This window comes from Enterococcus sp. DIV1767 (assembly GCF_050542585.1).
In the GTDB taxonomy this organism is placed as follows: Bacteria; Bacillota; Bacilli; order Lactobacillales; family Enterococcaceae; genus Enterococcus_D; species Enterococcus_D innesii.
Genome location: NZ_CP172936.1, coordinates 889,258 through 946,928 on the forward strand (window position 1 = coordinate 889,258; position 57,671 = coordinate 946,928).

57 protein-coding genes (2 of these 57 only partly in view) are annotated in these 57,671 nt (G+C 41.2%); 44 read left to right on the plus strand and 13 right to left on the minus strand.

Going from position 1 to position 57,671, the window contains the following annotated elements; genetic code table 11:
* The 4 genes from IGI78_RS04260 to IGI78_RS04275 all read left to right on the plus strand — a co-directional run.
* Positions 1–555: the 3' portion of a lysozyme gene (locus IGI78_RS04260; protein WP_430618521.1), read on the plus strand. It extends 141 nt beyond the left edge of the window; 555 of the gene's 696 nt are visible here — the last part of the coding sequence; its start codon lies beyond the left edge, outside the window; its stop codon occupies positions 553–555.
* A gap of 1,864 nt (positions 556–2,419) precedes the next feature.
* Positions 2,420–2,815 (plus strand): DUF6941 family protein, encoded by a 396-nt coding sequence (locus IGI78_RS04265; RefSeq protein WP_430618522.1) that lies wholly within the window; start codon positions 2,420–2,422, stop codon positions 2,813–2,815.
* A gap of 3 nt (positions 2,816–2,818) precedes the next feature.
* Positions 2,819–3,295, plus strand: a complete 477-nt coding sequence (locus IGI78_RS04270; RefSeq protein ID WP_430618523.1) for a hypothetical protein — start codon at positions 2,819–2,821, stop codon at positions 3,293–3,295.
* A complete protein-coding gene (locus IGI78_RS04275) occupies positions 3,276–3,560 on the plus strand; it encodes a hypothetical protein (RefSeq protein ID WP_430618524.1) in 285 nt (94 codons plus the stop codon). Before IGI78_RS04270 ends, IGI78_RS04275 begins: the two co-directional genes overlap by 20 nt.
* Positions 3,561–3,589: 29 nt before the next feature.
* Here the strand turns inward: IGI78_RS04275 and IGI78_RS04280 are convergent, their stop codons facing one another.
* From IGI78_RS04280 to IGI78_RS04295, 4 genes are all read right to left on the minus strand, one after another.
* Positions 3,590–3,859, minus strand: coding sequence for a hypothetical protein (locus tag IGI78_RS04280; protein WP_430618525.1), 270 nt, complete (start codon positions 3,857–3,859; stop codon positions 3,590–3,592).
* A 188-nt stretch (positions 3,860–4,047) separates the two neighbouring features.
* Entirely contained in the window at positions 4,048–4,338 is a 291-nt protein-coding gene (locus tag IGI78_RS04285) for a DUF5960 family protein (protein WP_430618526.1), read from the minus strand.
* Positions 4,339–4,349: 11 nt separating this feature from the next.
* Positions 4,350–4,679 (minus strand): hypothetical protein, encoded by a 330-nt coding sequence (locus IGI78_RS04290; RefSeq protein ID WP_430618527.1) that lies wholly within the window; start codon positions 4,677–4,679, stop codon positions 4,350–4,352.
* A gap of 425 nt (positions 4,680–5,104) precedes the next feature.
* Positions 5,105–5,302 carry a hypothetical protein gene (locus tag IGI78_RS04295; protein ID WP_016610551.1) on the minus strand — a complete coding sequence of 66 codons (198 nt, stop codon included), beginning with the start codon at positions 5,300–5,302 and terminating at the stop codon, positions 5,105–5,107.
* A 399-nt stretch (positions 5,303–5,701) separates the two neighbouring features.
* Between IGI78_RS04295 and IGI78_RS04300 the strand changes: the two genes are divergently transcribed.
* From IGI78_RS04300 to IGI78_RS04310, 3 genes are all read left to right on the plus strand, one after another.
* Complete coding sequence (locus tag IGI78_RS04300) at positions 5,702–6,448, plus strand: YcjF family protein (RefSeq protein ID WP_430618528.1); 747 nt, start codon at positions 5,702–5,704, stop codon at positions 6,446–6,448.
* 95 nt (positions 6,449–6,543) lie between these two features.
* Positions 6,544–7,050, plus strand: coding sequence for a hypothetical protein (locus tag IGI78_RS04305; RefSeq protein WP_195266018.1), 507 nt, complete (start codon positions 6,544–6,546; stop codon positions 7,048–7,050).
* Positions 7,050–8,369, plus strand: coding sequence for a glycosyltransferase family 2 protein (locus tag IGI78_RS04310; protein WP_195266016.1), 1,320 nt, complete (start codon positions 7,050–7,052; stop codon positions 8,367–8,369). The genes IGI78_RS04305 and IGI78_RS04310 overlap by 1 nt, the downstream gene beginning before the upstream one ends.
* Before the next feature lie 64 nt (positions 8,370–8,433).
* Here the strand turns inward: IGI78_RS04310 and IGI78_RS04315 are convergent, their stop codons facing one another.
* Positions 8,434–9,132 (minus strand): GntR family transcriptional regulator, encoded by a 699-nt coding sequence (locus IGI78_RS04315; RefSeq protein ID WP_034868333.1) that lies wholly within the window; start codon positions 9,130–9,132, stop codon positions 8,434–8,436.
* Positions 9,133–9,331: 199 nt separating this feature from the next.
* Between IGI78_RS04315 and IGI78_RS04320 the strand changes: the two genes are divergently transcribed.
* From IGI78_RS04320 to IGI78_RS04335, 4 genes are all read left to right on the plus strand, one after another.
* On the plus strand, positions 9,332–10,711 hold the full coding sequence (locus tag IGI78_RS04320) for a glycoside hydrolase family 1 protein (RefSeq protein WP_430618529.1): 1,380 nt from the start codon (positions 9,332–9,334) through the stop codon (positions 10,709–10,711).
* A gap of 12 nt (positions 10,712–10,723) precedes the next feature.
* The gene (locus IGI78_RS04325) at positions 10,724–12,037 is read left to right on the plus strand and encodes a PTS sugar transporter subunit IIC (protein ID WP_010747619.1); all 1,314 of its coding nucleotides are present in this window, start codon (positions 10,724–10,726) and stop codon (positions 12,035–12,037) included.
* A 152-nt stretch (positions 12,038–12,189) separates the two neighbouring features.
* Positions 12,190–12,489: a MazG-like family protein gene (locus tag IGI78_RS04330; RefSeq protein WP_195266012.1), complete on the plus strand. Its 300-nt coding sequence runs from the start codon at positions 12,190–12,192 to the stop codon at positions 12,487–12,489.
* 72 nt (positions 12,490–12,561) lie between these two features.
* Entirely contained in the window at positions 12,562–13,020 is a 459-nt protein-coding gene (locus tag IGI78_RS04335; protein ID WP_081118375.1) for a GNAT family N-acetyltransferase, read from the plus strand.
* A 345-nt stretch (positions 13,021–13,365) separates the two neighbouring features.
* On the opposite strand, the gene IGI78_RS04340 is transcribed toward IGI78_RS04335, so the two are convergent.
* Complete coding sequence (locus tag IGI78_RS04340; protein ID WP_170920126.1) at positions 13,366–13,506, minus strand: hypothetical protein; 141 nt, start codon at positions 13,504–13,506, stop codon at positions 13,366–13,368.
* A 612-nt stretch (positions 13,507–14,118) separates the two neighbouring features.
* Between IGI78_RS04340 and IGI78_RS04345 the strand changes: the two genes are divergently transcribed.
* Entirely contained in the window at positions 14,119–15,762 is a 1,644-nt protein-coding gene (locus tag IGI78_RS04345; protein ID WP_077453567.1) for an SH3 domain-containing protein, read from the plus strand.
* Between the two features lie 245 nt (positions 15,763–16,007).
* Complete coding sequence (locus IGI78_RS04350; RefSeq protein WP_008377255.1) at positions 16,008–17,780, plus strand: oleate hydratase; 1,773 nt, start codon at positions 16,008–16,010, stop codon at positions 17,778–17,780.
* A gap of 86 nt (positions 17,781–17,866) precedes the next feature.
* On the opposite strand, the gene IGI78_RS04355 is transcribed toward IGI78_RS04350, so the two are convergent.
* Positions 17,867–18,655 carry a MerR family transcriptional regulator gene (locus IGI78_RS04355; protein WP_195266010.1) on the minus strand — a complete coding sequence of 263 codons (789 nt, stop codon included), beginning with the start codon at positions 18,653–18,655 and terminating at the stop codon, positions 17,867–17,869.
* A gap of 73 nt (positions 18,656–18,728) precedes the next feature.
* On the opposite strand from IGI78_RS04355, the gene IGI78_RS04360 reads away from it, so the two are divergent.
* The 4 genes from IGI78_RS04360 (at position 18,729) to IGI78_RS04375 (ending at position 23,297) form a co-directional block, all read left to right on the plus strand.
* Positions 18,729–19,352, plus strand: coding sequence for a GNAT family N-acetyltransferase (locus IGI78_RS04360; protein WP_086293145.1), 624 nt, complete (start codon positions 18,729–18,731; stop codon positions 19,350–19,352).
* Positions 19,353–19,508: 156 nt separating this feature from the next.
* Positions 19,509–20,348, plus strand: a complete 840-nt coding sequence (locus IGI78_RS04365) for an HAD family hydrolase (protein ID WP_195266125.1) — start codon at positions 19,509–19,511, stop codon at positions 20,346–20,348.
* Positions 20,349–20,456: 108 nt separating this feature from the next.
* The gene (locus IGI78_RS04370) at positions 20,457–21,404 is read left to right on the plus strand and encodes a hypothetical protein (RefSeq protein WP_195266008.1); all 948 of its coding nucleotides are present in this window, start codon (positions 20,457–20,459) and stop codon (positions 21,402–21,404) included.
* Positions 21,405–21,632: 228 nt separating this feature from the next.
* Positions 21,633–23,297: a peptide ABC transporter substrate-binding protein gene (locus IGI78_RS04375; RefSeq protein WP_195266006.1), complete on the plus strand. Its 1,665-nt coding sequence runs from the start codon at positions 21,633–21,635 to the stop codon at positions 23,295–23,297.
* 193 nt (positions 23,298–23,490) lie between these two features.
* Here IGI78_RS04375 and IGI78_RS04380 read toward each other — a convergent pair whose 3' ends face one another.
* Positions 23,491–24,075 (minus strand): polymer-forming cytoskeletal protein, encoded by a 585-nt coding sequence (locus IGI78_RS04380; protein WP_010747631.1) that lies wholly within the window; start codon positions 24,073–24,075, stop codon positions 23,491–23,493.
* Between the two features lie 245 nt (positions 24,076–24,320).
* Positions 24,321–25,130, minus strand: a complete 810-nt coding sequence (locus IGI78_RS04385) for a MurR/RpiR family transcriptional regulator (RefSeq protein ID WP_086293137.1) — start codon at positions 25,128–25,130, stop codon at positions 24,321–24,323.
* 107 nt (positions 25,131–25,237) lie between these two features.
* On the opposite strand from IGI78_RS04385, the gene IGI78_RS04390 reads away from it, so the two are divergent.
* The 5 genes from IGI78_RS04390 to IGI78_RS04410 all read left to right on the plus strand — a co-directional run bounded on the left by IGI78_RS04390 (position 25,238) and on the right by IGI78_RS04410 (position 31,398).
* Complete coding sequence (locus IGI78_RS04390) at positions 25,238–27,109, plus strand: beta-glucoside-specific PTS transporter subunit IIABC (protein WP_195266004.1); 1,872 nt, start codon at positions 25,238–25,240, stop codon at positions 27,107–27,109.
* Positions 27,106–28,548, plus strand: a complete 1,443-nt coding sequence (locus IGI78_RS04395; protein ID WP_195266002.1) for a family 1 glycosylhydrolase — start codon at positions 27,106–27,108, stop codon at positions 28,546–28,548. The genes IGI78_RS04390 and IGI78_RS04395 overlap by 4 nt, the downstream gene beginning before the upstream one ends.
* Position 28,549: 1 nt before the next feature.
* Positions 28,550–30,010 (plus strand): glycoside hydrolase family 1 protein, encoded by a 1,461-nt coding sequence (locus IGI78_RS04400; RefSeq protein WP_140965693.1) that lies wholly within the window; start codon positions 28,550–28,552, stop codon positions 30,008–30,010.
* A 247-nt stretch (positions 30,011–30,257) separates the two neighbouring features.
* Entirely contained in the window at positions 30,258–30,458 is a 201-nt protein-coding gene (locus IGI78_RS04405; protein ID WP_005225331.1) for a cold-shock protein, read from the plus strand.
* Positions 30,459–31,044: 586 nt separating this feature from the next.
* Positions 31,045–31,398, plus strand: coding sequence for a nuclear transport factor 2 family protein (locus IGI78_RS04410; RefSeq protein ID WP_081118384.1), 354 nt, complete (start codon positions 31,045–31,047; stop codon positions 31,396–31,398).
* A 449-nt stretch (positions 31,399–31,847) separates the two neighbouring features.
* Here the strand turns inward: IGI78_RS04410 and IGI78_RS04415 are convergent, their stop codons facing one another.
* Positions 31,848–33,248 carry a metallophosphoesterase gene (locus tag IGI78_RS04415; RefSeq protein WP_195266001.1) on the minus strand — a complete coding sequence of 467 codons (1,401 nt, stop codon included), beginning with the start codon at positions 33,246–33,248 and terminating at the stop codon, positions 31,848–31,850.
* Between the two features lie 391 nt (positions 33,249–33,639).
* Here IGI78_RS04415 and IGI78_RS04420 point away from each other — a divergent pair, with 391 nt between their 5' ends.
* Positions 33,640–35,016, plus strand: coding sequence for a CHAP domain-containing protein (locus IGI78_RS04420; protein ID WP_223080545.1), 1,377 nt, complete (start codon positions 33,640–33,642; stop codon positions 35,014–35,016).
* Between the two features lie 142 nt (positions 35,017–35,158).
* Here the strand turns inward: IGI78_RS04420 and IGI78_RS04425 are convergent, their stop codons facing one another.
* Positions 35,159–37,297, minus strand: coding sequence for a HelD family protein (locus IGI78_RS04425; protein WP_195266000.1), 2,139 nt, complete (start codon positions 37,295–37,297; stop codon positions 35,159–35,161).
* A gap of 263 nt (positions 37,298–37,560) precedes the next feature.
* On the opposite strand from IGI78_RS04425, the gene IGI78_RS04430 reads away from it, so the two are divergent.
* From IGI78_RS04430 to IGI78_RS04505, 16 genes are all read left to right on the plus strand, one after another.
* Positions 37,561–38,598 (plus strand): NADH:flavin oxidoreductase/NADH oxidase, encoded by a 1,038-nt coding sequence (locus IGI78_RS04430; protein ID WP_081118387.1) that lies wholly within the window; start codon positions 37,561–37,563, stop codon positions 38,596–38,598.
* A gap of 318 nt (positions 38,599–38,916) precedes the next feature.
* Positions 38,917–39,399, plus strand: coding sequence for a PTS sugar transporter subunit IIA (locus IGI78_RS04435; RefSeq protein ID WP_288362756.1), 483 nt, complete (start codon positions 38,917–38,919; stop codon positions 39,397–39,399).
* Positions 39,396–40,799 (plus strand): PTS fructose transporter subunit IIC, encoded by a 1,404-nt coding sequence (locus tag IGI78_RS04440; protein WP_430618532.1) that lies wholly within the window; start codon positions 39,396–39,398, stop codon positions 40,797–40,799. The genes IGI78_RS04435 and IGI78_RS04440 overlap by 4 nt, the downstream gene beginning before the upstream one ends.
* 53 nt (positions 40,800–40,852) lie before the next feature.
* Complete coding sequence (locus IGI78_RS04445) at positions 40,853–41,719, plus strand: ketose-bisphosphate aldolase (protein ID WP_195265997.1); 867 nt, start codon at positions 40,853–40,855, stop codon at positions 41,717–41,719.
* 67 nt (positions 41,720–41,786) lie between these two features.
* A complete protein-coding gene (locus IGI78_RS04450) occupies positions 41,787–42,491 on the plus strand; it encodes a DeoR/GlpR family DNA-binding transcription regulator (RefSeq protein ID WP_016610590.1) in 705 nt (234 codons plus the stop codon).
* Positions 42,492–42,647: 156 nt separating this feature from the next.
* Positions 42,648–42,965, plus strand: coding sequence for a PadR family transcriptional regulator (locus IGI78_RS04455; RefSeq protein ID WP_008377296.1), 318 nt, complete (start codon positions 42,648–42,650; stop codon positions 42,963–42,965).
* 6 nt (positions 42,966–42,971) lie between these two features.
* The gene (locus tag IGI78_RS04460; RefSeq protein ID WP_081118392.1) at positions 42,972–43,805 is read left to right on the plus strand and encodes a hypothetical protein; all 834 of its coding nucleotides are present in this window, start codon (positions 42,972–42,974) and stop codon (positions 43,803–43,805) included.
* 117 nt (positions 43,806–43,922) lie between these two features.
* On the plus strand, positions 43,923–44,867 hold the full coding sequence (locus IGI78_RS04465; RefSeq protein ID WP_195265996.1) for a tocopherol cyclase family protein: 945 nt from the start codon (positions 43,923–43,925) through the stop codon (positions 44,865–44,867).
* Positions 44,868–44,945: 78 nt separating this feature from the next.
* Positions 44,946–46,925 carry a S9 family peptidase gene (locus IGI78_RS04470; RefSeq protein ID WP_200125944.1) on the plus strand — a complete coding sequence of 660 codons (1,980 nt, stop codon included), beginning with the start codon at positions 44,946–44,948 and terminating at the stop codon, positions 46,923–46,925.
* Positions 46,926–47,223: 298 nt separating this feature from the next.
* On the plus strand, positions 47,224–47,376 hold the full coding sequence (gene rpmG / locus IGI78_RS04475; RefSeq protein ID WP_005225339.1) for a 50S ribosomal protein L33: 153 nt from the start codon (positions 47,224–47,226) through the stop codon (positions 47,374–47,376).
* Positions 47,377–47,392: 16 nt separating this feature from the next.
* A complete protein-coding gene (rpsN, locus tag IGI78_RS04480; protein ID WP_077453549.1) occupies positions 47,393–47,662 on the plus strand; it encodes a 30S ribosomal protein S14 in 270 nt (89 codons plus the stop codon).
* A gap of 15 nt (positions 47,663–47,677) precedes the next feature.
* The gene (locus IGI78_RS04485) at positions 47,678–47,812 is read left to right on the plus strand and encodes a putative metal homeostasis protein (RefSeq protein WP_005237325.1); all 135 of its coding nucleotides are present in this window, start codon (positions 47,678–47,680) and stop codon (positions 47,810–47,812) included.
* Positions 47,813–47,841: 29 nt separating this feature from the next.
* A complete protein-coding gene (rpmF, locus tag IGI78_RS04490) occupies positions 47,842–48,012 on the plus strand; it encodes a 50S ribosomal protein L32 (RefSeq protein WP_077453548.1) in 171 nt (56 codons plus the stop codon).
* A gap of 38 nt (positions 48,013–48,050) precedes the next feature.
* Positions 48,051–48,446, plus strand: a complete 396-nt coding sequence (locus tag IGI78_RS04495; RefSeq protein ID WP_077453547.1) for a hypothetical protein — start codon at positions 48,051–48,053, stop codon at positions 48,444–48,446.
* Between the two features lie 14 nt (positions 48,447–48,460).
* Complete coding sequence (locus IGI78_RS04500) at positions 48,461–48,868, plus strand: NusG domain II-containing protein (RefSeq protein WP_005237322.1); 408 nt, start codon at positions 48,461–48,463, stop codon at positions 48,866–48,868.
* 302 nt (positions 48,869–49,170) lie between these two features.
* Positions 49,171–49,338 (plus strand): hypothetical protein, encoded by a 168-nt coding sequence (locus IGI78_RS04505; protein WP_005237320.1) that lies wholly within the window; start codon positions 49,171–49,173, stop codon positions 49,336–49,338.
* Positions 49,339–49,381: 43 nt separating this feature from the next.
* Here the strand turns inward: IGI78_RS04505 and IGI78_RS04510 are convergent, their stop codons facing one another.
* Positions 49,382–49,987 (minus strand): TetR/AcrR family transcriptional regulator, encoded by a 606-nt coding sequence (locus IGI78_RS04510; protein ID WP_005237309.1) that lies wholly within the window; start codon positions 49,985–49,987, stop codon positions 49,382–49,384.
* Between the two features lie 174 nt (positions 49,988–50,161).
* Here IGI78_RS04510 and IGI78_RS04515 point away from each other — a divergent pair, with 174 nt between their 5' ends.
* Both IGI78_RS04515 and IGI78_RS04520 read left to right on the plus strand, forming a co-directional pair.
* Positions 50,162–54,388 (plus strand): 2-hydroxyacyl-CoA dehydratase, encoded by a 4,227-nt coding sequence (locus tag IGI78_RS04515; protein WP_195265993.1) that lies wholly within the window; start codon positions 50,162–50,164, stop codon positions 54,386–54,388.
* A 198-nt stretch (positions 54,389–54,586) separates the two neighbouring features.
* The gene (locus IGI78_RS04520) at positions 54,587–55,294 is read left to right on the plus strand and encodes a GntR family transcriptional regulator (protein WP_005228765.1); all 708 of its coding nucleotides are present in this window, start codon (positions 54,587–54,589) and stop codon (positions 55,292–55,294) included.
* A gap of 200 nt (positions 55,295–55,494) precedes the next feature.
* Here IGI78_RS04520 and IGI78_RS04525 read toward each other — a convergent pair whose 3' ends face one another.
* Positions 55,495–56,136, minus strand: coding sequence for a YigZ family protein (locus IGI78_RS04525; RefSeq protein WP_195265991.1), 642 nt, complete (start codon positions 56,134–56,136; stop codon positions 55,495–55,497).
* 110 nt (positions 56,137–56,246) lie between these two features.
* Between IGI78_RS04525 and IGI78_RS04530 the strand changes: the two genes are divergently transcribed.
* From IGI78_RS04530 to IGI78_RS04540, 3 genes are all read left to right on the plus strand, one after another.
* Positions 56,247–56,540, plus strand: a complete 294-nt coding sequence (locus tag IGI78_RS04530; RefSeq protein ID WP_005237305.1) for a DUF7662 domain-containing protein — start codon at positions 56,247–56,249, stop codon at positions 56,538–56,540.
* A gap of 72 nt (positions 56,541–56,612) precedes the next feature.
* A complete protein-coding gene (locus tag IGI78_RS04535; RefSeq protein WP_005228768.1) occupies positions 56,613–56,933 on the plus strand; it encodes a PTS sugar transporter subunit IIB in 321 nt (106 codons plus the stop codon).
* Between the two features lie 106 nt (positions 56,934–57,039).
* A protein-coding gene (locus tag IGI78_RS04540) for a DEAD/DEAH box helicase (protein ID WP_096742352.1) crosses the window boundary here: on the plus strand, positions 57,040–57,671 show its 5' portion. 679 nt of this gene lie beyond the right edge of the window; only the first 632 of its 1,311 coding nucleotides appear in the window; its start codon is at positions 57,040–57,042; the stop codon falls past the right edge of the window.

Consider the following 57,671-nt stretch of genomic DNA (forward strand, 5'->3'; position numbering starts at 1 on the left):
ATGACTATTTCTTTAGAACAAGCAAACAATTTTCTGAAGCAGGATATAGACAACCATTTACCCGGTATTTATAAATACGTTACGGTAGAGTTGAACCAAAACCAGTTCGATGCACTAGCAAGTTTTCACTTTAATTTGGGTGTAAATATTTTACAGGGCTCTACACTGCTAACTTATATTAATTCAAAAAATTGGCAAGCAGCAGCTAACGAAATGAAAAAATATGTAAATGGAAATGGCTCTGTTATACCGGGGCTTGTGACACGAAGACAACTTGAAACTGATTTATTTTTAACACCAATAAATGACAATACAGTAAATGAAAGTGAGGAAATATTGATGTGGGTATTTTATCAAGCAAATAAAAATGCGCCTGTGCGTTGGTTTAATGGTCAGCATGCATATGCAATTGGACACGAAGATGAAATGAGAGCAATTCGACAAGTGTATCATGCGAATACAGGAAAAGAAGTCCCATTCTTAACAAACTGGACAGACGCTGCGCCTTATTATAACCGTCTTGCGAATGTTTTGAATCGTAAACCTGATTTTTAACAGCTGATTCGTTCTAGATAAAAAGCTCCTTACTCAAATTAGAGTAGGGAGCCTTTGTTTATTTCCTTCAAAAGTTAATATACTTGCGGTAACTAAGTTTATCCTATAGATTAGTAGGTGCGTGCAATAGTCTACGAGGAGTATTAGGCGGTAATGCTTGGGGAAGTGTGCCTAGTACTCTTCGATTTTTTTATTTTAGCATTATTTCAATGTAATAGATATTATTGATTAGAAAATCGTCATAAATTGGTTCAGTTTAATTAATAAAAGATGTATCGTAGATTCATACCAACCAATCCAATTTTTCATTTGTTTACTTTTCTTTTAGTCCACTCTAGGCAGAATAGTTAATGTTTTTTGTTGAAACAAAAAATATTAACTTGTAGAATGGAGTCATAGCCTTGACCGGGGCTACTTCATTTTATATCTTTTTTCAGGCCCACTCTCCTTGAGGGTGGGTTATTTTTGAGCAAAAGATTATTACAATGGTGCAGTCGATGGACTTTGTGGAAAGAATACAATCAAAGCAATGCACAAAGCTTTGGGTACCATACAAGATGGCACCATCAGTCCAACTTCTAATATGGTAAAAGCAGTACAACGGACGCTTAATAACGATAAGTTACCATGGTAAATAAATACCCTCTTCTCTTAATTGAGTAGGAGGGCTTGTACATAAACTCAGATAAATTATAGAGGGGAATCAACTTCTGCCTGAATTACGTTAAAAGTTTTTCTTTTTTTCATTATAAAATAGAAAAATTCCAAAAAGTACAATGAACGATTTTGGACTTAATATATCGTTGAATAGAAAGTGCGAGAAAGTAAAATTACCAGAAATTAAAGAAACAATCAAAATAATTAAGACATAATACAAGAGCATTTTTGAGATAAATATTATAGTTTGCTTTTTAGTCATATTAAATTCCTCTCTCAAACAAATTCACTTGAAAAAAAGTTTACTTTAAAAATATTATTATATAGTGCAATATGCACAAAAAGAGCGTTAGGCGGAAACTTGGGGAAGTTTTCTGGACTGCGACCAGTACTCTTCGTATTTATTTTATCATTGTTCTTACTTAATAGATATTATTGTTCAGAAAGTCGTCTAATTTATCTACTTATCTTCAGAAATTATCCTATAATTTGGTCATAACTATTATTATACTTATGGAATTAATCTTTTATCAAAACTAAAAATTTGATAAAAGATTAATTTTACGTTAGATTTGTATTAGAGGTGATTCTATGAAAGTTGATAAATTACATTATAGAAAAGTAATTAATAGTGCAAAACACCTGGAGTACAATTCGATACGCTACTTTCAATCTTCGTCTGATCAAAGCAACCTCGAGACAATTAATGAAGAATTAGACTATTTAATAAAAAATGATGTTTATCATAAGATAGCGCGAACATCTCGAAAATCATTTTTGGGAGATAAAATATTGATCAGAAAAAACTTCGAGCCGGATTTTAAACTTTTAGAGAAGTATGCAGCTTTTTTTAACCAACTTGAAATTTGAAAAACAATATTCATAAAAAAATTTTCATTCAATTATGTTACTCCTCTATGGAGATGGTTGGTTTTTTGCTTGTACTTTTAGCTCAGTTGGTTAGAGCAGATGACTCATAACTGTTCGGTCGTAGATTTGAAATTTATTATGAAAATATTATTTTTTAGAATCATTCATGATCATATCTCTTTCTCTTATGAACAGAGTATTTTATTGTGTCCGTAGTAACTAAAAGTTATCATGCTGTAAAATGAATAATAATTAATGATACAATAACTTGTTGATAAAGTAGGTATTGTAAATACTGATCTGATGTGGGTATAATACATAAAAAGGAGGTTTTTTCATGTTAGGTAATTTGTGTTTGGCTGAAAATATTTTCCCTCAGGAACAAAATAATTATGTCATATCGAATCCAGGGACAGTATATACAGCTTTGTCATATCCAGCTTTTATCGCCTTTGATGCTCTTTTAACTATATCTGGAATAGAGGAGCAACAAAGTTTTACTATGCAAGTAGTAGTTGAAGATTCTAAAGGAAATGAGGTTGCCAATATTCTTGAGGGGGAAAACAGTAGACCTCCCCAAGATTCGTACAATGATAGGTTGACAATGAATGGAGTCTTGAATTTAAGGAAGATACCAATTAAAGAACAAGGAATATATAGTATAGTTGTAAAAGCAGATGGAAGAGAATTAACTAGAGCTAAATTCGAAGCTTTTTTAGCTATCCAGGAGTAGTATATGGGTAACGAAGAGAATCAGATATCTCTATTAAAGGTAAACATTGAATCGAATAAAATAGAAATTATTGAAACAAAAAAAGAAGAAAATAAAGTTATTTTCCAAGTCACAGATCCTTTGGAAAATAAAATTCTACTTTGGAATAATACATTTCAATATCATATTTTGGGAAAAGATGGATCACATGAAGATAGATCTTATTTAAGTTTACCTGAAAATTTCAACAGATTAAAGAATGTATTAAAGAATCCATCTTATATATTGCAAGATAAGGAACATGATGATAGACTTTTATATATAAAATTAATGAATTTAGACTTTGGAAAAGTATCTAAAATAAAACCATTAGCCTTTGTTACGGAACCTTCGAAAAAGATTGAAAATACATTTGAAGTGTGTACAATAATGGTAAGAGGTAAAGTTAGCGAGGAAATTAATGAAGGGAGAAGATTAATTTATGATGTTGATCAAACATAATTATAAAGAATCTTACTCAAACGATTTCTTCATTAGCTATGATCCTGATTTCGATATATTAAGAGTATTTAACAATCCAGATACAGAGTACTACTTCGAAACTTTGAAGGATAATATTGAAATTGCTCTTGATGAGTATACTAATGAAGTTGTCGGAATTCAAGTCACAGATTTTAAAAAAAATATTGGTACAGACATGCAACTGAAAACGTACAATCTTTTTAATTTTGATAAAGCTTTAAGTTTAGTAAAGGAAAATATCTAAATTTTTTATTCCTATCAAAAGCTCCATACTCAAATAGAGTGCGGAGCTTTTTTCATTGCTTCAAATTCAATCATAATCTTCGTTTTACCAATCACCGAATACTTTTTCACAACAAACTGTCTCCTATCATTATACCCACCAGCAATCACAATTTGCATTCCCTCATCCACATCGGCTAGGAAGTTCAAACTGTGTGCAGCAATCAAGCAGTTAACTTCGTTAAGCGAAAACCGCACCAAAGGGGTCTTGCTCATCTTCAACACACGTATCTTCGATACATAGCCTTTCATCGTTCTCATAACAATTGCCTCCATAATCTTGTACATGATAGCGACAATCCGTTTTCCCTAGTGCGACAGCGACATAAAACTCGACACATTTTGTGCCGAATAAGCATTCCTGGGACTCAGAAATACTGTCTGGAAATTCATTTATGAACTCAGAAAGAGGTAGGTAGCCTTGCTCGTATTGAGTAATAAGATTCATTTCAGTTCCCGCCCGGTTTGTATTTTATGTTAGGATCGTATTTTCGAAGAATCTTGTCTTGCGTTCTAACGTGATCGAACAGATAATTATCTCCGTCTTTCTTAAATACATAAGCTAATTCTTTAGGATATCCACTGTAGCTGCAGGGTACCGTAAAGTAGGGTTTCCCGAAATTATCCATAGCTTTAGCGAATTGATCGTATAATAGATGAGCTGGCCCCATTCTTTCGATAAACTCGTAGTAGTAACGTTCAAAAGCATAGGTTCTTTGATGCGCTAACGGTATTTGCATATCAATCACTCCTACTCCATTTCGACATCAGCAAGAGAATCTGATAGTACTTCAAACAGATTTCTACTTTCCATAAATTTAAGCCAATCATTGTAAGGGTCTAATGATCGACTGTTTGGAATCTTATCCATATTTTTTACAGTCTGGTAGATATTTTGTGCAGCTTGATCCCACATACCGTTAATTGCTTTGTTAACTTTTTTATCGTTCCACTTAGCCTTTCCAGAACGCAATTTATTCTTAGCAATTTGGAATTCCTCGGCTTTTTGCATAAATACTTCGTAACCAGATAGACGGTTTTCCAAAAGATTTTTAAAATCATTATATTTCAATTTGGCCACTCCTCCTGTTTATTTCATCTTCAGTATACGAACGTTTGTTCGTTTTGTAAAGGGTTTAAATAAAGAATAGGGGGCAAAAAAGGGGCAAAATAACTTTATTAGTTCGAACTAGTTGATTTATTTTTATAATTGAAATTGTTAAAAAGGCTGTTATATAGGCATTTTTATACTAGTGTAAATGAGTGTGTCAGACAACCTTAGATGGGCGGCATGATGTAAGCAAGCCTTGAGAACTCCTCTTTTGAGGGGTTCTTTTTTTGTGCGATCAAAAAATACTTCAACACAGAAAAAGACAAAAAACCTTTCTTCTTAGTATTCTAAGCACCAAAGAATTGGTTCATTGCTTGAATAAAAGGAGAAAGGATTGGTAGATATAAGCTATCTATTTGTCTTGTAAAGGCAGCGAGTTTTGTAAGGAACGTCAATCACAACCGTTCCCAAAATCCCTGCGCAAAACCAGTAATAAATTCGTAGAGAGCCGGCAGTATCACCGAAATACATAAAACGACAAAGACCATTTTCTGAACAGCAGTTAATTGTTTGAGGAAATGGTTTTTTGTGAACAATAAATACGCGATACAGATAACGGCAAGCAGCTGCAATAGATCAAATAAAATGGACAAGAAAATCACCTTTTCTGATTAGATTGAATGGACGATAGAATGATGGATTCTCTTAACATAGAGCAAAGAGTTGAATGATATGGTTCTGAGAAAACGTGAAGATCAACGTTTATAAAGAAACGGTATTTCGACGCCAAAGAATGCGAAGATCCCGCTTAAAAGAAAGTAAGTCAATAAGCCTAGATAAAAAAGGACTTTCCAATTCAATTTCTTTTTCATTCGATCCACTCCTTTTGTGTATCATAGCATAAAAAAACGATAATATAAATAAATAATCTGAAGATGCAAATTTGCATTTTTTAGCAAGTGTAAGCTCTCTCAAGCTACATTTTCGCTATCTTGAAAAACCTGAGCTAAAATAGAAAGAGGAACAAAATCATGGCTCACTTTGATTTTTAAATGAACAACGAGTCGAAAGAAGGAGACATTTCTTTGAAAAAAACATGGATAAAACGCAAAAAGAAGCAAAACGAAAATGAATTATTAACGGAACAGTCCGTTCAAGTCGAGCAAAGTCAAACGAGAGAAGAGCTGCAAGAAGAAGCGGAGTTTACTTCTTTTTTTGCGGATGTCATGAAGCGAATGCCGAAAAAATCGGCTGCCCTGGTGATGAAAGGCTATGACGGATCAAAAGCTCAGGCGGAAAAAGTGTTAGCGAAAAGCAAGGATCAATTTGATCAGGTGTTTGAGGAGTTTTTAGTTGGCGTAGATGATGAAACACGAAAAAAAGCCCACCGCACGATCCATGCGGCTTCTTTGACGGCGGCGATCATCGGCTGTTCACCGATTCCCTTTTCAGATGCAGTGTTACTTGTGCCAGTTCAAATGACGATGATGGCACGTTTGTATCGTATTTTTGGGCGAACATGGCGTGAAGGGTTAGCGAAAAGTATTTCGAAAGAGCTAGTCGTTGTGAGTTTTGGTCGCAGTGCCGTTGGCAATATCTTGAAATTTGTCCCAGCAGTCGGCACCGTTGCTGGAGCTGCAATCAATGCCAGTGTGGCTAGTGGTATCACCGAAGCATTAGGCTGGGTGACTGTCAAGATGCTGAATGATGGGGAAGATGTGTTTGAGCAAGTGATGTCCTTTAAAGGCCAATTTTACACGCTGTTCAATGCGTTGAAAGTTGGCAAGAAATCTAAGTGAAACAAACAGAAGAAGAACGAAGCAGGTCCAGACGATTTGCTTTTGTTGCTTCTTTTTCTTCACAGCAAAAAAATACTTTTTAAGGAGTGAGTAAAATGAAACAACGAGTGACACGGGAAGAAGTCAAAGAACGGTTGGTCACCGATGCGTATTTTCAAAAAGGTCCTTCCGCTTTAAAGACCCGCCAAACGATTTTGACGATTCTTGCTTGGCTGATGGTCTTGGTTCCGTTTGTCTGGCTGGCCATCCCGCTGACTTTACCGAATCTGGCGGATCGGATCGCCTTTCGGACATATCTGGAAGAAGCAGTGACTTTTGATTTTTTGGCGTTGTTCTTAGGAATTTCGTTTTTGGTCTTGGTTCTGACGTTTACTTTATTGACCTTGAGGAACAACCGCCGCTTCAAACGATTGTTGCAAAAGCAATCAATGCATGACGAAGTTGCCTTAGAAAAACGCAAAGAAGTATTAGAAGAATTTTACGAAGAACGCTTCGGGACGAAAGAAGAGCGTCACGCTGCCAAGTACTATGCCGTTGCTCCTGAGCAAAACATTGGAGAAACTGAGATCCGGGATCTTTACCGAAGAAATGGGGTGGGCTGATGGTTGTCAATTTTGATACTGGGTTACCGTGGCTGGATACATTTTTAACGGTTGTTTTAATGATTCTGTTCACGTATCCGATATTAGGAGGTTTTGCTTGGTTCATCGGGGTGATCTGCAATCGGTTTTTATTCCGCTACCGTCAGTTGGAGTGGATACCGATTCCCGAAGAAATCGAACCGATGATCACCATTATGGTACCGGCTCACAATGAAGAAATCGTTATTGAAGACACGATTCATTACTTAATGAATAACATAAACTACAGCAACTATGAGGTGTTGGTGACGGATGACGGCTCAACGGATCAAACTCCTGTGATACTAGATCGCTTGATGGAACAGTACCCGAATCTAAGGGTTTTGCGTATCGAAAAAAACCAAGGGAAAGCTCATGCCTTTAATATTGGGGTAGGGTTTGCCAATGGGGAATTGATCTTGAGTAACGACGCAGATACGGTCCCTGAACCTGATGCATTGTGGAAATATGTCAATTATTTTATCCGTCAAGATTCCATCAATATCTCTGCTATTACGGCGAATATGGACGTTCAAAATCGCACAACCATCGTCGGGAAATCACAAACCGTTGAATTTTCAAGTATCGTAGGAATTATCAAACGGACCCAGCAAGCCGTTTTCGGCGTCATCTATGCCTATAGTGGTGCCAACACAATGTATCGTAGAGCCGCATTGATGGATGTTGGTCTCTTTCGACAAAATCGTGCCACGGAAGATATCAGTATTGCCTGGGACCACCAATTCCATGGTTGGTTGTCCTTATTTGCGTCACGAGTGATGTTTTTCATGGAGGTACCAGAAACCCTCAAGATGCTCTATCGGCAACGGAAACGTTGGGCGAAAGGCGGAACGGAAGTGTGGTTGACCAATTTTAAAAAAGTGTTCTTACACCCTTTTGAAAATATCGGTCGAACCGCCATGTTTGTGGATCAGTCCTTAAGTATTATCTGGTCATTCTTTTTCTGGTTGTCTTCGGCTTTGTTTGTTTTTTATCTGATTTATTATGGGGCAACTGGGAATTACGAGCGGATCTACCATATGTTTACGATGGCCTTTCTCTTCGTTTGTTTTGAGATGATTGCGGGGGTCATGCAGCTATTTACCAGCCTCTTGGCGGATGATAACCGCAGCAAGCTGAAGTATTTTCGCTTTGCCCCTTTTTACATGCTGTTTTACTGGATGATCAATGCCATAACGATTGTCACTACCTTTATACCAGCCGTCAAAACCATCCTCGGCTACGGCAGCGGCGTTTGGGTCAGTCCCGAGCGAACGGCGAAAAAAACCGAAGAATCTTAACGAGTTCACCTTTCCTAGACAATAAAAACAAGTCTGAGTTTTCTTCAGGCTTGTTTTTTTGCCATTAAGGTTCAGAAAGATAGTAAATCTCACGATTTTGGTAAGGATAACGAGTTTGCGAAAATTCGAAGGGCCGTCCGTCGGAGAGACGAGCAACTTGTTCCAATTCTAAGATCGGATCATTGGGATCGACTTCTAAATATTTGATATCATAGGAATCTGCTTTGTCGGCACGGATTTTACGTATGGCGGGACCTATTTTGAGGTGTAAGGAATCAGTGATATATCGATAGATCGAGTGTTCAAGGATCGCCATATCAATATCGGGAATGGTTTTGATGGGCATGATCGTGTACTCCAATTCAAAGGGTTCGTTATCAACATAGCGCAGTCGTACGATATCATAGACAGGTTCGTTTTCTCGCAAGGACAAGTAATCCATTTCGTTGGCTTCTGGGAAACGAACATTGAAACTAATGATTTTACTTTGCACTTTATGCCGTCCGCCATATCGGTTGACTAAACCGATATACTCATTGATCTGTCCTTGGTAGGTTGCTGAATTGACATAGGTGCCATGACCTCTTTTGGTGGAAATCAGGCCTTCTTGCTTCAGTTGATTTAGCGCTTTTTGGATCGTCATTCGCGAGGTTTGAAATCGTTTGGCTAACGCAGTCTGTTCCGGTAATTTTGATAAAGCTGGAAAAACACCTTCATAAATGTTCGTCCGCAACTGATCAACGATCTCTTTGTATTTTGTCATAGTCATCACTCCTTATGTAAAAAAATTCATGGACTTGAGTTTTGTTTGAAGGGGATAAAAACAAACTCTATCACCAAAGAATCAACTGCAATTCACATGTACAGAAAAAGCTTTACATGTGTTTTCGAAAAATTTACATGCCGATTGCACCTAATTATAATAGAGTTTGTAAGCGAATACAAATAATGGAGGAATCAATATGACAACTTTTTACTGGGGGAACAGTGTCAGCAGTATGCAAACAGAAGGTGGTTGGAATGAAGGTGGTAAAAGCTTATCCGTTTATGATATACGGGAAGCTTCGGAACAGGCTAGCGATTGGCATGTAGCAAATGATAACTATCATGCGTATACAGAAGACTTTGATTATATGCAAGATTTGGGGATGAACATGTATCGTTTCCAAATATCTTGGTCAAGGGTCGTTCACGATGGAGATGGTGCCTTTAATGAAGAAGGGATCGCCTATTACGATCGTTTTATTGATGATCTGTTAGCTCGAGGAATCGAGCCCATGATTTGTTTGTATCATTTTGATATGCCCCTGCATCTGGCGAAAACCTATAACGGGTTCATCAGCAAAGAAGTGAAGGACGCATTCATTCGCTTTGGAAAAGAAATGGTGGATCGTTTTGCGGATAAAGTCCATTATTGGTTAACCTTTAACGAACAAAATCTATTCCACCAAGACCATGGTTTTAAGATCAGCGGCTATTTAGAAGGGGAAGAAACAACAGAAGAATTGTATCAAATTTTCCACAATGTCATGGTTTGCCATGCAGAGATCTGTAACTATCTACATGAAACAACAAATGCGAAGATTGGCGGCATGCTGGCGTATTCTGAAGCGTATCCAGCGACTTGTCGTCCACAAGACATCAAAGCAGCAAGAGAGTTTGATGAATTTGCGAATTTTACTTTATTAGATTGCTATGCGCACGGCAATTATTCGGCAGCACAAGACCGATACGTGAAAAATCATCAACTCAATATGAATATTTTACCTGGGGAATTAGAAGCGATCGCAGCGCAGAAAAATGATTACATTGCCTTTAGCTATTATGCTTCTTCTACCTTGAATGCTGAAAAAATTCCTGAAGGAACGCCGCCGAATCGGTACATGACTTTTGGAAAACAAGACAATCCGTATATTGAAACAACGGAATGGAACTGGCAAATTGATCCGCTCGGCTTCCGTGATGTCTTAAATAAAGTCTATCAGCGGTATCGGTTGCCAGTGTTTCCGATTGAAAACGGAATTGGTGTCAGAGAGCATTGGAATGGCAACGAACCGATTCAAGATGATTACCGTATTGCCTACCATCAAGAGCATATTCGAGCGATGTTTGAAGCGATGGTGGAAGATGGAGTGGTCTGTCTTGGTTATCTTGGCTGGGGACTGATCGACATTTTGAGCTCCCAAGGTGATATGGAGAAACGATACGGACTTGTGTATGTCAATCGTGGCAATCATGAGTTGCGAGATATGAAACGTGTGCCGAAAAAATCGTATGAATGGTTCAAAGAAGTGATCAAAACGAATGGTAGTACGATCTATACAAACCCATATACAGAATAGGAGGAACAGAAAATGGCAGCAGAAAAGCGCACGTTTTTAGATAAATTTACAGAGTTTTCGGTCCGTCTCGGCAATCAGGTTCATCTCAAAAGTCTTCGTGATGCGTTTGCGACCTTAATGCCTGCCTTTATTATCGCAGGGATCGCTGTGTTGTTTAATAATGTCTTTTTTCCATGGTTTTTAGAAGGGGCTGCCTTGGCGCGAATGCAAGTGTTTGGCAATTCCATCACCAATGGAACATTGAATATCGCCGGTCTGCTGATCGCCCCGATGATCGCTTATTTTCTTTGCCGCAACAAAAATAATCCAAGCGCCATCAATGCAACCTTTGTGGCAACGACTTGCTTAGTGGTCATGTTGGCGATGGCTCATGCCGTGATGCCAGAAGGCGCTCAAGCAGAAGTGACCATCAGTGGTGTGATGCTATTTGACGATGTCGGGACCAAAGGGATGTTTTCAGGCATCATTTGTGGGTTAGTTGCCACGGAATTATTTATTCGACTGTCAGAAAACAAGCACCTAAAAATCAATTTAGGGGATCAAGTTCCTCCTGCCGTCAGCAAATCCTTCAGTACGTTGATCCCTGCTATTTTAGTGATTTCCTTCTTTGCCGTAGTTGCGACCGTGCTAGCAGCCTTTGATACCGATCTGATTCAAATCATTTCAACAGTGATCCAAGAACCACTGCGTTTATTGAACACATCGATTTTTGGGTTCTTGATCATCTATTCAACGGGCAACTTTCTGTTTACTTTAGGCATTCACCAAACCGTCATCAATGGCACCTTGTTAGATCCATTGCTGTTAGTCAATATGAATGAAAACATGCAAGCCGTGCAAGAAGGCGCTGCGCCGCCCAATATCTTAAATTCAGCATTCGTGACGGTTTTCGCTCAACTAGGCGGGACTGGATTTACGATCAGTTTGATCATTGCAGTGCTCTTATTCGTCCGCAATTACCAACCTTTTCGGGATGTCGTCAATCTATCCCTAGCTCCGGGTATTTTTAATATCAATGAGCCAATCATCTTTGGTTTACCGATCGTCTTCAATTTACCAATGATCATTCCCTTCGTTGCAAGTCCGATTGTTGCAACGTTGATTGGCTACTTTGCTACCGCAGTAGGATTCATTGAGCCACTTTCAGTCATGGTTCCTTGGACGACACCGCCAATTCTTAGTGCATTATTGGCATCAAAAGGGGATTTCAAAGTTGTTTTGGTTCAGGTGATCATCATCGTCGTCTGTGTAGCAATCTATTTTCCATTTCTAAAAATCGCTCAACGGGTTGCAATCAAATCTGCTGAATTGGAGCGGGCAGAATAAACAAAACAGGATGAATCCTATACTAGAGTGACCTACAAAAGTTAGAACAAAATTCTAACGTTTTGGGGGTCACTATTTTTTGAGGTGATTTTTTTACTAAGTTTCTATTTTGAACTTTAATTAAATGGTATACTATCCCAAAAGGAGCGACTATGAAACTATCAGAAATGCAAAAAGCGATCTATCAAAACAAAATCGATCACCAATTCAATGTCACAAATATTGAAAAAGAGTTTTTGGCTTTATATGGTGAAATAGGGGAAGCCTTTGACGCGTATCGGAAGCAACAAGAGGTAGGAGAAGAATTGGCGGATGTGGCGATTTATCTTCTTGGGTTAGCGGAAATCCTTTCCATCGATCTTGAAGCAGAGATTCATAAAAAAATGGCCGTCAACCAAAAGCGCCGTTATACCAGTTATGGCAATGGCTATGCAAAACGAATCGATGATTGATACACGCAGAAAAATTAGTGGATTCTACGAGTATAGGCTCTTACCGAAATAGAAATGGAAGCAGGAGATAGGATGGAAAAGAACGTAAGCATGCGTGAATTAACAACGGCAGATTTAGCAGAAGTCGTGGACCACTATATTGCTGTATTTTCAGCAGAACCATGGAATGACCAATTGACAGTGCCGCAAATCACCGACTATGTATCATCAATGATGGCAATGAATACTTTTATTGGTTATCGACTAACAGATCGAGCATCGAATGAATTGATTGGTCTTTCTTTAGGCTTTATCAAGCCCTGGTATCAAGGAAAAGAGTATGTGATCGATACCTTTTTAATTACTGGCACGCACCAAGGAAAAGGCTTAGGTTCCACTTTTTTAGAAAGGATCAAAGAGGATCTACTCAAGAAAGAGATCCCAACGATCCTGTTAGATACTGAAGAAAGTATGCCCGCAGCGGATTTTTATAAAAAGAATGGCTTTAAACCGCTACCAGATAATGTGAGCTATTATTTATCTCTAGATTAATTCAAGCATGTCAATAAATAAAAAAGTCTGCGAAAAAAATCGCAGGCTTTTTAGTTATGCACAGTTTCAATAGGTTTATCCACAATATGTTGTAGGAACGTGTTTTCGCCTACTAAATATTGTGCTTGATCCCCGTTGAAATAAGAAACTGTCGCTTCTTTGAGGAAGTATTTCCCTTTACTGCATTGATGGTAGTCATTCGGTGATTTTCAAGGTGACTTGGCAATGGTTGAGATAGAAAGTATCATAGCCTGCTTTTTTTCGATTACAATAAAGACGAGACTCGCAACCCTTCGGCGAAGCCTCGTCTTTTTACAGATCAACAGAAAAAGAAAACGCAGGAGTCTACGCTTTCTTTTTCTGTTCTTCTTTTTTCTTGTCTGTGGTCTGTACGGAATCTAGGGCTTTTTTGAAAATCTCTTCTTTTTTCGTTTTATAGTTATGTTGTCGTTCAGCATAAACTTTTTCTTTCGTCTTTGTTTTCATACTCGGTCACCTCTTCCTTTTTTTTAAGTATAGCACGATTTCACAAACTCATGCAAATGCTTGGTTTTATCCTTGGTATTATAATCTTTTGAATAAAATAAATTGTGAAAATATTTCTTTCGGTAGAAGTGAGTGACTTCTCTATCAAATAATTCGTATCCAGTTGGAAGCGATGTAACAGGATTTCATCATAGCGTCGATCACACTGGTGAAAGAAGCATTCTTTTTGAAAAAACTTTTTCACAGGATCCCTTGTGTAAAAAAGGAATGATAAATGGGTGATTTTAGTATCGATTTTTGAAGAATGGGATAAGAAAAGAAATGTTATTCAAATAACAGTCTTGTTTTTCAAAAAGTGGGTTTGTTTGCAAAAAAATTCCTGTTTTTATTCGCGAATTAAAATAACGTTGAATGAAATAGCGTTTTTCTGTAGTTTATAGAAATCTTTGTAAATAGAGTGCCATTGAGCAACACCAAAGAGAAAGTGATCAAAAAGAATAACGCAGGAAAATAAATGACACGTTTTATTAAACGTAAAGTAAAAAAATACAAAACGAAAACAATATCAAAAAATATTAATTTTTGTTAAAATGGGGTACAGGGGGTGTTTTATTGGAATCTCGGAAAATCAAACGTAAGCGTTTAGTGAAACAAAAACGGTCCCTTTTCGTACAAAAAGGATTGGGTATCACAGCAGCGTTAGCATCAACATCAGGTGTCTTTACGTCTCTTGCTCATGCGACCGAAACGACGAACGCTTCGTCATCAACCAACACAACTGCTACTCTTGCCAGATCGTCAGCTGAAACGGCGATCAATCGACAATTTAAAACAACAGCTTCACTGAATGTTCGTTCAAATGCTTCAACAAGTGCCTCTATCGTAAGTGGTGTAGGAGCAAATACAACAATCACTGCGGTGGCTCAAAAGAACGGTACCTCAGTGAATGGCAATACAACATGGTATAAGCTATCAACAGGCGGCTGGATCTCAGGGGCTTATGTGAAGAGCACCTCAGGCTCCTCTTCTGCCAATACAGGCTCGTCCAATTCGTCGTCTTCTTCATCGGAAAAAGCAATTTCGAAATCAGTGAAAACGACTACTGCATTGAACGTCCGTTCAAATGCAACGACAAGTTCTAGTGTCGTACGCGGTTTGAGCAGTAATGCGACAGTACAAGTCGTTGCACAAAAGAGTGGTACATCGGTGAATGGCACGACCACTTGGTACAAATTGTCCACAGGCGGTTGGATCACGGCAGCCTATGTCAAAGATGTGTCCAGTAGCTCCACAGGCAATAGTTCTTCTGGCGGCAATACAAGTGTTTCTGCAGAAACGGCTATCAGCAAGAACGTGAAAACAACAGCGGCATTAAATGTTCGTTCGAGTGCCTCAACAAGCGGCAGTGTCGTTGGCAGCCTAAGCAACAGCACGACGGTGAAGGTCGTTGCCCAGAAAAATGGCACATCCGTTGGCGGCACCAATGTTTGGTACAAAGTATCGACCGGTGGCTGGATCACAGCGGCATATGTGCGTGATGTCACGTCTAGTTCTGGAAATACAAGTAATAATAATAATTCAAACACAGGTTCAAACAATACTGGCTCATCAAACGGCTCAAGCAATGCGAGTGAGCAAGCCATCAATAAGACGTTCCAAACAACCACTGGTATGAATGTCCGCTCAAATGCATCAACTTCTGCAAGTGTAGTCAGCAGTTTGGGCAGCAATGCGACCTTCAAAGCAGTTGCTCAAAAACAAGGCACGTCAGTCAATGGCAATACCACTTGGTATAAGTTATCAACGGGTGGCTGGGTATCTGCAGCATATGTCAAAGAAGTCAGTGCAACGACTCCTGGCAACAATAACAACGCAGGCAATACCAATGTTCCAATGAGCGTGGATGGAGCAGCGATCGTTGCAGAAGCTAGAAAACATATCGGCACTCCTTATCAATGGGGAGGCAAAGGACCAGATGTCTTCGACTGTTCTGGGTTTACACGCTACGTCTTCTTAAAAGTGACGGGCAAAAACATCGGTGATTGGACAGTCCCACAAGAAAGCGCAGGGACGATCATTCCTGTCTCGCAAGCACAAGCTGGCGACTTGCTGTTCTGGGGTCAAAAAGGGAATACCTACCACGTAGCGATCGCTACAAGTAATACAAGCTATATCCATGCGCCAAGCACGGGTTATACAGTCACCGAAGCACAATCAGGCTTTTCGACTGCTAGCTTCGCTCTACGTGTGAAATAAATATTTCATTGAAAAGGCAAAGGGTTTGTCCTTTGTTAGAAACGCCCCTAAGAAAGCTGCAATCAGTTTTCTTAGGGGCGCTTTTTGTGCTGGGCGCAGATCTTCTAAAAGATGGGACATTGCCCTTGTTTTTTTTGACAAAAAGGCCGATTTGTCAAAATATCTTGTTTTTACTAGTACAAATTTTTGTCAAAAAAAAAAGTTACTGATACCATAAAAACGTACCAATATTAGGAGGGATCTACATGAGATATACGAACGGAAATTACGAAGCTTTTGCAAGAAGCAGAAAACCGAAAGATGTCGAAAAGAAAGAAGCCTATATTGTTGGTGGGGGATTAGCAGGACTTGCTGCGGCAGTCTTCTTGATCCGTGACGGCCATATGGCGGGTGAGAAAATCCACGTCCTTGAAGAACTTTCTTTATCAGGCGGTTCATTAGACGGAAAATTCATTCCCCATGATGGATTTGTGACCCGCGGCGGTCGCGAAATGGAAAATCATTTTGAGTGCCTGTGGGATCTATTTCGCTCGATTCCATCCTTGGAGGTGGAAGATGCTTCGGTGTTAGATGAGTTTTACTGGTTGGATCACGATGATCCAAATTCGTCTAACTGTCGGATTATCCACAATCGCGGTCAACGAGCAGCAGATGATGGAGAATTTACGTTGTCTGCTACAGCACAAAAAGAATTGACCCAATTATTTATGACTTCAGAAGATCAATTGATCGGGAAAAAAATCGAAGATGTTTTTGGCGAAGAATTCTTTGAATCTAATTTTTGGCTATACTGGTGTACGATGTTCGCCTTTGAAAAATGGCATTCGGCGATTGAAATGCGCCGCTATGTGTTGCGTTTTGTGCACCATATCGATGGCTTGCCTGATTTTACTGCGTTAAAATTTACCCGTTACAACCAATATGAGTCATTGGTCAAACCACTACTTGCTTATTTGGAAGAACAAGGAGTTGACTTCCAATATGAATGCACCGTCAGCAATATCGATGTTCGGATCGTGGGCGAGGAAAAAGTTGCTCAAAAACTTGTGCTAGAAAAAGCGGGAGCAATCGAAGAAATTCCTTTGTCAGAAGATGACTTGGTCTTTGTTACCAACGGATCGATCACTGAAAGTTCCACGCAAGGGGACCATTATACCCCAGCGCCTATCTCAAAAGCACCTGGTGGCAGCTGGCGTTTATGGAAAAACTTGGCGGCGCAATCGCCTGAGTTTGGTCATCCAGAAGTCTTTTATGAAAACTTACCTGAAGAAAGCTGGTTTGTTTCGGCAACTGTTACTTGGCAGAATTTTGATGTGGAACCTTATTTAGAAAAATTGACCCATCGCAAGTTACGAACAGGCAGAATCGTCACTGGCGGGATCATCACCATCAAAGATTCCAATTGGATGATGAGCTTTGCGACCCATCGCCAACCGCACTTTAAAGAACAAAAAGACCAACAAACGATCACATGGGTGTATGGATTGTTGTCAAATACGCCAGGAAACTACATCAAAAAACCAATTGAACAATGCTCTGGACAAGAAATCGTGCAAGAACTGCTTTACCATTTAGGCGTGCCGGAAGCAGAAATCCAACGCATTTCAAAAGAATCAAGTGTGGCAGTTCCAGTATACATGCCGTTTATCACTTCTTACTTCATGCTGCGTGAACCAGGTGATCGGCCATTAGTTATTCCAAATGGCTCCAAAAACTTAGCCTTTATCGGTAATTTCGCAGAGACTGAACGAGACACTGTATTTACAACAGAATATTCCGTTCGGACCGCCATGGAGGCTGTTTATCAGCTATTAGATGTGGAACGCGGGGTACCAGAAGTGTTTGCTTCCGCTTATGATCTACGTACTTTGGCCAAAGCTGTCTATTATCTGACCGATAAGAAAAAAATCACGGAAATGGAGCTGCCGTTTATCGAACGGAAACTCTTGGAGGGCTTCGTTAAGAAAACCGAACATACCTACATTGGCGATCTGTTGAAAGAAAACCATTTGATTTAAATAAAGCGCAACGACAACGAGGCGAAAGAAACTGCTCGTGGTCGTTGCGTCTTTTATTTACTTTTCCAACGCTGTTTGAACGATCCTTATTCCTCAGATAAAATCCGTACTTGGATCTCTGTCAAATAAGCTTGCTCGTTGCTAAGGGTCGTTTCGTGGATCGATCGTTCATAGAAGTAGTCATCGATTTGCCATTGGTGCGTCGCAATCAGCTGCTTGAGTTTTTGATAGAACTGCTTCAATCCTTCGTCATCCCCCTGATAAATGGCGGTTAAATAGTATCCTGCCGGTTTCACGAAGGAAGCACGTTGTGGTTCTTCTTGCCGCACGTAAACGTAGTCGATGTCTTGCGTATCGTCTTTGTTCGTCCGAATCATAAAACCATATTCGTTATTTGAGAAAAGATAAGGCTGTGCCATCAAAAGGTCGTAGGCTTGGGTGATCATCTCTGGGATGGAGCTACCGTTTAATCTAGGACTAAGGGAGAAATATTCCTCTGGCTGTTCCTTCAAGGTGAAGGGGGAAGTTTTTTCTGCAGCTAGGCGCAAATCCGCCGCTTTTCGTTCGATGATTTTTTTGATGTTGCTCAACTGCTGAATTTTTTCATCGATGGTTTGCCGCTTGGCTTCCAATAAGTTTCTCATGGTCTCGGCATCCCCCTGCAACGCTGTTTGGATCTCTTTTAAGGGCATCGATAATTCTTTCAGTGATAGGATCAATCCGAGATCCAATAGTTGATCAAGGGAATAATACCGATACCCGTGCTCGTCTTTGCTGTTTGGTTGAAATAGCCCAATCTCGTCATAATAGTGGAGTGTCCGAGGATTGATCCGCGCTAAGCGTGCCATTTCCGATACTTTTAATTTGGTTTTCATGGCGTTCCTCCTTGACTTTACAGTTACTGTAAACTTTATACTAAGGATAGTCAACTACTGGGAGGAAGATAGAATGAATAAACAAGTAACATATCGACCATTTAAACGAGAAGATCTGTCTGCGCTTGTGCAAGTAATTATTGATAGCTGGAACTACGACAAGCAATTTGACAAGATGACCGCCAAGCACTTTGCTCATGTCTTTTTGTGTTATGAACTTGCCCGTGCGACCTATTCACGTGTGGCTCTTTTAAATGGTGAAGCTGTCGGTATCTTATTAGCAGACAGTAAAAGAGGGAAGAAGCTTCATCCAATGCACTATTGGGGGAAAACGATTTGGCATGCTGGCTGCTTACTGCTTACGAAAGAAGGGAGAAACACGCTGTTGCATTATGCCAAAGAGGTGGCTGAGTTAAATCAAGCGATGTTGAAAGATTTACAAACTCCTTTTCAGACCGAAGTTGGTTTGTTTGCCGTTAGTCCCAAAACACAAGGATTGGGTGTAGGCAAGCAGCTCTTTACTTCCTTTTTAGCGATGGTCCAGCAGGAAAAAACGGCTCCGTTTTTCCTTTATACCGATACCACCTGTAATTACGGTTTTTATGAGCATATGGGCTTGAAGCGGGCAGCTGCTGTGAAACGCTGGATCAAAAAACCGATTAAGAAGGAAATCGAGTTTTATATCTATACTTCCTAAGAGTGCAGCGATGCACTCTTTTTTCATTGGCTAGTATGGTAAACTGGAAGCAAAGAAGGTCAAGGAAGCTGTTTTCGTTTTATGGAAACGGCGCTTATTTTGGTCGAAAGCGATGGCTCGATCCGCTTTCGTAAAAAGGATGGGGAATGGGAAAGGATGGTTTATTTGGAAAAAAAGCAGATAGGGTTTATTTTAAGTGATATTGATGGGACGATCTTGGATCATAAGCATCAAATCGATCTGGATTTGATTGAAGAAATCAAACGATTGAAGCAGCAAGCGATTCCTTTTGTTTTGGCTTCCGCTCGCTCCCCGAAAGGAATGCTACCGATAGCTCAAGAGTTAGGGATAGAAGACTGGCCCTTGGCTTGTTACAACGGTGCCCTGATTGGACGATACGATCAACAGGGCACACTGGTACCGATTTTCAGTCATGAGGTCAAAAAAGCAGAAGCAAAAACTTTGGTTGCGCGCATCAAAGCTGATTTTCCTGGTGTTTCCATCAATGTCTACTCTGGTGATCAGTGGTATTGCGAAAGAGTGGACCAATGGGCACGAGCAGAAGCGGCGATCACCAAAGAGACTCCTGTAGAAACTTCATTAGAACAACTGTTGGCACAAGAAGCTTTTGAGGTTCATAAGTTTCTTTTGATCGGCACAACAGCAGAAATCCAAGCGCTTCATGCTGCCTGCCAGAACGCTGGATTTTTAGAAAGCGCCTTTTACTTATCCAAAGAGAATTATTTGGAAGTCACTCATCAAGCTGTGGGAAAAGATAAGGCGCTAAATGAATTGGCGGCCTATTTTCAAGTGCCGCTGGCGCAAACCTTAGCGATCGGCGATGATTTTAACGACCTGCCAATGATTGCTTCAGCTGGTATTGGTGTTGCGATGGAGAATGCGCCCGAATTGGTCAAAGCAAAAGCTGATTTTGTGACGACTAGCAGTACAGACCATGGGGTTGCTGATGCGTTGCGGCGATTTGTCACAGAATAGATAAAAAAACTAGGTTTTTTGAACAAATTGATTGACTTTCATTTCTACTCTCCTTAAACTTTTAGCTATACCTAAAAAGGTAAGTGTTTGTTGGAAAGAAGGAGAAAAATGAATAAGAAGATCGAGAAGACATTGACCAAATTTGCCGAGTCGTTGAGGCTCTCAGTTGATACTTCCACCGGGGTGATTTATGGAACGTATCATAGTTATAAACTTTTTTTAGTTCAAGAGAATAACAATAGTTATTCGCTAGTGGCCCATTTTTCACTTAGCAAAGATGGCGAACTTCCCAACCAAGAAGAAGTCAAAGAAGTTTTAAGTGAGTCAAAAGAGATCATCGACTGTGTGATCCAAGGATATCAAGTTGCCTATACATTACGCGGAGCGATGACTGCAGGGAAAACCGTGGACAAGTTACGTACTGCGTTGGACCAGTTGACGAATTTTTTGAAGACCAAAGGTTTCCAAAATGCTTGTACCTTCTGCGGCGCGGTCACTGAGCCGGTTTCGCTGTATGCGATTGGCGGCGCTCCCGTCATTGCCTGTGAAGCTTGCTTTAAGAAACAACAAGAAGCAGTCCTTGCGCAAGAACGGGAAAAAGGGCAGAAAAAAGAAAATTGGTTAGCTGGAACCGTGGGTGCGTTTCTTGGCTCACTGATTGGTGCTGGCGCAATTATTTTATTAGGACAACTGGGGTATGTTGCTGCATTGTCTGGGATCGCGATGGCGATCTGTGCCATCAAAGGGTATGAATTACTAGGTGGAAAACTCAGCACAAAAGGTATTATTAGTAGTATTATCGTCATGATCATCATGGTCTATGTCGGGAATCGTATTGACTGGTCGATCAGTGTAGCGAATTATTACACGGACGTTGATGTCTTCTATGCTTTCCGTATTTTACCTGATTTAATTCGTGAAGGGTATTTGGAAGCGAGTCAATATTACGGGAACTTAGGTCTGGTCTATCTCTTTACGGCGATTGGGGCGGTGCCAACTATTATCGCTGCGGTACGAGAGGGTAAAGTGACGCGTCAAAGCTACAAAATGGAGTAATCCACTTTTCTATCCAAAGATAAAAAAACACAATGCGAGATCTCTTTCGCTTTGTGTTTTTTGTTTTTGTGTCATAAATAATAACATGCAGTGTTAACATAAAAAATAAATAATAATAAAATGAGAAAAATAGCTTGCTTTTATAATTAATATTTATTAAAATCTTATTTACATTCAGATTTTTGTAATAATTCTGAAAATTTTGGATTTTCATAAGGGGTAGGTAAGATGAAGAAAAAATGGGGATATGGTGTCGTCGCTGTTTGTGGAATCGTATTAGCAGGTTGCTCAACAGGAGGGACATCAAGTACAGGTGAAAGTTCAAGTGGTAGTGGGACAGCAGCTGCCGAACAAATTTTTAATGTTGTGGTTCAACAAGAAATGCCTAGTGCCGATCTATCCTTAGCCACCGATACGATCAGTTTTAGTGCTTTAAATAATGTGTATGAAGGGTTGTACCGCTTAGATGCTGAGAGTAAGCCCGAACCAGCAGGTGCCGCCGAATTAGCGGAAGTCAGTGAAGATGGTCTGACCTATAAATTGAAATTACGGGAAGATGCCAAATGGTCAAATGGAGAACCAGTAACAGCAGCGGATTATGTCTTTGGCTGGCAACGCACCGTAAGTGCGGAAACAGGTTCTGAATATGCGTACTTATTTGCGCCCGTAACCAATGCCGAAGCGATAACTGCAGGTGAAAAAGATGCCTCAGAATTGGGGATCAAAGCAGTCAGTGACTATGAATTAGAAATAACGCTGACGACACCTACGCCATACTTCCAATACTTATTGGCATTTCCATCCTTCTTCCCACAAAGCCAAGCAGTCGTAGAAGACAACGGCGATCAATATGCTTCAACAAGCGACAATGCCGTTTACAATGGACCGTTTGTGTTAGCTGGCTTTGATGGTCCAGGAACCGATACAGAATGGTCATATGAAAAGAACGACCAATATTGGGATAAAGATACAGTGAAACTTGATACGATCAATGTCAGTGTCGTAAAAGAATCATCGACCTCCTTGAATCTATTCCAGGATGGGCAAGCGGACGACGTCATCTTAACAGGAGAATTGGCGCAGCAAATGGCCAATGATGAAGCATTTGTGTCAGAACCATTAGCCCGTACTTCCTATATCGAGTTGAATCAGCGAGAAGAAGATTCGCCATTCCGCAATGAGGATCTGCGTAAAGCAATCTCTTATGCCATCGATCGTGATGCATTAGTGACATCGATTTTAGGTGATGGCTCATTGGCTTCCACAGGATTGATACCAAAAGGAATGACCTTTAACCCAACTGATAATACTGATTTTGTCGATGAAGCGGAAAGTGTCATTGAATACGATCAAGAAAAAGCCAAAGAACATTGGGAAAAAGCCAAAGAGGCTTTGGGAATCGATTCTTTAAGTTTTGAAATTTTGGCCTCTGACACAGACTCAACCAAAAAAGCCATTGAATATATTCAAAGTGCGATTCAAGATACGCTTGATGGGGTGAAAGTTAGCCTAAGTCCCGTACCTTTCTCTGTTCGTCTTGATCGTTCAAACTCAGGTGATTTTGATGTCGTTATGGGTGGTTGGGGTGCTGACTATGCGGATGCCAGCAGTTTTACAGATCTATTTGTAACCGATAATTCATACAACCGCGGTCGTTGGACAAGTGAGGAGTACGATGCAGCAGTGAAATCGTCTGCCACGACAAACGCTGGCAATCCAGATGCCCGCTGGCAGGATTTGTTGGATGCAGAGAAAATCATTATGGATCAACAAGGGGTCATCCCTGTGTACCAAAACGTTGAAGCTCATTTACGTGCACCAAAAGTAAAAGGGGTCGTTTCTCACGGTGCCGGTGCGCAATACGATTACAAGTGGGCAGTTATTGAAGAATAAGCGCCTAAAGAAGAAGCTGGTTTTGCGTAAGCAAGCCAGTTTTTTTCTTGTGCTTTGTTCTTACTTACACAATGTTAGTAATGAGAGCGGATGCAATTGTTTATAAAAAAACAAAAAAAGTTGGCAAGGGATCAATGATCAACTTGCCAACCTCGTTTTTTATTCATCTATTTCACAGAAATCCAGTGAAAGATTATTCGCTAACTGTTACGTCGCCTGTTACAGAAGCGCCATCTTCGTCAAGTGTTGCTGAATCTTGGAATTCTTTTGAAGTGAATGTTACGTTACCTTCAACTTTTGCACCGTTCAATACAAAGCCGTTAGCATTCACTTCAACGTCACCTTTGATTACACCGTGAACGATGTTGAAGTTTTCTGAGTTAACGATCAATTTAGGAACAGTTACTGTGTATTCAGCTGTTACGTTGCGGTCTTCATCTTGTGAGTACAATGCAAATTTACGGTAGATATCAGCAGAGTCGTCACCTTTGTCGTGGAATTCGCCATCAACGGTTACATCGTTATCAAATGTCATGTCGCCAGTTACAGCAACGATCCAGTTACCATCTGCGCTCAATGCTTTTTCAATGACTGAAGTTTGATCACTGATAGAAGCAGTTGAAACAACGTCATCTGATGATTCAGTTGATGCAGCAGTTGAAGCTGCTGTTGATGATGATGAGCTTGCAGCTGTGTCGTTATCTGAACTACATGCAGCTAAAAGAGTGCCTCCCATAAGCAATGATGCAGCGATTAAAGTGATTTTAGTTTTTTTCATGTTTCCTTCTCCTTTGTATTCCCATAGTTTTCTTAAAAACAAAATGATTATACCATACCGAAGTGAAGTTTGTGAAACAAAAAACATAAATGAGGAGAAATTTAATAAATAGCAGCCTAGGATTAAAAAATCTTCAAAGAAACTAAGAATAAATGAGTGAGGCTTACGAATGAATGAGACATCTCATTCACAAAGAACCCTCCATTATGGAAGAAATGCACTTCTTCTATAATGGAGGGTCATTATTACATGCGCTTTCGATCCGTCAACTGCTTGAACTTCGATACGATCAAATCCATGATGAACTGATACATAAAGGCATGAGTTTGGAAATGGGTTTGATGAGGGAAGATGATTGCTTCTTGGACAAAAGGAAGTTCCGAGATCTGTGGGTTGGCGGTGATCACGATGACTTTGGCTTTGGTTCGATCGAAGAAATCTTTCCGTGGCGTTCCATTTCGAATTTGTTGCTTGGTCAAGTAGTCACCGGAATTGGTAAAAATAATAAAAAGCGATTCTTCATCGGCAGATTTGATGATTTCTTCCTGTACGAGATCGTCTTGGAAGGTCCGAATGAACTTGCCGTTGTAAGCTAGTTTGATCTGGAAATCAATAGCAGCCGATTCTGAGAATAAAATTCCAAAAGCAAAGACATTTTTATGTGAAACAATTGCTTGTGCGACCCGTTCGATGGCTGGCAGATCAAGATGATGCCGCAGATAATCGATGTCTTGTATCACTGCGTCAAAATAGGAGTCTACGCCTTCTTGCTCCAAAGCAGACAAAATATTCGAGCGATAATTTAGCGGATTGTTGAAGCGGTTCTCGATGAAAGCTGCGTTGTCTTTTAAATCACCATAGTCATCAAAGCCTAAGGTACGGGCGAATTTTGAAACGGTTGACTTTGACACATGGCAAAGAGCGGCGAATTCACCAATACTTAGAGTTTGAATCTGATCATAATGGTTGATCATGGTCAAACCGATATAGTAGTTGGTGGAATCAGTGGGTGCATTATTTAAAAGATTCAATAAACGAATGATTAAGAGGCCCATTTTCTTTCCTTTCTTGTAAGCAGTTTCCAAATTGCGAACTTTCGCAGGTGAGAGAAAAAAATCTGCTATAGTAACGCCATAAAGCGCTTTATAAATCAAACACGGGAGTGAGTCATTTGGCAAAAGATTATTCAAAACTTGCTAGTGAAATTATAGCACAGGTCGGTGGGGAACAAAATATCGTTAGCCTGTATCATTGCATCACTAGATTGCGTTTTAAGTTGAAAGATGTCGAGTTGGCACGAAAAAATAAGGATAAGATTCAGCAGCTTGATGGGGTATTGTCTGTCATTGAAGGAAATGGCCAGTTTCAAGTCGTGATCGGGAATCATGTGGCAGATGTTTTTCAAACGATCATGAGCAAGTATTCGATCCAAAACGCTTTGGAAAGTGATGGAGATGCCGAAGAATCAACAGAAAAACAAGGCAATGTATTTATCCGATTCTTCAATGTATTGTCTGCGATCTTTAATCCAATCATTGTTGCGCTTGCAGGGGCAGGGATGTTGAAAGCTTTACTAGTTGTTTTTACGACCTATCATTTGATGGACGCAGAAGGAAGCACCTATAAAATATTAGCTGCTGCTGGCAATAGTGTCTTTTATTTCTTGCCTTTATTTTTAGCGATCAGTGCAGCGAGGATTTTCAAAGTCAATATGTTTATTGCTTTAGCAATCGTTGGGGCGTTGCTGGAGCCGAATTTTACAGCAATGGTGACGGAAAACGGTGTGACGGTCGATTTCTTTGGCATCCCAGCTGTGTTGATGGGGTATTCGGGTACCGTGATTCCAGCGATCGTTTCGATCTATATCTACTCGCACTTGGAACGACTACTCAAACGGATCATTCCTAAGAGTATCGAGATTTTTGCTCTATCACTAGTAGCTCTTTTGATCATGGTGCCTTTGACCGTTTTGATCATTGGACCGGTCGGTGTAATGCTTGGGGACGGTTTAGGCAATGCCATGAACTTTATCAGCGACAAGAGCGGGCTGTTGGCTGGCTTGTTGATCGGTGGCGGTTGGACATTCTTAGTAATGATCGGGATCCATTGGGGAGTTGTACCGATTATGGTCAATAACCTAGCGGTATATGGCTATGATACGCTGCGCCCGATGATTGCAGCAGCAACATTTGCGAGTGCTGGTGTTGCTTTAGGTGTGTTTTTACGCTCTCGCAGAAAAGAAACCAAAGGCCTGGCGCTATCTTCTTTGCTTCCAGCATTACTTGGAGGAATTACAGAGCCAATCGTCTATGGACTTTCGGTAAAATTTAAAAAGCCGTTGATTGCTCAAACCATCGTTGGTGCCCTTGCTGGTGCGTTTATGGGCATGATGCAAACCAAGGCCATCGTCTATGTTTTCCCAGCATTGACGACATTGCCAGCTTTCTTTGGGGACACCTTTGTGTACTATTTGATCGGCATTGTCTTTGCGTTCTTCGGTACTGCTATTTTGACCTATGTATTAGGATTTGAAGAGACGCTAGAACCTGTTTTAGAAGAAGGTGCAGGGCTGCAAGTGATGACACCAGTTGCTGGTGAAGCGATCACGCTTGATGATGTCAAAGATGAAGTATTTTCTTCTCGAGCAATGGGGGATGGATTAGCCGTTTATCCATCAGCCGGCGATATTTATGCGCCACTTACTGGTACGGTTGTGACAGTGTTTCCAACTGGACATGCTTTTGGGATCCAATCAGCTGCTGGGACGGAAGTGTTGGTTCATATCGGCTTAGACACGGTTGATTTAGCAAAAGGCGTGTTTGAGATTTCGGTGAAACAAGGGGATCAAGTCGTGAAGGGGCAAAAAATTGGCACCTTTGATTTAGCAAAAATTATTGAAAAAGGATATGATCCGACAACCATGTTGGTTTTTACCAGTGTGATTAAAGAAGATGCATTGACAGTTGTGGATCAAGCGAAAAAAGACGTTACCGCATTGGTAGCAAATGATTTATTAAAAGGAGCGATTTCATGAGTGTATTTCCAAAAAATTTCCTATGGGGCGGCGCAATCGCCGCAAATCAAGCCGAAGGAGCTTATTTGGAAGGAGGAAAAGGATTAAGTGTAGCAGATATTTTACCAGTTGGTGAAAAACGTATTGAGCAAGTTTCACTGCAGCTTGAGGAGGACAATTTTTATCCGAGCCATGAAGCCATCGACTTTTATCATCGGTACCCAGAAGACATTGAACTGTTTGCGGAAATGGGCTTGAAGTGTCTGCGTACCTCAATTGCTTGGAGTCGCATTTTTCCGAATGGGGATGAAACGGAACCCAATGAAGCAGGTTTACAATTTTATGATGATTTATTTGATGCCTTGAATGAAAAAGGAATCCAACCAGTTGTTACGTTAGCTCACTTTGAGACACCACTGCATTTGGTAACGAAATATGGTGGTTGGCAAAATCGTGCACTGATCGATTTTTTTGATCGGTATACAAAAGTGGTTTTCACACGCTACAAAGGGAAAGTAAAATATTGGATGACTTTCAATGAAATCAACCATACCCATACGATCCCGTTACTCGCAGCAGGTATCGATGTGTTTTCTTTCGAGACTGAAGAAGAAAAATTACAGGCACTTTATCAAGCGAGTCATAATATGTTTGTTGCAAGTGCCAAAGCAGTTCTGAATGGGAAGGCAGTAGATGAAAACAATCAGATTGGCTGTATGCTGTCACTGAGTCCGATTTATCCTGCAACGTGCAACCCGCAAGATGTTTTTGAATCGTATCAACTGCGCCGTCGTTCCTTGTTCTATAGTGATGTGCAATTGCGAGGAGCGTATCCTGAATACTTCGACCGCATCGTTATGGATAATCATCTGTTGCTGGACATTACAGAAGAAGATCTAGCGATCATTAAAGCGGGAACCTGCGATTATTTAGGCTTTAGTTTTTACCGCAGCTCATTGCATGAAACGGGCATGAAAATTTTAGGCAATACTGGCGGATTATTGGGGAAAAAGAATCCTTACCTAAAAGAAACTGCTTGGGGATGGCCGATCGATCCGTTGGCATTACGCTATGTTTGCAGCGAATTGACTGATCGTTATCAAAAACCATTATTTATCGTTGAAAACGGAATTGGTTTAAAGGATGTTGTCAAGGAAGATGGATCGATCGTCGATGAAGAACGGATGGCCTATTTGAAAGACCATATAGAAGCAATGGCGGAATCGATCAAAGATGGCGCAACGATTCTAGGCTATACATGGTGGGGACCGATCGATATCGTTTCTGCGGGGACAGGAGAGATGGAAAAACGATACGGCTTTATCTATGTCGATAAGCAAAATGATGGTAGCGGAGATCTTTCCCGCAAGAAAAAAGCTAGTTTTGCGTATTATCAGCAAGTGATCGCCACGAATGGGGAAGCGTTGGCGTACGAATCATTTTTGAAAGGCGGCAAGTAAAATGAAAAGTTATTTTCCAAAAGATTTCCTCTGGGGGGGAGCAACAGCTGCCAACCAAGTTGAAGGAGGTTCTGGAATCGATGGAAAAGGCTTGTCGGTTTCTGATGTCTATCTATTCGATTCCTCAATGCCGAAAGAACGATGGACTGACCAATGGCATATGATGACTCATCAGCAAGTTGCAGAAGCACAGGATCCAAACAGCACGAAATACTATCCGAAAAGACAGGGCATCGATTTTTATCATCACTTTAAAGAAGATATTCGTTTATTTGCTGAGATGGGCTTCAAAGCCTATCGGATGTCAATTGCCTGGACACGGATCTTTCCAAAGGGGGATGAGGTAGACCCAAACGAAGCTGGATTGGCATTTTACGACGCAGTCTTTGATGAGTGTTTGAAGTATGGGATCGAACCAGTAGTATCACTATCCCATTATGAAATGCCATTGTATTTAGTGACTGAGTATGGAGGATGGCCGAATCGGCAAGTGATCGACTTTTACGTTCGTTTTGCCAAGACGGTGATTGAGCGATACCAAAAGAAAGTCAAATACTGGGTGACTTTTAATGAAATCAATTGTGTCAAACACCATCCATATGTTAGTGTCGGGATCATTGAAGAAGGTCATCCTAATATTGAACAAGACAAGTACCAAGGGGCGCACCATCAATTTGTCGCCAGCGCAATCGTGACTGACTATTGCCATCGATTGATTCCGGATGCCAAGGTCGGCTGTATGATCAGCTATCAATTATTAACGCCGTACAGCTGTGATCCAGACGATGTTCAAAAAACAGTCGAAAGTCAACGAACCTCACTCTTTTTCAGTGATGTGCAGGCAAGAGGCTATTATCCAGCATATGCCAACCGCATGTTTGAAGAAAAAGGAGTGGAATTGGTGATCGAACCAGGAGACTTAGAAGTCATCCGGGAAAACCCTGTGGATTTTGTTTCCTTTAGTTACTATATGTCCAGTGCAGTCAGCGCGCATCCAGAACGATTGGAAAGTGCTGTCGGGAATTTGATTACTGGTGGGATCAAAAACCCCTATTTGCCAAGCAGTAAATGGGGCTGGCAGATCGATCCCAAAGGGTTGCGAACCGCATTGAATCAACTCTATGACCGCTACCAAAAACCTTTGTTTATTGCCGAAAACGGTTTGGGAGCAGAGGATGTCGTAAACGAAGATGGCACGATCGATGATTTTTATCGAATCGACTATCTGCGTCAGCATATTGAACAAATCAATGAAGCATTGCATGATGGCGTCGAGGTCTTTGGCTATACGGCATGGGGCTGCATCGATATCATCAGTGCTTCGACCTCACAAATGTCGAAACGCTATGGTTTTATCTATGTCGACCAAGACGATGAAGGCAATGGCACAAAGAAACGCATCAAGAAAGCGTCATTTGATTGGTACAAAAAAGTAATTGCTTCAAACGGCGCAACTCTTTGATTTTTGATTCTTCCAGATAAAGCAATTGCTAGGCTTAATCATAAGGTTTCTTAACAATTTCGCTTTTTATCAAGAAAAAAGCCCAACTTTATTTGCTATTTTATTTTAACCGTGCTATGATGAATAGGTAAAGTTCTGATATGTTAATACTTGTTTATCTTTTCTATTGATACACACTTCAATTACACATCATTTTCTATTACAAACAAATAAACACAGTCGATGTGTAATATGGAGGTATACGTTTATGAATAACGGTACAGTAAAATGGTTTAATGCAGATAAAGGTTTTGGATTTATTACAGGTGAAGACGGCAATGATGTATTTGCTCACTTCTCAGCTATCCAAGGCGACGGCTTCAAAACTTTAGAAGAAGGTCAAGCAGTGACTTTCGACGTTGAAGAAGGCCAACGTGGCTTACAAGCAACAAACATCGTTAAAGGTTAATTGACGTTAACAAGCGAGAATCCATTGGGTTCTCGCTTTTTTTTGTTTTATTTTATATAAATATTGAAATGGATCGGGTTTTGATGACCTGCTACAAGAGAATAGTTGCAGGTTTTGAGTACCTGACATGGTAAATAGTACATCTTTGATTTCACTATTCAACTAGCCCTAAGCGTTGTGTTAATCTTACCCATGATTTCTCATTCGATGATAAGCGTATCAAAAGAGGAAAAGAGAAAGAGGGCGCTATACCGTATTCAATAAATAAATGCCGTTCAAAGTAAATGAAAAAGTGATTGAATAGGTTTAGGAACATCGCTATCAATAAAAGCAATGATCGCTCGTGATTCAAATGGCATGTCTCATTTGAATGGAATAAAGAAACAGGTACAATGGAAAATGCCACGATTCAATATATGGTCCCCCGTACTTATACAAGAGTAATCGATGTGAAAGATCGATCATTCTTATTCGTTTCATCGATATTGTCTTGAATGAATTGTAAAAGTAGAATATATTGATACAAATTAGCTACTTTTTTTATTGCGATTGGAACAAAGATGATTACATTTCGAGGGGGATTTATATGAAGCCAAAAGAAATACTTTGCCAATGGGTTGATGCGTTTAATCAGGCAGATGTAGAAAGTATTTCAGAATTATATGATGACAATGCAATCAATCATCAGGTTGCCAATGAGCCAGTTATTGGGAAAGAAGCGATAAAGCAGATGTTTGAGCAAGATTTTTCTAACGCAAAAATGGTTTGTATCGTGGAGAATATTTTCGAAGATGGACAATGGGCAATTTTAGAGTGGCGTGACCCTTTAGGTTTGAGAGGCTGCGGTTTTTTTCAAATAGTAAATGATAAAATTTTATTTCAAAGAGGCTACTGGGATAAATTATCTTTTTTAAAACAGCACGACTTACCTATTGAATAAAAGGAATTCCTTTATACGAATGGTTAGCAGATATGCATGACAGGAAGGTTAATCGCTTCACGTAAAATTCTTAAAGGGCAACACTGTATGAAAACAAAGCTTTTTGTTTAAGTAATGTTTAAGAATAAGTACGTTTTCTTCCATTTGCACTCTGTCTCATGGTATAGTTATTGATAAGCGACAAATATTTTTGTACCACACGTTACTTGTTTTGAAGAAATTTATTCAAACCTGGCGTAACTTCAGAGTTACAAGGATACAATAGAGGTTAGGGATTGTATCGTTTAAATGAGAAATAAATAATAGTAGTAATAGTATGCTGCACTTTCAAAGAATAAATATTGACTCGTCAGATAGCCTTCTCGTTTACCCAAACGAGAGGGCTATCGTTCATTAGAAAAGAAAAAGTGTCTTTTTCCTAAAAGAAAGGAAGAAGACACTTTTTGGCTTTATTCTGCTGTGAGGGGGATCGTCAGCTTGCGATCATCGGTTTGATCGTCCAGCATTGAATCGACATATTGCTTCAAAAAGTAAGAATAGGTCGCTAACCACTGATACTCCTCGGAATCTTTGATGGCAGCTATTTTCTCGGCTGAGTAAGTATCATTGCCAGTAAAAAGGGCAGTGTTCAGCTTCGTGACAAACGTGCAAAGTTGTGTGATCTGGGTATCTGACAGTTCAGACACGGCGGACAATTGGTCGCGAACCAGTTGGTCGGTATCATTTTCAAAAACACTCTTCTGGTAGTTTTGATAGTCCAGCAACTGTTCATCAGTTTGCTTCGTTTCAGCCGCCCAAGCATCGAGATCAATTTGACGAGCTTCATAGTCGATTTCCTTTTCAGAAAGAGAAAGGACGCCGTAGCCTAATTCTGCTGTTGAATAAGACCCAGTGACTGCTTCATAAAGCGAATCATTCCCTTCGTTAATGTCTTGAATGTGGATATGACCAGAGAAAACGGCTGGCACGTTGAAACGGTCCAACAAAGTGACAGTTTCGGAGGCATTGTCGAGAACATAACCGTCTTGTAACAACTCATTATGACTGAACAAGTTATGGTGTAAAAAGACCAGTGGTACTTGCTCTGCTTCTTTTGTCAGGGTTAATTGCTCCTCCAACCAAGTTAGAGTAGCTGGTTTCAACTCACCATTCGTTGTAGGATCATCCCAATTAACCTCAGAATCGTAGATACATGAATCGAGCAAAAAGAGGCGATACTTGTCATTTAACTGAATGCTGTAGCTAAGGGAAGACTTGTCGATACTGTTGGCTTTTTCGTAACCTTCAGCAAAAATCGTTTGAAAATCCTCAGGACTGATTTGATCGGCATAGTATTCCTTTTCACCTTGAAATGCTCGCGCCCAACCATTGTAAATCTCGTGGTTGCCAGGTAATGCGAAAACCATAATGTCAGCTTCTTGCAATGGTGCAAGCAATCTTGCCAACTCTTGAGCACTTGCTTTCTCGCCATTGAGCGTCATATCACCAGTCAAAATAATTCCCGTGGGTTTCTCTTTTAAGGCTTGAGCGGTGAAGGCCTCGATTGATTGTTCTTGATACGTCATCTCTTTGCCAGCAGCTCCTTGTGTGAAGGTCTGAAAGGCTTCGCCATTATCATGAAGCGTGGAGGAAAGAAAATGAATATCACTTAAGAGCCAAAACTCACTGTTGCTTGCCTGTTGCAATGGAGTATCGGCTTCATGCACCTTACGAAATTGAAAGAATAACAGGAAACAGGTGACTAAAAGTGTAAGAAGTGCCAATGGCCAAAACCATTTTTTGTGTGTACGAATCGCGATTCCCTCCTCGCTTGTTTTATTTATTATAGAAAGGAATAGGGATCTTGTCACATAAATGGTCTTTTTTTGAATGATTTCTTGGTTTCATAGTTTTTCTTTTAAGATAATTCCGAAAAAACTATAAATGCTATTAATTAGGTGTTTTTATAGGGTAAAAATAACTAAAATGGAAAGAACGTCACTTTTTGAAAATGAAAAAGAAACGCGGTGATTTATTCAGAAACGTTGATTTAACGGTCTTTAATTGTCCTGTTATTTATCGCTGAGATAAAGGGAGTGTTAGATTGAAACATTTTTGTAACATTTCCTTTATCTGTGTGTCATATCATTATGGTAGAATTCATTTGTCGTTAAATCGAACATTAAACTTTCTTAGACAAAATTAAGTTTTTAGAAAGGCAGTTCATCTGTCAAATCAACCAGCTAGTCGGAGGAAAAACGAGTGAAGAATAGTTTGTTATCAGCATTAATGGTGTGTTCACTAACATTAACCGCAGTTGCAGCACCTGCATTAGCATTTGCAGATTCCATTGATGATCAAATCGAGCAGCAAGACCAAAAAATCAATTCTCTTAAAGGTCAGCAAGCTGACGCCCAATCACAGATCGATTCTCTAGAAGCAGAAATTGAAACAGTGAGTGCAAAAGTTGCTTCATTAGAAGCAAAACAAGTTGAGTTAGGTCAAGAAGCTGAGAAATTGCAAGACAAAATCGCAACATTGAAATTGCGTATTGCCAAACGTGAAGAAGCAATCCAAAAGCAAGCCCGTGATGTACAAGTTAACGGTCAAAGCACCAATTTCATTGATGCTGTTTTAGAAGCAGACTCTTTAACGGATGTTATCGGTCGCGTACAAGCGATGACAACGATCGTCAATGCGAACAATGATTTAGTTGAACAACAAAAACAAGACAAACAAGATGTTGAAGACAAAGTCAAAGAAAACGAAAGCAAGATCCAAGAAGTTGCTGCAAACCAAGCAGAACTTAGCCAACAAAAAGATGCCATTGCAGCAAAACAAGCTGATTTAAATGTCTTGAAAGCAAACTTAGCAGCTGAACAAGCAACTGCTGAAAAAGACAAAGATGCATTGAACAAGAAAAAACAAGAAGCAGAAGCTGAAAAAGCCCGTGTCTTGAAAGAACAACAAGAAGCTGCTGCTGCTCAAAAAGCAGAAGAAGAAAGACAAGCCGCTGCTTTGAAAGAAGCGCAAGAAGCTGCTGCTCAATCAACGGAGAGCACAACAGAGAATACAACTGCTTCTACTGAAACAGCAACAAGTAGTTCTTCAAGCAACACAAGCTCAAGCAGCAATACCAGCAGTTCTAATAGCTCAAGTTCATCGAACGCAGGCTCTTCAAACACTGGTTCAAGCAATTCAAGTTCAAATAACTCAGGTTCAAATTCTTCATCAAACAATGATTCTACCGGAAGTACTTCTACTGGCGGCGGAAAAGATCATTCAAGCTCAGGGAACATGTATGCTTGGGGTCAATGTACTTGGTACGTGAAAAGCCGTGCTCCTTGGGTAGGTACTTACTGGGGGAATGGTGCACAATGGGGTGCGTCAGCTGCAGCTGATGGATACACTGTCAATGGTACACCAGCAGCCGGTGCCGTTGTAGTCTTTGCCGCTGGTCAATCAGTTGGTGGCGTTTGGACTGCTGATCCAACTTATGGTCACGTAGCCTATGTTGAATCATACAACCCATCAAACAATACGATCACGATCTCTCAAGGCGGAATGGGCTTTGACAGTCCTGGTGGACCAAACACTGCAACATTGAGCGCATCTGGATATACTTACATCCATCGCTAATCAAATCAAAAGCAAAGCATCAACGCAATCGCGTTGATGCTTTTTTATTTGATCGATAGCTTTTTCACTTCTTGATCAGTTAGGTGAGAGAACTACCCGGAGAAACAAGATAGGGTTCTCTCAAATCTAATCAAGCTACTATTCAAGGAGTGAGAAACGGCGAAAAGGTTCCTTTTGAAGTTACCACCAGTTCTTCCATTGCCCGAGAAATCGCCGTATAGAGAATCCGTCTATCTTGATCGGTATGATAATTTTCTTCTGAAACATCATATAAAAGAACCTGCTTAAATTCCAATCCTTTGGCAAGATGAATCGGTAAAACCGTTCCATGAAATGACACGGCCTGTTTATCGAAGAACTGTTTGAGCTCCTCACTAGATCGACTATCTTTGGTGATGATCGTTACTGGCTGCTTAAGTTCCTTTACTATGTCTACCAAGGCAACGTCAGTCAGATTGGCATAAAACTGTGGCAACTTTCCTGCTGGTCGAACGGCAGAGATGTTTAAATTGGTTTCTTTTGGCAGCATTTGGGCAAATAACTGTGTGATTGCACCGCTAGACCGATAACTCGTAGTCAGCTGATACGTTTCGAGGGATTTCGCCTGTTGTTGAAACAACGTTTGGATTTCTGATACGGTGATGGCACTTGTAAAGATCGCCTGTTGCTGATCCCCCACGAGGGTAAAAGCGGTCATAGGAAAAAGACATAATAGAAACTGAATTTGTGCTGGCGTATAATCTTGGACTTCATCAATAAACAGATAGCGCAACGCAGGGACAGGTTGTTTTTCGGCAAGCAAATGACGAATCAGCAATAGACAAACGGTATAATCCAAACTAGCTGTTGTTTGTGTCAAAGTGATCTGTCCATGAGTAAAATAGTCGGCACTGTCTGCTAACAATCGTTTCGTATCAAACCAATTAAGGTCTTTGATTTGTTTGGAAATCGTTGCGTATTTTTTCTTCAGGAGGCGAATGGCTGCTTTCTGAATTGTTTTTTCTGAATCATCCTTTAAAACTGTCCCTAATAGGGAGCGCTGTTCGTCTTCAGTCAAAGAACGAACTTGGTCGTGAACATTCGCTGCTAAGGCATTTTTTTGCAGTCGTTCCTCCCAAGCGTAAGCCAATTTCTTTTTGACTGCTTGGATGCGATCGCGCAAGGATGCCTGCTTCGGTGTCTCTTGAAAGAAAGTCTCGATCGTTTCTTCAGAAAAAAGGACGACATTTTTTCTTTTGATTGGTTTAAACTGAAGCACAAGTTCTTCTGGCAGCTGTTTGCTCAAGGATTGAAGAAAGCGACTGAAGTCCGCGCTGCGCAAAAGGTCGATTGCTTCACAGGGGGCTTGCTGGATGCGGTCAAAATAAGCCTCTTCCGATTCTAAGTCAACGCTAGGAAATGTTTGGCAAAACTGCCGCATGGTCAGCGTCAATGGATTTTTTTCCCCGAGGGAAGGCAGCACTTGCGAAATATAATCAATAAACCGAGAATTCGGGGAGAGAATCAAGACATTCTCTGCGGTCATCTCTTCACGAAAATGGTACAGCAAAAAGGCAATCCGCTGCATGACAGCAGACGTTTTTCCGCTTCCAGCAACACCGTTGACCAGTAGGTTTTTATGCGCTAAGTCACGGATGATGACGTTTTGTTCGTGTTGGATCGAAGCAGTGATATCTTGCATTTTTGGGCTATTATTGGCTTCAAGGGCTGCCAGTAACACTTCATCTTGAATCGCCACTGAGGTATCAAAGGCTTGCTTCAAGTGATCTTTTTCGATAATAAATTGTCGGCGATGTTCAAGAGCGGCAGAAATCTTCTGATTGTTCACTTGATAAGAGACCGGGCCCAAGCGTTTGGCATAGAACAATTCGGCAATTGGGGAGCGCCAATCATAGATCAGCCCTTCCTTATTTTCATTAACAAAACCATTGATCCCAATGTAAAAATCTTCTATCGTTTCTTCATCTTCAAACTGTAGGGAGATTTTACCAAAGTAGGGACTATCTAGTAGACGGTCGATGGCAGCTAATTCACGTTCAGCAGATTGAAGAGCGGCGTTCATTTGGTCGATCTCACGGTTCTTACTTTCGATGGCAGCAAAAGTATCTAGGCGGTCAGCAAAATTATCAAAGTTTAAGCGAATCTCTTCGCCGATGCTTTGCATCGCAAGGCGATCTTTTTTTCTGTCTTCAGTCAAGAAACTGCTCAGCACTGTCTTTCGTGTCAGCAATTGCTGGTACGTGTCTGCGAGACGCTTCTTTTCAGCCTTTAGGTCGTTCATTCAGACTCACATCCATTCTCCAAAGTATCTCAATTATACGAGCATTCACCAAAAATACTAGTCTATTTTTTTGACTCTGGATGCGGTATAATAATAGTGGGAAGAGGCAGCTGATTGTTCCAATGTCATGGGAGCAAGCAGAATGCGTCTATTTTTTTGTTTTAAAAATGGGAAAAAGGGTCATTGCTTGTGTTTTTGAAGGGGCTGTTTATACTGAATATAGAGAAAAATACAAAGCGAAAAATCGTTGAGGGAGTGTCAACATGTCCAAACTATTGTCACCAGTGAAGCTAGCGAATTTAACATTGGCCAACCGCGTCGTTATGTCGCCGATGTGTATGTATGAAGTAAAAAAAGAAGACGGTGTTGCGGAACCCTTTCATTTTGTTCACTATGGGGCGCGAGCATTAAGCAAAGTCGGCTTGATCATTATTGAAGCGACTGCCGTTGAACCAGACGGACGAATCACAAACAATGATCTAGGGCTATGGAATGAAGAACAGCAAACAGAGCTGACGAAATTGGTGGAACTGCTGCATGGGTTCGATGCGCAAGTAGGCATCCAACTAAGCCATGCAGGACGAAAAGCAGTTGATGCCAGCAATCCTTTGGCACCAAGTGCCGTTGCCTTTAACGAACGCTACCCGTTACCGTCAGAAATGACCCTGTCGGAGATCAAACGGGTGCAAGATAGTTTTGTTCAGGCTGCCCAACGAGCAGCCAATGCGGGTGTCACGATGATCGAACTTCATGGGGCTCATGGCTACTTGATGGACCAATTTCTTTCGCCTTTCGTCAATCAACGCACCGACCAGTATGGTGGTTCTTTAGAGAATCGCTATCGCTTTGTAAAAGAAACGGTACAAGCAGTTCGGATGGTCTTTTCTGGGTCCTTGTGGATGCGCTTGTCATTGACAGACTATGAAGAACCAGGTCGCCAAAATTCGTTGGAAGATTGGCAGCAAGTAGCCCAATGGCTTCAAGCAGATGGCATTGATTGTCTTGACTGTTCCACAGGCGGTGTGGTGGATAAAAAGCCTAATATTCCGATCTATGATGGCTACCAAGTGCCCTTTGCTGCAGCTATCAAGCAAGTGGTTGATATTCCCGTAGCAGCAGTCGGTTTATTGGATAATCCTGATCTTTGCGAATATCTTTTGCAAACCAATCAAGTGGATTTGGTTTTACAAGGCCGCGCGTTGATCAGAAATGTCAACTGGTTGGCAGATGCAGCGGCTAAACTTCACGATAAGTCCTTTCAAGCGTACAATGATTCCTATCAACGTGGGGTGAAACGTTGATATATGTTTTATTACATGAGCGTTGATTCGAAAGAATGACTTGTAAGTGTAGAGATCGGGAATGGAAGAAAAGTAGAGATTTACTTACGGTTCTTCTTTTAAAAATTTTTTAGTATAGGTTAGGTATTAATCGAAATAAGAGAACAATGGACGATGATTTGTCGTTCTTTGTTCTTTTTTTGACTTTTATAGATCATTTTTATGAACGTATTCCACTTTTTTTCGTCTATTTGCATTAAATAGCTCATAGTATTGAACTGTTTAGTTCACGATGGTATAGTTTAGGCAAGTTTTCGAAAACGATTACAAAAAATGGAGGTGTTGAAATTGGATATCGGTCAACTGATTAATGAACGATTCATTTTATTTGATGAGCAAATTCGGACAAAAGAAGAATTGTTTGCTCAAGCATCTGTTTTATTCGAGTCCTCAGGAGTTATCAGTAATATAAAGAAGTACAAAAACGATTTATTTCGTCGCGAGAAACAAACCTCTACTGGGATTGAAGATCATTTTGGTATTCCTCATGCAAAAAGTAAGGCAGTACTAAGGCCTGCAATCGCCTTCGTAAAGTCGAGTCCAATTACTGATTATCAAGCAATTGACGGAACGGCAGTCACCTATTCTTTTGTCATCGCAGTACCTGAAAAGAGTACTGACGATCATTTAATCATCTTAAGCAATCTCGCACGATTGTTGATGCACGAAGGATTTCGAAATGCAGTAAAGAAGGCAAAAGACGCCTCAGATATTATTAATAATATTCAATCAAATCAATCAGAAAAGAGGGAACCTGTATGAAAATTGTCGGTATTTCTGCTTGTCCGACTGGAATTGCGCATACGTATATGGCTGCTGAAAAACTGGAAAAAACGGCAAAATCATTGGGATATACAATCAAAATCGAGACACAAGGTGTAAAAGTCGAAAACATTTTGAGTACAGAAGAAATTCAACAGGCAGAGGTTGTCATTTTAGCGGTTGACAAAGAAGTACAGACCGACCGATTTGCTGGAAAAAAAGTTAAAAGAGTGTCAACCGCAAGAGCAATCAGAGAACCAGAAAAAGTAATTCAAGAGGCAATTGATGGGGTAGAAGTGACCACGATTGCCCAAGCCGAACATGCTTCAAACGAATCTGGAAAGAAAGCTGGCATTTATAATCATTTCATGAATGGCGTTAATTACATGTTGCCTTTGGTTATTGCCGGTGGAATTTTAATTGCGTTTAGTTTTGCTTTTGGGATCAATGCAGCTGATCCTAGCGATCCTTCATACAATCAAATTGCCGAAGTTTTAAGCACGATTGGTGGGAATACGGCTTTTGCATTGATGGTTCCTGCACTTGCAGCAGGAATTGCCACTTCCGTTGCAGGTAGACCGGGCTTTGCCGCTGGTTTGGTTGCGGGAACGATGGCGGCAAGTGGAGGATCTGGTTTTTTAGGTGGAATGGTTGGTGGTTTACTCGCTGGGTATGCTACGGATTATTTAGCGAATAAAGTAACAGTAGCAAAATCATTTGCGGCACTCTATCAGTTGATTATTGTTCCTTTGCTCTCAGTTGCTGTGACTGGCTTTGCCATGTTTTATTTCATTGATAAACCAATCTCTTATGTATTGGATGCTTTGACGAATTGGCTTAATGGACTTGGTTCTACGAGTGGTGTGGTATTCGGCTTACTGATAGGCATTATGATGGCAGCTGATATGGGCGGTCCCATCAATAAATCGATTTCAACCTTTAGTATTGGTTTGATGTCGGCAGGAGTTAATGCACCAATTGCGGCTTGTATGGCTGCCGGGATGACACCTCCTCTAGGCATTGCCTTGGCTTCTATCTTGTTTAAGCAAAAATTTACTCAAGAAGAACGAACTTCTGCTCAGTCTTGCTGGGTTTTGGGATTATCTTATATTACTGAAGGTGCGATTCCATTTGCTGTCGCTGACCCATTACGAGTAATACCTAGTTTGATGGCAGGTTCAGCAACCGCTGCTGCAATATCAATGGGTGTCGGCGTAACTTCATTAGCTCCACATGGTGGTATCTGGATCTTACCGATTCCCAATGTATTGAACAATCCGTTGATGTATGTCGTGGCAATCGTTTCTGGAACGGTGGTTACAGCATTGATGTTAGGGTTTTTGAAAAAATCTAGAACTGAAATGGAACACCAACCAACCGATGAAGGAAAACTGATTTAGAAACTATTTATAGGTTGAAGCGAAACGAATCAAAAGAAAAGAGGAATGTCACAATGTTAATGACAATGAAAGAATTACTTGCTGTAGCAAAAGAACATAAATTTGCTGTTCCAGCATTTAATATTTGCAATTTTGATATGTTAAAAGCAATCATGGAAGAAGTTGAGGCACAGGATGCACCAGTCATTTTAGAAATTCATCCTGATGAGATCGAATACTTAGGAGATTGTTTCATAGCGACAGTGCGGGAGTACGCATTAAAAAGTAAGGTACCAGTCGTTATTCATTTGGATCACGGGGGATCAATCTACGATGTCATGCGCGCGATCCGTAATGGCTATACCTCGGTGATGATCGATGCATCATTAGCCGATTACGAAGAAAATAAAAAAATCACGAAAGAAGTTGTTGAACTGGCACATACGGTTGGTGTCAGCGTTGAAGCAGAAATTGGTACGATTGGGAACAACGGCTCCGCAGAAGGGGGAGCTGCAGAAATTATTTACACAGATGTCGACCAAGCCGAAGACTTTGTACGCGCTACCGGCATTGACACCCTTGCCATTGCGATCGGAACGGCTCATGGGTTGTATCCAAAAAATATCACCCCTAAACTGAACATCGATTTGTTGAAAAAGTTGAACGATCGTATTGCTTTACCATTTGTATTGCATGGTGGGTCAGGAAACCCAGATCATGAAGTGCGAGAGTCTGTAAAATATGGCGTATGCAAAGTAAATCTTAGTTCTGATTTGAAATCCGTATTTTTTGATTCAGTCAGAAACGTATTGACGGAAAACCCTGCTATGTATGAACCAAATCAAGTATATGTACAACCAATAGAAGATGTGAAAGCTGTTGTACGCCATAAATTGACACTGCTGAATACGGTTGACAAAGCAAGTTTTTATCAGAGATAATAAAGGAAATGATTGATTGGCACAGGATTAAATTGTTGGGAATTTCTTTTTTTAAAGGAGTTTATGTATGGGGAAAGCAAAAGATGAGCGTAAGCAGAAAATCATGATGTATTTAAATGAAACGAAATTTGCTTCTCTGGGGGAATTAGTTGAATTCTTACATTATAGTGATGCTACGGTCAAACGCGATCTGATTGAACTGGAAAACGAAGAACAAATCAGACGTACCCGAGGTGGTGCTATGCTGATCGATTCAGAGAAGGTCGATGCGGCTTATCTGACAAAAGTGGGGAATTATGTCAATGATGAAGAAAAACGCAGAATTGCAGAACGTGCAGTGACGTATATTGAGGACGATATGACCATTTTCGTAGACAGTTCTAGCACAGCTTTGCACCTGATCCCTTACCTGAAAAAAATTCATGGGTTACGAGTGGTAACCAATAGTGTGCTAACTGCCGCACTACTATCGGAACATACTGCTGCTGAGGTGACCATCGTTGGCGGGACGGTAACGAACAAAAAGTTTACCGTTAATTCAGTTACAGCAGTCAACCAGCTCAGGACCTATCATTTTGATCTTGCGCTTCTCTCTTGTAGGGGATACGATGAAGAAAAAGGAGCCACTGAGAATACTGAAGGGGAAGCAGTATTTAAACAGGTATTGAAAGACTGCACCGAAAAAATTATTCTAATGGTTTTAGAATCAAAGCGGAATAAAGTATATTTTTACAAGAGCCTCTTACCCGAGGATATCGATATTGTCATCTAGAAAAAAAGCATCGAGTTTGTCAAAAACGGTCTTATTTAAAAGGCCGTTTTTATTTTCACTACTAGTATGCTTTACAAACTAGTGACAAATACGTATACTAGGTACAACACTAGTTTGTATAACAAACTAGATAAAGGGAACCAAAGGAGGGAAATCGTGAAAGAGACGCAATTGCTAAAAGGGGTTTTGGAAGGGTGTGTTTTGCAAGTGATTGCTCAAAAAGAGATTTATGGTTATGAACTGGTACAGGAACTGAAGCAAAGAGGCTTTGAAACGATCGTTGGCGGCACGATCTATCCTTTGCTGCAGAAGTTGGAAAAACAAGAACTTATTACCTCTGAGATGAAAAAATCACCTGAAGGACCTGATCGCAAGTATTTCTCGATCACCCCGAAAGGCATAGACTATTTGGCACAATTTAGAGAACAATGGACGAACCTAATGAAGAAAGTCGAAGGATTATTTAAGGAGTGAGGAAACATGGCAAATAAACAAGAGACGACCTATTGGCGAGAGCAAACCAATCTGATCGAGCAACAATTCAATGAGAAAAATCGCCAATTTTTTGATGATTTTCGAAGCTACCTCTTACTTTCCAGCCTTTTTTACGATGAGCATAAAGTCACAGAGCAGGTATACGCGATTGCAATGGATTTATTAGAAGCACAAACTCATGGAGAAGAGGCGCAACACTATTTTGGCAATGATCCGAAAGGGGTGGCAGATGAACTATTGGCAAACACGCCAAAGAGTAATCTCAAAGAGCGTCTCAAATTGGCGTATCTAGCGGTTGGCATCAGTTGGGGCATCAAGTTTATAGCTGATTTTACGAAACAAGGGCCACTGGTTCTCAACCTGCTGGATTATCTTTTGACAGGATTGGTAACTGTGTTAGCGGTCATCGGGATTTTTGCGATCATCAGCAAAACCATCTATCAAAAGAAGGGCACAAGCAAGGTGATTCGTTTCGGCTCCCTTTGGCTCGTTGTGAGTGGCTGGATTGGTCTTTCACTGTTGATCAATCTGCTGACCCCAAACTGGTGGCTCCTGACGATCGTATTTCCTTTTGATGTAGTATTGGTGGGCAGTTTGCTGGTAGCGGCAATCGTTTTTGTTGTATCACGCAAAGAAAAAGCTTTTTATCCGATCGTTTTTCTACTGGGGGTATTTGTGTTGCTTGGTTGCCTGCAAAAAACCATGGCATTTTATCACATTGGTGATCCATCCTGGATGACCGGCGGATGTTTGACACTGCTCGTTGTAGGGTTTCTAATTTTTCTCTGGTGGACCCGTCGAGTGATGAAAGAGCAATAAGCAAAGCCAGAAACAAGTGTCTTGCTTGTTTCTGGCTTTTTTACATGGACAAAAGCATTATCCTGAGGAATCTTTCTGCTTCATGCTACACTAAAAAAGAAACGGAGGGAAATCAAGATGTTGACAACAGATCGGTTCTTTCACGGCCACGACAAGCAGACCGCTTTTTTTGAAGGCTGGTACCATAAGCACCAAATCGGTGAAGAAGTCTATGCTTTTATTCCAGGTCTTTCGATTCAAGAAGACGGGACCAAAGAAGTGTTCATTCAAGTGATCAATCACGAAGGGGCGCATTACTTTTCCTTTCCAGAAACTGATTTTCAGGTTTCAGAAGAGGAGCGAAAAGTAACGATTGGTGACAATATCTTTAGTGAAGCAGGCATCCAAGTCTCTTTAAAAAATAACGAACTTCAAGTACAAGGGTCAGTAAAGTATAACGACCACAAACCGATTCAGCGGACACGTTATGCGCCGAGTATCATGGGGCCTTTTTCGTATCTGTCATTTATGGAGTGCTACCACGGTGTCTTGAGCATGAGTCATACCTTAGAAGGTACGCTGTACTGGAACGAAGAACCAATCGATTTTACGAACGGGATCGGTTATTTGGAAAAAGATTGGGGAACCTCCTTTCCAGCAGCTTATATTTGGGTTCAGTGCAACAGCTTTGATGCGCCAGATGTTCGGTTCTTTTTCTCCGCAGCCGACATTCCCTTTGCTGGTTTTGCTTTTTTGGGAACGATTTGTGTTCTGCAAGTCGGCAGCCAAGAATATCGTTTTGCTACTTATCATGGTGCAAAGATTCATGATGTCAAACGCACGGAAGACCGTTTAGTGATCCATCTCAAACAAAAACAGTGGCTGCTGACGATCGAAGTTTTGACGAAAGAAGGCCATTCGTTGTTAGCACCTTCTATTGGACAAATGAATCGGATCATTCGCGAAAGCGCCAGTACGGAAATCACCTTGACCCTTTTAGAAAATGGGCAAGAGATCTTAAGGCAGACAGGGAAGTCGGCTGGTTTTGAAGAAGTAGCGAATTTGCGAGGATTTCACTATTAAAAAATGCAGAAAAATTGGTTTCTTTTGATATACTAGTAGATAGTTACTGCGAAAATACGTATATTTGGAGGGAAATGAATGGAAAAAATAACGAATGAGACACTGTTTGAACTGAAAACGATTGCGCAGCCTGCAGTGGGGCAAAATCAGGTTTTTTACTTGGAAACGGCAGTCAACCAAGAGACCAATACGTATGATTCAGCGATTTATAGTATTGACGCAAAGACCAACGAACGGCGTGAGTGGGGCACAGAAGCGACAACCCACAACAACCTAAAGGTCTCGCCAGATGAGCAAAGGCTCAGTTTTGTGACGACCGATCCAAAAAAAGGTGAAAGTACGTTATGGACGATGCCAGTGTCAGGCGGCAAGCCCCAAGCACTTGTCACTGAGAAGGGTCTGGGGGACTATTTTTGGAAGCAAGACGCAACGGCTATCTATTACCAGCTGGCACAAGAAGAGACAGTCTCAGAGGATCAAGCTGACAAAGAAAAGACGGACAAGCAAAAGGAATTTCCACAAGTAAAAGTTACTACGAAAGTCAATTACTTGGCGGATGGCGTCGGCTTTTTAAAAGAAAAAAAACATGCCATCGTCAAAAAAACGATTGTGACACAAGAAACGGAACTGATTTTTGAGCATGATTCTCCCTTTGTTTTTTCTGGCATCGCGGATGATCAGAAGACGTTGTTCCTCACCTTTGACAAAGAGGAAGAAGATGAATGGGACTATGGCTCGAAGGTTTGTCTCCTTGATAGCCAGACGAAAAAGACAGAAAGTTTAGAAAACATCCTGCCAGAAGGAACGTATGCTTTTGCTGCAGCGCGCAATGATCAGCTATTACTATTAGGCAATGATCTTTCCTATGGTTTTGTGACCTTGGATGATTTGTTTTTGGTCGACTTAAAAACAAAAGCGGTCAAAAATCTTTCCCAAGATCTTGACATCGCTTTTGGCAATGCGATCATCAGTGATTTTCAACAAAAAAATCGCGGCGTAGCGATCACCTGGTTGACGGATGACACATTCCTTGTTCCCGTAACGGAGCATGGCAAGCTACAATTGTACCGCGCCTCGATCCAAGGAGAATGGACCAAACTGCTTGATGAAAAAATGGATATCCTTGATGCGGCGATCTATTCGGAAGCCAAACTTGCTGTTGCTTATGCGACGCCAACGATCCCTAGTCGTTTAGGCTTGATTGACTTAACAAGTGGCGAAGTAACCGATCTATACGATCCCAACCAAGCAGTTATGTCACAGTTAGCGATCAGTAAACCCGAAGCATTTTGGTACGAAGGAGCAGATGGTTGGCAAATTCAAGGCTGGTATTTACCCCCGACCGAAACACAAGAAAGTCATCCAGCAATTTTGTACATCCATGGCGGTCCGCAAGTCTGCTACGGCGAAACATTTTTCCACGAGATGCAAGTCCATGCCGCTAACGGCTATGGGGTCATCTTGTTGAACCCTCGTGGCGGGCAAGGGTACGGGCAGACGTTTGTCAAATCGATTTTAGGTGATTATGGCAATAAAGATTATCAAGACCTATTGTTGGGGGTTGATGCCGTGGTGGCAAACCATCCAGAAATTGATACGAACACGATCCATGTAGCTGGCGGCAGCTATGGTGGCTTTATGACCAACTGGATCGTTGGCCATACCGATCGTTTTTGTGCAGCAGTTACGCAACGCTCGATCTCAAATTGGATCAGCTTTTATGGGACGAGCGACATTGGACCTGCCTTTGTCAAATTCCAATTGTTGCGGGAACTTGATGCGATCGAAGGACTTTGGAAGATGTCGCCTTTGGCCTATGCCAGCCAAGTCAAGACACCTACACTAGTCCTCCATGGGGAAAATGATTTGCGGTGTCCGCAAGAACAAGGTCAGCAGTTTTACATGGCGTTGCAACGTCAAGGCGTCGATACGAAGCTGATGCTGTTTCCTCAATCCTCTCATGGCTTATCACGCAATGGCTTGCCAAACCTGCGGATAGAACGCTTGCAGGCGATCAGTGAATGGCTTGCATCACATGAGAACAAATCAGTAAATTAACCGAATGAAATCACCTGATAAAGGATCACGACTTGGGCTTCTTGAAAAGCCCGACCAATGATTCCTTAAAGATCAGGTGATTTTTTTGCGCGATCAAAAGTTGCAGGTTCCTGTTATCTTGCCGCCAATAACAGCGACGATTGAAACCAAATTCATATGACGTTTTCTTCACTTGTTAAATAACAAAAAGAAGAAATAGTTTTGCTTGCTTCCTGTGTTTTAGTGTGATATGATACAAAACGTAATCGTTACACTTTAACTTTTTTTGGTGTGACGCAAGAGAAAGGAGCTGGTTATTATGAGAAACAATATTATTTTGGCATGTGTGGAGACAGGGGAAAGACTTTATTTGACCAATAAGAACCAGCGCAATACGCCGGAACGTTTAGAATTAAAAAAATATTCACCAAAGTTGCGGCGCAGAGCGATTTTTCGTGAAATCAAGAAATAGGAAGGAAAATAACTGAATGGCAAAAAAATCAAAAATTGCAAAATACAAAAAACAAGTACAACTGATCGAACAATACCGAGCAGTACGTCAAGAACTAAAAGCGCAAGGAGATACCCAAGCATTGGCCAAACTACCGAAGGATTCGAATCCGACTCGTTTGAAAAAACGGGATATGATCGATGGTCGTCCGCGCGGCTACATGAATAAATTCGGCATGTCACGGATCAATTTCCGTAAGCATGCACATCTCGGAGAAATTCCCGGCGTTACAAAAGCAAGCTGGTAACAGAAAGGAGTCAATATGGAAAAAACGGACTTGTCTAGTGCGTATCGACGTTTAAAGAGCCCGAACATCAAAACAAGGAAACGCGCATTAAAAATCATTCATGAATTTAAACGAAACAAACGAAAGAATGCATTGCAGCTGCGTGCATAATGAAAAAGTGAAAGAAAGTTGGAAATGACATGGCAGTACCTGCAAGAAAAACATCAAAAGCAAAAAAGAATAAGCGTCGGACCCACTATGGTGTCAAAGCACCAGCGATTTCGTTTGATGGGACAACAGGAACCTTCAAGCGCAGCCACCATGTATCTTTAGCAGAATATAAAGAACAGCACCCAATTGAAAAGAACTAGCGCCGTCTTATGACGCCGTCCAGAAAGCAGGGGGAAAAATGGAGATCATCTATCCGTCATTGATTGAAGAAGCCTACCATCATAGTAAAAAATTTCATCCTGAGATCACCAAAGAGGCCATCTATCGCCATTTTTACGAAGCCGGCTTGATCAAAGAAAACGGCGATCCGACGGAAAAAGCCTTGTCAGAAGGGGTCGTTAAAGATTATACTGAGGACTGGGATCTTACCTTTGAAGCGTTTTTAGCGATCTATCCGGTTTTTCGGTCCTTTGATCCAAAGCATTTCAAAAAAATCAATCATTTTTGGGAAATGGATTTGGCTTTGCAAGAAAAAATTCTTGACCAATGGGAGCAAGAAACCTTCACAGAGGAAGAGATCATTGATTTAACTGCCTTTTTTGAAGAGCGATTACCTTCCGAAAATGAACAGTGAAAGGCGTACATGTGATGAAAAAGACGATCCAGCCATTTTTAAAACTATTAAAGCCCTATGATTATCTATTGTTTGTTCTATTAGTTGTTGGCTCTTTTTTACCGCTTTTTCTATTTGAAGCGCAAGCCCAAAGTGATACTGGGGATCGTTATGCGATCGTGCGAATCAATGGGGAAGAGGTTGACCGTTTCAACTTGGAAGAAATCGATGCGATGGAAAAAACGTATTATCCAGCAGAAGGTCAGTACAATATCGTCGAGATCAAAGATGGTGCGATCCGAGTGCGTGAAGACAATAGCCCCGACCAAATTGCTGTCAAAACCAGCTGGATCTATCGCAATGGGCAGACGAGCATTTGCCTGCCTCATAAGCTGGTGATCGAGATCAAGCAAGCCGGTGCTTCTGACTATTTGATTTATTAATCGAACTTCGTGGTAGTTGGAAACTACACTATTTTGTGTTGGTGGGAAATCGTTGGATTTTCTACTGACACTTTTTTATTGAAAATAGAAAATAAGTGCGTCTAACTGGAGGCAATCTGTTGAACAAATCCTTTAAACCTAGAAAAACAGTTCAGCATTACGAAGTATTGGTTGTGTCTAAATCGCTTGTCCAATAAAGAGGAACGAAAACCCTAAAAATCCTTTTTTATGAAGGGCTATAAGTTGAAGATTTTTTTTATTTGCGATAGGCTATTAGTAAAGCATTCGGGAGATGAAAACACATGAAATTTAAATTGAATCTAAAAGAAAAAGTAACGGAAGTTGCAGAGCATGTCTATGATGTGGTGAAAAAGGAAGATTATGCGATTCGTGTGGCTCCAAAAGGAATCAAAGTAACGAAACAGCGCAAGACGAAAGACACGATCAAATGGCGTTCAAAGAATCACTAATTGAGGAATAAAAAAGAAACTGCATATTCGCAGCTTCTTTTTTTTATTCCTCAATCTCAATCCCCAAGACAGTCAGGTGGCCGTTTGCCACCAGTTTGATGACAAGTTTTGCTAGATGGTCGGGTGTCATCGTTGTTTCTGCCGTTAGCCACCAATGCAAGGTACCAACAAATATCGAGGTCATATAGTCAATGATGAAGTCTAAGGGCACTTCAATGTCTCCTTCGGTGATTCTTAACGTTGAAAAGATCTCTTGGTAACGTTCAGTCAAAATCAGGCCCAACTTTTTACGGATGATCTCAATGGCAGAGGCATCCATGATCGTCAAATAAAAGGAACGATTGTTTTGAATGTGTAAAAAAAGTTCGGTCATGGCCGCTTCGATTTTGCGGATTTTGATGCGATTGCCTTGAACAAAATCTTCAAAATCAAGAATCGCGGTAAATGATTCGACAGCCAAGTCAAATATCTTTTCATACAAGTCTTGTTTGTCTTTGTAATGGGCATAAAAGGTTGCACGGTTGATCATGGCTTCATCGGCGATATTTTGGACAGTCACTTGCTCGAAGCCTTTTTCTTCCACTAAGCGGATAAAAGCTTCAATAATGTACTTATTGGTTCGTTTGACACGTAAATCCAATTTTTTCATATTGTGAATTTCCTTTCAAAATAAACAACAAAAAACGGGTAATTGTTGTTTATCCCACACCTTCCTTAGAATTGTTTGTTGAATTATCAATCAAAAGAATTACAATGAACATAAGTATTATAACAAACGGCTTGTTAGATAATCAACAAAGTGTTGTTTAGATGGAGGCAACAAATGAAAAAATATAAAGCGGGTATCGATGTCGGGTCGACAACAGTCAAGATGGTTCTGTTAGATGAAGGCAATCAAACGTGTTTTTCAAGGTATGAACGGCACTATGCAGATATCCAGAAGGCAGCGGAAAAAATCATTAGAGAAGCGCAAGAAGTGATCGAAGATCAGCCGCTGGCGCTGGCGATTACCGGATCGGGTGGGATGGGTCTGGCGGAAGTTTTGCGGATCCCATTTGTCCAAGAGGTCATCGCTTGTACCAAAACAGTTGAGACAATGATTCCCGAAACCGATGTGGCTATCGAGTTAGGCGGCGAAGATGCGAAGATCACCTTTTTTGAAGGGGCATTGGAGCAGCGAATGAACGGCAGTTGTGCCGGTGGAACGGGTGCGTTTATTGATCAGATGGCGGTTTTATTGAAAACGGATGCCAATGGGGTCAATGAACTAGCCAAAGATTATCAAACTCTTTATCCGATTGCCTCACGCTGCGGGGTCTTTGCCAAAACCGATGTGCAGCCGCTGATCAATGAAGGAGCGGCAAAAGCAGACATTGCGGCGAGTATCTTTCAAGCGGTGGTCAATCAAACGATTGCTGGCTTGGCTGCTGGTCGTAAAATCAAAGGCAAGGTAGCCTTTCTAGGTGGACCGTTGACGTTTATGTCGGAATTGCGTCAACGATTTATCGATACGTTGAACCTGCAAGAAGCAGATATCATTTTTCCCGAGAACCCAGAACTGTTTGTGGCGATGGGGGCTGCACTATATGCAGAAGAAGAGCAACAGCTTTCCGTGCTATTAGCCCGCTTAGCCAACGGAGAAGATGGCAAACTCGCGCCAACTGATACATTAGCCCCATTGTTTAAAGACGAGGAGGAATTGACTGCTTTTCGTGCTCGCCATGCTCAAGCGGTGGCCACAGAAAAAGCGTTGTCTGAGCATACAGGCGCTACATATCTAGGCATCGATGCAGGATCAACCACAACGAAAGTGGTTTTGATCAATGATGCAGGGGAATTATTGTTTTCTTTTTATGGCAATAATGAAGGCGAACCGTTAGCGACAACGATGGCGGTTTTACAAGAGCTTTATTGTCAGATGCCTTCTGATGTTTACATCGCAAAGTCAACGATCACAGGTTACGGCGAGCATTTGATCAAACATGCACTGAAAGTCGATATCGGTGAAGTGGAAACGATGGCCCATTACAAAGCTGCCGAACATTTCCAGCCGGGGGTTGATTTTATCCTCGATATTGGTGGGCAAGACATGAAGGCGATGACGGTCAAAGATGGCGCGTTATCTTCGATTCAATTGAATGAAGCCTGTTCCTCAGGATGCGGCTCCTTCATTGAGACCTTTGCCAAATCTATGAATCAGGATGTCAAAGAATTTGCGTTGGCAGCGACAAAAGCCCAAGCACCGGTTGACCTTGGTTCGCGTTGTACCGTCTTTATGAACTCAAAAGTGAAACAGGTCCAAAAAGAAGGGGCTTCTGTTGGCGACATTTCAGCCGGCTTGTCTTACTCGGTCATAAAAAATGCTATTTATAAAGTGATCAAGGTTCGGCGACCTGAAGACCTCGGCGAGAAAATCGTCTGCCAAGGAGGGACTTTCTATAACGAAGCGGTTCTGCGCGCGTTTGAATTGATCAGCGGCCGTGAAGTCGTTCGACCATCGATCGCCGGTTTGATGGGGGCATATGGAGCTGCTTTGATCGCTTTAGAAGAAGCAGCCCTTGACGATGTTAGTACGTTGTTGTCTCAGGCAGAAATGGCCGATTTCCAAGCAGAAAAAGAATTTACGAATTGCGGTCTATGCGAAAACAATTGCTTGTTGACGGTGACCCTCTTTTCTGACGGTCGAAAATTCATAACCGGGAATCGCTGTGAACGTGGTGCGCGAATCAAAATCAAGAAAGAAGACCGCAGAATCAATCTTGTAGATGAAAAATATCGCCGCTTGTTTAAGTACCGTTCCTTACGTAAAAAAGAGGCCGTCCATGGCGAAATCGGTCTACCAAGAGTATTGAATCTTTATGAAAATTATCCGCTTTGGCATACCTTTTTCACCAAGTTAGGGTTTCGAGTAAGCTTGTCGCCACGTTCCAACAAAGAACTATATGAGCAAGGGATCGAAACGATTCCTAGTGATACGGTTTGTTACCCAGCCAAACTAGCCCATGGACACATCCAAGCACTGATCGATCAAAACGTACCGTTGATATTTTATCCAGGGGTCATTTTTGAGCGATTAGAGAACACTGCCGCTGAGAATCATTTTAACTGTCCGATTGTGCAAAGCTATCCAGAAGTGATTCGTAACAACGTCGATGCGATTCGTGAAGGGGCGGTTGACTACCGCTGTCCGTTTTTGAATTTGGCGGATGAAGCCTCAATGGTCAAAACTTTAACGAGTACTTTTCAAGATTTTGGTTTTGTAGAAGAAGAAATTGCCCAAGCCCTACGCAGCGGTTTCGAGGAGCTGGACCAGTTCAAGGCAGATATTGCGCAACGGGGAGAAGAAACGCTACGTATGCTGATGACGACCAATCAAAAAGGGATCGTTTTATCTGGAAGACCGTATCATTTGGACCCTGAAATCAACCATGGGATTGCAGAAGTCATTACCCAAGAAGGCTTCCATGTATTGACTGAGGACAGTATTGCTCATTTAGCAAATGTCGGCGCTCTGCGGGTTGTGGATCAATGGGTCTATCATTCGCGATTGTATGCGGCAGCTCGAGTGGTCGCGAAAAACAAACAATTAGAACTGGTTCAATTAAACTCATTCGGTTGCGGGATCGACGCAGTCACTACTGATCAAGTCGAAGAGATTATGGCGCAGTATGGGAAGTTATATACGGTGTTGAAAATCGATGAGGGAGCGAACCTTGGGGCAATCCGGATTCGGTTGCGTTCCTTGAAAGCAGCAGTCAACGAACGGGACAAACAGCACTTTGTTCCTAAAAAGCAATACGAGGAACCGGCAAAGATTATTTTTACCAAAGAGATGCGCAAGCAGCACACGCTCTTATTGCCGATGTTGAGTCCCATCCATCAAAGCGGGTTAGTCGATTTGGCTTTGCAAGCTTCTGGGTATCAAGTGGTCTGTCTACCTAGTGAAGATCGTGAGGCGGTCAATGTCGGTTTACGCTTTGTCAATAATGATGCGTGTTATCCGGCGATCATTTCCATTGGACAGCTAGTGGAAGCATTGCAAAGCGGAAAATATGATGTTGAAAATACCAGTGTTTTGATGACCCAGACGGGCGGCGGGTGTCGTGCAACGAACTATATTCCTTTGTTACGTAAAGCACTGAACGATGCAGGATTCCCACAAGTGCCGGTGGTATCTATTTCGATGGGCAACACCGGGGTTGAATCAAATCCGGGCTTTCGCTTTACCTTACCGATGATGAAGCGTTTGGCGGTGGCATTTTTATACGGAGATCTCTTTGAACGGGTCGTTTATCGCACCCGTCCGTATGAGCAAGAAGCAGGGGCTGTCGATCGGCTCCATCAAGAATGGCTGGAAAAAATTGCCAAAAACGTTCGTAATGGCTCCTTCAGTCTGTTTAATCGCAATATGAAAAAAATCATTCAAGCCTTTGATCAAGTTCCCCTAACAGATATCAAGAAGCCGCGTGTCGGAGTCGTGGGAGAGATTTTAGTGAAATATTCACCGACAGCTAATAACGATGTCGTTCGCCTGTTAGAAGCAGAAGGAGCGGAAGCGGTCGTACCGGATATTGTCGGCTTTATGAATTATTCCCTTTACAATCAGATTTGGCGCTACGAGCATTTGGGGATGGCGAAGAAAAGTAAAATGATCGCTGATTTTGCGATCATGGCGATTGAAAGGCTCCAAAAACCGATGGATAAAGCACTGCGGGCGTCAACGCGTTTTGATGGTATCCATTCGATCCATCAGCTTGCGGAGCAAGCGAGCGAGATTGTTTCCATCGGCAATCATACGGGAGAAGGCTGGTTCTTGACCGGTGAGATGATTGATCTGTTGGAAAATGATGTCAACAATATCATTTGTCTGCAACCATTTGGCTGCCTGCCTAACCATGTAGTAGGAAAAGGTGTTATGAAAGAATTACGTCGTCAATACCCACAGGCGAACATTGCAGCGATTGATTACGATCCAGGTGTCTCGATCGTCAATCAATTGAATCGTATCCGCTTGCTGATGGCCACTGCTAATAAAGCGCTGGCTGAATAAATTCCCAAGTCAGCGACCGAACCAATTTAAAAGCAAAGAAACTGCTCTTGTTTGGACAATTTGTGATAACTTCTTTTTCTGCCTATAAAATCGGGAAAGAATTCGCACAAATTGAGAAAAACAGAGCAGTTTTTGCTTTTTTTATTAGCTATTTAGGTATATACCAGTTATAATAGGAGGGGAACGGAGGAATGTGTAGTGGTGGAAAAATTACCTGTTTATATCCAGATTCATGATCAAATTAAAGCCAATATTGAAAACAATACATACAAAATCGGGGATCGTCTGCCTTCAGAACGGGAGTTGTCGAAACAATTCGGCGTGAGTCGCATGACGTTGCGACAAGCGATCCAAACCTTAGCAGATGAGGGGATTCTTGAGCGTAAAATCGGTTCCGGCACTTATGTGGCTCGCCAAAAAGTACAGGAAAAAATGACGGGCACGACGAGTTTTACCGAAATTATGAATTCTCTTGGTCGTAAGCCTTCTAGCAAAGCGGTCGCTTATTTCTTAACTGCACCTAGCTCCAGTGAAATGGAAAAGCTGCAATTAGAAGGTCACGAAACGATTTTACGGATGGAGCGGATTCGGTATGCGGATGATGTGCCGATCTGTTTTGAAGTCGCGAGTATCCCTGAAAAGTTTATTCATGACTTTAGCAAGGAGGAGATCATCTCTTCCCTCTATAAAGTGTTGGAAGAAAAAGGACAGCGGAAAATTGGCGGCGCTTCGCAAACGATCTCAGCCATGGTCGCTTCCGAGCAAATTGCTGATTACTTACAAATCAAACGCGGCGATGCGATTTTACGTATGCGGCAAATCACTTCATTTGAAGATGGTCAACCATTTGAATACGTGCGCACCCAATATGTTGGTAATCGTTTTGAATTTTATATGGAAAAATAACCTGTCTATTCCAATTGGCAACAAAAAGACCAAAAAAGCCGAAAGGACCTTACGAGCGTATCTGCTGTTGCTTAGCGTCGCTGGGTGTATGACCGTTTCGGCTTTTCAAATATTTGGGCTTCCTGCATTGGTTGTAGCAAACTTGGCAGCGTCCTCCTTGAGGAAAAGAGCACACACTGGAAGGTCTTTAGTAAGCTGGCTTACTCTGTTGACTGCTCGATCAAGCGTTCTACATATTCGGTAGTCCCTCTGGTCAATTGCACTTGACCTTGTAGCAAATCGATCAGAGCGGCTTCTTGGTCAGCAAGTACTGCTTCAGGAATCATTAAGGTGACAACGATTTTCTCCGTATAAGCAATATCTTTTATATAGATATTCTGCAGGTCTAAGTAGTTTTGGAGCTTGCCTAAAAGGGGATACTCGATGGTCAAGGCAAGTTCTTGATGCAAAATACCCTCGACGATTCCTACCTCTTTGATTCCAGCAGAGGCCGAACTTGAATAAGCGCGAATCAATCCACCAGCACCCAGTTTCGTTCCACCGAAGTAGCGGGTAACAACGGCGATCACATTGATCAGTTCGTTTTTCTTTAACACTTCTAAAATCGGTACCCCAGCGGTGCCGCTAGGTTCACCATCATCACTGCTGCGTTGGATCTCATGGTTTTCACCCAATACATAGGCGCTGCAATGATGATTTGCCTTCCAATGCTCTTTCTTGAGGGCTTGAATAAACGCTTTGGCTTCGTCTTCTGATTGAATTCGTTTTAATGAACAGAGGAAACGCGATTTTTTGATTTCTATTTCTGTTTCTCCGTCTTGTCGAATCGTTCGATAAGTCACGCGTACGATCGCCTCCTTTATGTTTCTAGTATAGGCAATCGGAAGGAAAGTTACAAATAGAAGAAAGAAACAGGTACGAACATAGACCCTAAAAAGAGGAGGCATTTGCTTTGGGTAGACGCAAAAAGTACGATACGATCACTCACTATTTAAAGAACAACGGCGGTTCGCAAATCACCTTAACGTTTACGCAGTTTGATGAATTTCTTTTCCCCGCATCCGGTTTGCCCAAAAGTGCCCGCACCAGTAGCGATTGGTGGGCGAATGATTACCGCCATCCAGAAAATGGGGCGTATGCGTGGCTGAATGCCGGCTACGAGGTAGTCCTCGTCAATTTAAAAAAAGAGTATGTCGTTTTTAATCGTTTAGTAAAATCAAACTGGTTGCTGGATAGAAAGCGTTGACAAATTTCAAACTTGTTCTATACTAGAGATAGGAAATGTTATCTTATTCTTAAAATTCAAGGAGTGTTCGATATGGCGAAAAAAACAATTATGTTAGTTTGTTCTGCAGGAATGAGTACAAGCTTATTAGTAACAAAAATGCAAAAAGCAGCTGAAGCAAAAGGATTAGAAGCAGATATTTTTGCAGTTTCCGCATCAGAAGCAGATCAACATTTAGAAAGCAAAGACGTAAATGTTTTATTATTAGGACCACAAGTTCGTTTCATGAAAGGCGATTTTGAGAAACGTCTAGCGCCAAAAGGAATTCCATTAGAAGTAATCAACATGGCAGATTACGGCATGATGAACGGCGAAAAAGTCTTAGATCAAGCCTTGACATTGATCGGCGAATAAGCAAGACCTGCTGTTAAATGAACGATAGATTCTGTAACCGGTTCAAGTACTTTTTGAAAAGTACTTGAACCGGTTTTTTTGCGTACTTAAAACTGAGGTGTATTTTATGAATCGTCAAAAAGGAAAACAATATTTTGTTTTAGATGAAACAATGAGTGTAGGAAAACCCTTTGATTCTCGACCGGCAATGCTCGAGCAGGGGAAGAGAATCGTTTGTCAGCGTTGCGGATCTTCCCACCACAAGCCGTCGGTGCAATTACCGATAGGCAGCTATTACTGTCCAACTTGTATTCGCTATGGTCGGATCACATCAGGTGGCCAACTTGTAATTCAACAAACGGATCTTCCAGCCTTTGATCACAAGATCGTTTGGCCAGGAGTGTTGACTTCGTTTCAGCAAAAAATTTCTCAGCAACTAGTAGCAAATTGTCGACAAAAGAAATCGTCTCTTGTTTGGTCAGTCACGGGTTCAGGGAAGACCGAGATGATCTTTGAAACGATCCGCCACGTACGGCAAGAAGGTGGTCGTGTGGCGATCGTCTCGCCACGGATCGATGTCTGCCGTGAACTGTTCCCCCGGATTCAACAAGCGTTCCCACAAGAGGAAAGCCTGCTCCTTTATGGGGAATCAGAAGAACCTTATCGTTATACAACGATCCTTATTGCCACCACTCATCAGCTACTGCATTTTTATCGCAGCTTTCAACTGATCGTGGTAGATGAGGTAGATGCATTTCC

Bases quoted from the DNA above. Each gene is read 5' to 3' on its own strand.
- IGI78_RS04360 (WP_086293145.1), top strand. From the start codon at position 18,729: ATGAATAAACAAGTAACATATCGACCATTTAAACGAGAAGATCTGTCT.
- rpmF (WP_077453548.1), top strand. From the start codon at position 47,842: ATGGCAGTACCTGCAAGAAAAACATCAAAAGCAAAAAAGAATAAGCGT.
- IGI78_RS04280 (WP_430618525.1), bottom strand. From the start codon at position 3,859: ATGAGAACGATGAAAGGCTATGTATCGAAGATACGTGTGTTGAAGATG.
- IGI78_RS04425 (WP_195266000.1), bottom strand. From the start codon at position 37,297: ATGAACGACCTAAAGGCTGAAAAGAAGCGTCTCGCAGACACGTACCAG.
- IGI78_RS04395 (WP_195266002.1), top strand. From the start codon at position 27,106: ATGAGTGTATTTCCAAAAAATTTCCTATGGGGCGGCGCAATCGCCGCA.
- IGI78_RS04465 (WP_195265996.1), top strand. From the start codon at position 43,923: ATGTTGACAACAGATCGGTTCTTTCACGGCCACGACAAGCAGACCGCT.
- IGI78_RS04495 (WP_077453547.1), top strand. From the start codon at position 48,051: ATGGAGATCATCTATCCGTCATTGATTGAAGAAGCCTACCATCATAGT.
- IGI78_RS04375 (WP_195266006.1), top strand. From the start codon at position 21,633: ATGAAGAAAAAATGGGGATATGGTGTCGTCGCTGTTTGTGGAATCGTA.
- IGI78_RS04275 (WP_430618524.1), top strand. From the start codon at position 3,276: ATGATGTTGATCAAACATAATTATAAAGAATCTTACTCAAACGATTTC.
- IGI78_RS04535 (WP_005228768.1), top strand. From the start codon at position 56,613: ATGGCGAAAAAAACAATTATGTTAGTTTGTTCTGCAGGAATGAGTACA.
- IGI78_RS04305 (WP_195266018.1), top strand. From the start codon at position 6,544: ATGAAACAACGAGTGACACGGGAAGAAGTCAAAGAACGGTTGGTCACC.
- IGI78_RS04330 (WP_195266012.1), top strand. From the start codon at position 12,190: ATGAAACTATCAGAAATGCAAAAAGCGATCTATCAAAACAAAATCGAT.
- IGI78_RS04405 (WP_005225331.1), top strand. From the start codon at position 30,258: ATGAATAACGGTACAGTAAAATGGTTTAATGCAGATAAAGGTTTTGGA.
- IGI78_RS04485 (WP_005237325.1), top strand. From the start codon at position 47,678: ATGGAAAAAACGGACTTGTCTAGTGCGTATCGACGTTTAAAGAGCCCG.
- IGI78_RS04270 (WP_430618523.1), top strand. From the start codon at position 2,819: ATGGGTAACGAAGAGAATCAGATATCTCTATTAAAGGTAAACATTGAA.
- IGI78_RS04365 (WP_195266125.1), top strand. From the start codon at position 19,509: ATGGTTTATTTGGAAAAAAAGCAGATAGGGTTTATTTTAAGTGATATT.
- IGI78_RS04385 (WP_086293137.1), bottom strand. From the start codon at position 25,130: ATGGGCCTCTTAATCATTCGTTTATTGAATCTTTTAAATAATGCACCC.
- IGI78_RS04340 (WP_170920126.1), bottom strand. From the start codon at position 13,506: ATGAAAACAAAGACGAAAGAAAAAGTTTATGCTGAACGACAACATAAC.
- IGI78_RS04380 (WP_010747631.1), bottom strand. From the start codon at position 24,075: ATGAAAAAAACTAAAATCACTTTAATCGCTGCATCATTGCTTATGGGA.
- IGI78_RS04370 (WP_195266008.1), top strand. From the start codon at position 20,457: ATGAATAAGAAGATCGAGAAGACATTGACCAAATTTGCCGAGTCGTTG.
- IGI78_RS04335 (WP_081118375.1), top strand. From the start codon at position 12,562: ATGGAAAAGAACGTAAGCATGCGTGAATTAACAACGGCAGATTTAGCA.
- IGI78_RS04350 (WP_008377255.1), top strand. From the start codon at position 16,008: ATGAGATATACGAACGGAAATTACGAAGCTTTTGCAAGAAGCAGAAAA.
- IGI78_RS04515 (WP_195265993.1), top strand. From the start codon at position 50,162: ATGAAAAAATATAAAGCGGGTATCGATGTCGGGTCGACAACAGTCAAG.
- IGI78_RS04285 (WP_430618526.1), bottom strand. From the start codon at position 4,338: ATGCAAATACCGTTAGCGCATCAAAGAACCTATGCTTTTGAACGTTAC.
- rpsN (WP_077453549.1), top strand. From the start codon at position 47,393: ATGGCAAAAAAATCAAAAATTGCAAAATACAAAAAACAAGTACAACTG.
- IGI78_RS04400 (WP_140965693.1), top strand. From the start codon at position 28,550: ATGAAAAGTTATTTTCCAAAAGATTTCCTCTGGGGGGGAGCAACAGCT.
- IGI78_RS04320 (WP_430618529.1), top strand. From the start codon at position 9,332: ATGACAACTTTTTACTGGGGGAACAGTGTCAGCAGTATGCAAACAGAA.
- IGI78_RS04460 (WP_081118392.1), top strand. From the start codon at position 42,972: ATGGCAAATAAACAAGAGACGACCTATTGGCGAGAGCAAACCAATCTG.
- IGI78_RS04355 (WP_195266010.1), bottom strand. From the start codon at position 18,655: ATGAAAACCAAATTAAAAGTATCGGAAATGGCACGCTTAGCGCGGATC.
- IGI78_RS04265 (WP_430618522.1), top strand. From the start codon at position 2,420: ATGTTAGGTAATTTGTGTTTGGCTGAAAATATTTTCCCTCAGGAACAA.
- IGI78_RS04440 (WP_430618532.1), top strand. From the start codon at position 39,396: ATGAAAATTGTCGGTATTTCTGCTTGTCCGACTGGAATTGCGCATACG.
- IGI78_RS04325 (WP_010747619.1), top strand. From the start codon at position 10,724: ATGGCAGCAGAAAAGCGCACGTTTTTAGATAAATTTACAGAGTTTTCG.
- IGI78_RS04310 (WP_195266016.1), top strand. From the start codon at position 7,050: ATGGTTGTCAATTTTGATACTGGGTTACCGTGGCTGGATACATTTTTA.
- IGI78_RS04470 (WP_200125944.1), top strand. From the start codon at position 44,946: ATGGAAAAAATAACGAATGAGACACTGTTTGAACTGAAAACGATTGCG.
- rpmG (WP_005225339.1), top strand. From the start codon at position 47,224: ATGAGAAACAATATTATTTTGGCATGTGTGGAGACAGGGGAAAGACTT.
- IGI78_RS04505 (WP_005237320.1), top strand. From the start codon at position 49,171: ATGAAATTTAAATTGAATCTAAAAGAAAAAGTAACGGAAGTTGCAGAG.
- IGI78_RS04445 (WP_195265997.1), top strand. From the start codon at position 40,853: ATGTTAATGACAATGAAAGAATTACTTGCTGTAGCAAAAGAACATAAA.
- IGI78_RS04500 (WP_005237322.1), top strand. From the start codon at position 48,461: ATGAAAAAGACGATCCAGCCATTTTTAAAACTATTAAAGCCCTATGAT.
- IGI78_RS04430 (WP_081118387.1), top strand. From the start codon at position 37,561: ATGTCCAAACTATTGTCACCAGTGAAGCTAGCGAATTTAACATTGGCC.
- IGI78_RS04410 (WP_081118384.1), top strand. From the start codon at position 31,045: ATGAAGCCAAAAGAAATACTTTGCCAATGGGTTGATGCGTTTAATCAG.
- IGI78_RS04300 (WP_430618528.1), top strand. From the start codon at position 5,702: ATGAACAACGAGTCGAAAGAAGGAGACATTTCTTTGAAAAAAACATGG.
- IGI78_RS04510 (WP_005237309.1), bottom strand. From the start codon at position 49,987: ATGAAAAAATTGGATTTACGTGTCAAACGAACCAATAAGTACATTATT.
- IGI78_RS04315 (WP_034868333.1), bottom strand. From the start codon at position 9,132: ATGACAAAATACAAAGAGATCGTTGATCAGTTGCGGACGAACATTTAT.
- IGI78_RS04450 (WP_016610590.1), top strand. From the start codon at position 41,787: ATGGGGAAAGCAAAAGATGAGCGTAAGCAGAAAATCATGATGTATTTA.